General features: G+C 46.7%; 54 protein-coding genes (1 of these 54 only partly in view). 27 read left to right on the top strand and 27 right to left on the bottom strand.

The annotated features are described in order from the left end of the window. The 4 genes from gcvPB to P6574_RS14975 all read left to right on the top strand — a co-directional run. On the top strand, positions 1-1,003 hold the 3' portion of the coding sequence (gene gcvPB / locus P6574_RS14990) for an aminomethyl-transferring glycine dehydrogenase subunit GcvPB (RefSeq protein ID WP_310621074.1). Its footprint begins 590 nt before the window's first position; the window shows 1,003 of its 1,593 coding nt (coding positions 591-1,593); its start codon lies beyond the left edge, outside the window; its stop codon occupies positions 1,001-1,003. A 115-nt stretch (positions 1,004-1,118) separates the two neighbouring features. Continuing rightward, positions 1,119-2,321, top strand: a complete 1,203-nt coding sequence (locus tag P6574_RS14985) for a glycosyltransferase family 61 protein (protein WP_310621073.1) — start codon at positions 1,119-1,121, stop codon at positions 2,319-2,321. A gap of 147 nt (positions 2,322-2,468) precedes the next feature. Next, a complete protein-coding gene (locus P6574_RS14980) occupies positions 2,469-3,704 on the top strand; it encodes a glycosyltransferase family 61 protein (protein WP_310621072.1) in 1,236 nt (411 codons plus the stop codon). Between the two features lie 36 nt (positions 3,705-3,740). Further along, positions 3,741-4,403, top strand: coding sequence for an HAD family hydrolase (locus tag P6574_RS14975; protein ID WP_310621071.1), 663 nt, complete (start codon positions 3,741-3,743; stop codon positions 4,401-4,403). On the opposite strand, the gene P6574_RS14970 is transcribed toward P6574_RS14975, so the two are convergent. After that, on the bottom strand, positions 4,378-5,001 hold the full coding sequence (locus P6574_RS14970) for an alpha-1,2-fucosyltransferase (RefSeq protein ID WP_310621070.1): 624 nt from the start codon (positions 4,999-5,001) through the stop codon (positions 4,378-4,380). The genes P6574_RS14975 and P6574_RS14970 overlap by 26 nt on opposite strands. A gap of 1,131 nt (positions 5,002-6,132) precedes the next feature. On the opposite strand from P6574_RS14970, the gene P6574_RS14965 reads away from it, so the two are divergent. Further along, the gene (locus P6574_RS14965; protein ID WP_310621069.1) at positions 6,133-6,501 is read left to right on the top strand and encodes a S4 domain-containing protein; all 369 of its coding nucleotides are present in this window, start codon (positions 6,133-6,135) and stop codon (positions 6,499-6,501) included. A 97-nt stretch (positions 6,502-6,598) separates the two neighbouring features. Here P6574_RS14965 and P6574_RS14960 read toward each other — a convergent pair whose 3' ends face one another. After that, entirely contained in the window at positions 6,599-7,726 is a 1,128-nt protein-coding gene (locus P6574_RS14960) for a site-specific DNA-methyltransferase (RefSeq protein WP_310621068.1), read from the bottom strand. Positions 7,727-8,294: 568 nt separating this feature from the next. On the opposite strand from P6574_RS14960, the gene P6574_RS14955 reads away from it, so the two are divergent. After that, on the top strand, positions 8,295-8,699 hold the full coding sequence (locus P6574_RS14955) for a hypothetical protein (RefSeq protein ID WP_310621067.1): 405 nt from the start codon (positions 8,295-8,297) through the stop codon (positions 8,697-8,699). A 188-nt stretch (positions 8,700-8,887) separates the two neighbouring features. Beyond that, a complete protein-coding gene (locus P6574_RS14950) occupies positions 8,888-10,387 on the top strand; it encodes an AMP nucleosidase (RefSeq protein ID WP_310622169.1) in 1,500 nt (499 codons plus the stop codon). 59 nt (positions 10,388-10,446) lie between these two features. Here the strand turns inward: P6574_RS14950 and mutY are convergent, their stop codons facing one another. Beyond that, the gene (gene mutY, locus P6574_RS14945; RefSeq protein WP_310621066.1) at positions 10,447-11,520 is read right to left on the bottom strand and encodes an A/G-specific adenine glycosylase; all 1,074 of its coding nucleotides are present in this window, start codon (positions 11,518-11,520) and stop codon (positions 10,447-10,449) included. A gap of 138 nt (positions 11,521-11,658) precedes the next feature. Between mutY and P6574_RS14940 the strand changes: the two genes are divergently transcribed. After that, positions 11,659-12,186: a DUF721 domain-containing protein gene (locus P6574_RS14940; protein ID WP_310621065.1), complete on the top strand. Its 528-nt coding sequence runs from the start codon at positions 11,659-11,661 to the stop codon at positions 12,184-12,186. Between the two features lie 3 nt (positions 12,187-12,189). Here the strand turns inward: P6574_RS14940 and P6574_RS14935 are convergent, their stop codons facing one another. Continuing rightward, positions 12,190-12,675 carry a hypothetical protein gene (locus P6574_RS14935; RefSeq protein ID WP_310621064.1) on the bottom strand — a complete coding sequence of 162 codons (486 nt, stop codon included), beginning with the start codon at positions 12,673-12,675 and terminating at the stop codon, positions 12,190-12,192. A 461-nt stretch (positions 12,676-13,136) separates the two neighbouring features. On the opposite strand from P6574_RS14935, the gene P6574_RS14930 reads away from it, so the two are divergent. The 7 genes from P6574_RS14930 to P6574_RS14900 all read left to right on the top strand — a co-directional run bounded on the left by P6574_RS14930 (position 13,137) and on the right by P6574_RS14900 (position 20,170). Then, complete coding sequence (locus P6574_RS14930) at positions 13,137-13,781, top strand: DsbA family protein (protein WP_310621063.1); 645 nt, start codon at positions 13,137-13,139, stop codon at positions 13,779-13,781. Between the two features lie 72 nt (positions 13,782-13,853). Beyond that, entirely contained in the window at positions 13,854-17,312 is a 3,459-nt protein-coding gene (gene smc, locus P6574_RS14925) for a chromosome segregation protein SMC (protein WP_310621062.1), read from the top strand. Positions 17,313-17,507: 195 nt separating this feature from the next. Further along, a complete protein-coding gene (locus P6574_RS14920) occupies positions 17,508-17,879 on the top strand; it encodes an AtpZ/AtpI family protein (RefSeq protein WP_310621061.1) in 372 nt (123 codons plus the stop codon). Between the two features lie 54 nt (positions 17,880-17,933). Beyond that, complete coding sequence (locus tag P6574_RS14915) at positions 17,934-18,701, top strand: F0F1 ATP synthase subunit A (RefSeq protein ID WP_310621060.1); 768 nt, start codon at positions 17,934-17,936, stop codon at positions 18,699-18,701. A gap of 73 nt (positions 18,702-18,774) precedes the next feature. After that, on the top strand, positions 18,775-19,002 hold the full coding sequence (locus P6574_RS14910; RefSeq protein ID WP_054663458.1) for a F0F1 ATP synthase subunit C: 228 nt from the start codon (positions 18,775-18,777) through the stop codon (positions 19,000-19,002). A gap of 107 nt (positions 19,003-19,109) precedes the next feature. Next, the gene (locus P6574_RS14905; RefSeq protein ID WP_310621059.1) at positions 19,110-19,670 is read left to right on the top strand and encodes a F0F1 ATP synthase subunit B; all 561 of its coding nucleotides are present in this window, start codon (positions 19,110-19,112) and stop codon (positions 19,668-19,670) included. Between the two features lie 17 nt (positions 19,671-19,687). Next, on the top strand, positions 19,688-20,170 hold the full coding sequence (locus P6574_RS14900; RefSeq protein WP_405048151.1) for a F0F1 ATP synthase subunit B family protein: 483 nt from the start codon (positions 19,688-19,690) through the stop codon (positions 20,168-20,170). Between the two features lie 54 nt (positions 20,171-20,224). Here the strand turns inward: P6574_RS14900 and P6574_RS14895 are convergent, their stop codons facing one another. Both P6574_RS14895 and P6574_RS14890 read right to left on the bottom strand, forming a co-directional pair. Then, on the bottom strand, positions 20,225-20,884 hold the full coding sequence (locus tag P6574_RS14895) for a ribonuclease HII (RefSeq protein WP_310621057.1): 660 nt from the start codon (positions 20,882-20,884) through the stop codon (positions 20,225-20,227). Positions 20,885-20,920: 36 nt separating this feature from the next. Further along, complete coding sequence (locus P6574_RS14890; RefSeq protein ID WP_310621056.1) at positions 20,921-22,030, bottom strand: PA0069 family radical SAM protein; 1,110 nt, start codon at positions 22,028-22,030, stop codon at positions 20,921-20,923. Between the two features lie 415 nt (positions 22,031-22,445). On the opposite strand from P6574_RS14890, the gene P6574_RS14885 reads away from it, so the two are divergent. Continuing rightward, a complete protein-coding gene (locus P6574_RS14885) occupies positions 22,446-24,734 on the top strand; it encodes an NADP-dependent malic enzyme (RefSeq protein WP_310621055.1) in 2,289 nt (762 codons plus the stop codon). A gap of 142 nt (positions 24,735-24,876) precedes the next feature. Next, positions 24,877-25,359 (top strand): Mpo1 family 2-hydroxy fatty acid dioxygenase, encoded by a 483-nt coding sequence (locus P6574_RS14880; protein WP_310621054.1) that lies wholly within the window; start codon positions 24,877-24,879, stop codon positions 25,357-25,359. Positions 25,360-25,377: 18 nt separating this feature from the next. On the opposite strand, the gene P6574_RS14875 is transcribed toward P6574_RS14880, so the two are convergent. After that, on the bottom strand, positions 25,378-25,563 hold the full coding sequence (locus tag P6574_RS14875) for a hypothetical protein (RefSeq protein ID WP_310621053.1): 186 nt from the start codon (positions 25,561-25,563) through the stop codon (positions 25,378-25,380). A gap of 91 nt (positions 25,564-25,654) precedes the next feature. Between P6574_RS14875 and P6574_RS14870 the strand changes: the two genes are divergently transcribed. Then, positions 25,655-26,551 (top strand): LysR substrate-binding domain-containing protein, encoded by an 897-nt coding sequence (locus P6574_RS14870; RefSeq protein ID WP_310621052.1) that lies wholly within the window; start codon positions 25,655-25,657, stop codon positions 26,549-26,551. Positions 26,552-26,557: 6 nt separating this feature from the next. Here P6574_RS14870 and P6574_RS14865 read toward each other — a convergent pair whose 3' ends face one another. From P6574_RS14865 to P6574_RS14835, 7 genes are all read right to left on the bottom strand, one after another. After that, entirely contained in the window at positions 26,558-27,013 is a 456-nt protein-coding gene (locus P6574_RS14865; RefSeq protein WP_310621051.1) for a GNAT family N-acetyltransferase, read from the bottom strand. 122 nt (positions 27,014-27,135) lie between these two features. After that, entirely contained in the window at positions 27,136-29,373 is a 2,238-nt protein-coding gene (glyS, locus tag P6574_RS14860) for a glycine--tRNA ligase subunit beta (protein WP_310621050.1), read from the bottom strand. A gap of 152 nt (positions 29,374-29,525) precedes the next feature. Beyond that, positions 29,526-31,763, bottom strand: a complete 2,238-nt coding sequence (locus P6574_RS14855) for a beta-glucosidase (RefSeq protein WP_310621049.1) — start codon at positions 31,761-31,763, stop codon at positions 29,526-29,528. A gap of 147 nt (positions 31,764-31,910) precedes the next feature. Further along, complete coding sequence (locus tag P6574_RS14850) at positions 31,911-32,840, bottom strand: glycine--tRNA ligase subunit alpha (protein ID WP_405048150.1); 930 nt, start codon at positions 32,838-32,840, stop codon at positions 31,911-31,913. 232 nt (positions 32,841-33,072) lie between these two features. Further along, entirely contained in the window at positions 33,073-33,267 is a 195-nt protein-coding gene (locus P6574_RS14845; RefSeq protein WP_310621047.1) for a hypothetical protein, read from the bottom strand. Between the two features lie 35 nt (positions 33,268-33,302). Next, a complete protein-coding gene (locus P6574_RS14840) occupies positions 33,303-34,166 on the bottom strand; it encodes a S49 family peptidase (protein WP_310621046.1) in 864 nt (287 codons plus the stop codon). Between the two features lie 164 nt (positions 34,167-34,330). Next, positions 34,331-35,260, bottom strand: coding sequence for a uracil-DNA glycosylase (locus P6574_RS14835; protein WP_310621045.1), 930 nt, complete (start codon positions 35,258-35,260; stop codon positions 34,331-34,333). A gap of 356 nt (positions 35,261-35,616) precedes the next feature. Here P6574_RS14835 and P6574_RS14830 point away from each other — a divergent pair, with 356 nt between their 5' ends. Together P6574_RS14830 and P6574_RS14825 are read left to right on the top strand one after the other, a co-directional pair. Beyond that, on the top strand, positions 35,617-37,296 hold the full coding sequence (locus tag P6574_RS14830; RefSeq protein WP_310621044.1) for an electron transfer flavoprotein-ubiquinone oxidoreductase: 1,680 nt from the start codon (positions 35,617-35,619) through the stop codon (positions 37,294-37,296). 779 nt (positions 37,297-38,075) lie between these two features. Further along, positions 38,076-39,034 (top strand): IS630 family transposase gene (locus tag P6574_RS14825; protein WP_310619020.1). Its coding sequence is split into 2 segments (ribosomal slippage): positions 38,076-38,417 and positions 38,420-39,034, totalling 957 coding nucleotides; the frame shifts between segments, so codons are not numbered across the junction. Positions 39,035-39,203: 169 nt separating this feature from the next. Here P6574_RS14825 and nadC read toward each other — a convergent pair. From nadC to nadA, 3 genes are all read right to left on the bottom strand, one after another. Continuing rightward, positions 39,204-40,064, bottom strand: coding sequence for a carboxylating nicotinate-nucleotide diphosphorylase (gene nadC, locus P6574_RS14820; RefSeq protein WP_310621043.1), 861 nt, complete (start codon positions 40,062-40,064; stop codon positions 39,204-39,206). After that, complete coding sequence (locus tag P6574_RS14815) at positions 40,061-41,698, bottom strand: L-aspartate oxidase (RefSeq protein ID WP_310621042.1); 1,638 nt, start codon at positions 41,696-41,698, stop codon at positions 40,061-40,063. The genes nadC and P6574_RS14815 overlap by 4 nt, the downstream gene beginning before the upstream one ends. Positions 41,699-41,816: 118 nt before the next feature. Beyond that, positions 41,817-42,908, bottom strand: a complete 1,092-nt coding sequence (gene nadA, locus P6574_RS14810; RefSeq protein WP_310621041.1) for a quinolinate synthase NadA — start codon at positions 42,906-42,908, stop codon at positions 41,817-41,819. Positions 42,909-43,280: 372 nt separating this feature from the next. Here nadA and P6574_RS14805 point away from each other — a divergent pair, with 372 nt between their 5' ends. Then, positions 43,281-44,276 carry an MDR family oxidoreductase gene (locus P6574_RS14805; protein ID WP_310621040.1) on the top strand — a complete coding sequence of 332 codons (996 nt, stop codon included), beginning with the start codon at positions 43,281-43,283 and terminating at the stop codon, positions 44,274-44,276. A 123-nt stretch (positions 44,277-44,399) separates the two neighbouring features. On the opposite strand, the gene P6574_RS14800 is transcribed toward P6574_RS14805, so the two are convergent. The 8 genes from P6574_RS14800 to P6574_RS14765 form a co-directional block, all read right to left on the bottom strand. Then, complete coding sequence (locus P6574_RS14800) at positions 44,400-45,497, bottom strand: cell wall hydrolase (protein ID WP_310621039.1); 1,098 nt, start codon at positions 45,495-45,497, stop codon at positions 44,400-44,402. Between the two features lie 153 nt (positions 45,498-45,650). Then, positions 45,651-46,640: an NUDIX hydrolase gene (locus P6574_RS14795; RefSeq protein ID WP_310621038.1), complete on the bottom strand. Its 990-nt coding sequence runs from the start codon at positions 46,638-46,640 to the stop codon at positions 45,651-45,653. A gap of 57 nt (positions 46,641-46,697) precedes the next feature. Then, positions 46,698-47,210: a tyrosine phosphatase family protein gene (locus P6574_RS14790; RefSeq protein ID WP_310621037.1), complete on the bottom strand. Its 513-nt coding sequence runs from the start codon at positions 47,208-47,210 to the stop codon at positions 46,698-46,700. Further along, complete coding sequence (locus P6574_RS14785; RefSeq protein ID WP_310621036.1) at positions 47,211-47,840, bottom strand: HD family hydrolase; 630 nt, start codon at positions 47,838-47,840, stop codon at positions 47,211-47,213. A 40-nt stretch (positions 47,841-47,880) separates the two neighbouring features. Next, positions 47,881-48,732 carry a CAF17-like 4Fe-4S cluster assembly/insertion protein YgfZ gene (gene ygfZ, locus P6574_RS14780; RefSeq protein WP_310621035.1) on the bottom strand — a complete coding sequence of 284 codons (852 nt, stop codon included), beginning with the start codon at positions 48,730-48,732 and terminating at the stop codon, positions 47,881-47,883. A 144-nt stretch (positions 48,733-48,876) separates the two neighbouring features. Further along, positions 48,877-49,530, bottom strand: a complete 654-nt coding sequence (locus P6574_RS14775) for a hypothetical protein (protein WP_310621034.1) — start codon at positions 49,528-49,530, stop codon at positions 48,877-48,879. 167 nt (positions 49,531-49,697) lie between these two features. Beyond that, the gene (locus P6574_RS14770) at positions 49,698-49,982 is read right to left on the bottom strand and encodes a hypothetical protein (RefSeq protein ID WP_310621033.1); all 285 of its coding nucleotides are present in this window, start codon (positions 49,980-49,982) and stop codon (positions 49,698-49,700) included. A gap of 242 nt (positions 49,983-50,224) precedes the next feature. After that, complete coding sequence (locus P6574_RS14765; RefSeq protein WP_310621032.1) at positions 50,225-50,686, bottom strand: TIGR02301 family protein; 462 nt, start codon at positions 50,684-50,686, stop codon at positions 50,225-50,227. Positions 50,687-50,836: 150 nt separating this feature from the next. Here P6574_RS14765 and P6574_RS14760 point away from each other — a divergent pair, with 150 nt between their 5' ends. Beyond that, the gene (locus P6574_RS14760; RefSeq protein WP_310621031.1) at positions 50,837-51,388 is read left to right on the top strand and encodes a GrpB family protein; all 552 of its coding nucleotides are present in this window, start codon (positions 50,837-50,839) and stop codon (positions 51,386-51,388) included. A 36-nt stretch (positions 51,389-51,424) separates the two neighbouring features. Here the strand turns inward: P6574_RS14760 and P6574_RS14755 are convergent, their stop codons facing one another. Then, positions 51,425-51,940 (bottom strand): hypothetical protein, encoded by a 516-nt coding sequence (locus P6574_RS14755; protein ID WP_310621030.1) that lies wholly within the window; start codon positions 51,938-51,940, stop codon positions 51,425-51,427. An 85-nt stretch (positions 51,941-52,025) separates the two neighbouring features. Between P6574_RS14755 and P6574_RS14750 the strand changes: the two genes are divergently transcribed. Continuing rightward, entirely contained in the window at positions 52,026-52,796 is a 771-nt protein-coding gene (locus P6574_RS14750; RefSeq protein WP_310621029.1) for an SOS response-associated peptidase, read from the top strand. 1 nt (position 52,797) lies between these two features. On the opposite strand, the gene P6574_RS14745 is transcribed toward P6574_RS14750, so the two are convergent. Next, on the bottom strand, positions 52,798-54,225 hold the full coding sequence (locus P6574_RS14745; RefSeq protein ID WP_310621028.1) for an FAD-binding oxidoreductase: 1,428 nt from the start codon (positions 54,223-54,225) through the stop codon (positions 52,798-52,800). Positions 54,226-54,400: 175 nt separating this feature from the next. Between P6574_RS14745 and fabI the strand changes: the two genes are divergently transcribed. The 4 genes from fabI (at position 54,401) to P6574_RS14725 (ending at position 57,666) form a co-directional block, all read left to right on the top strand. After that, positions 54,401-55,219 (top strand): enoyl-ACP reductase FabI, encoded by an 819-nt coding sequence (gene fabI, locus P6574_RS14740; protein ID WP_310621027.1) that lies wholly within the window; start codon positions 54,401-54,403, stop codon positions 55,217-55,219. Between the two features lie 146 nt (positions 55,220-55,365). Beyond that, on the top strand, positions 55,366-56,016 hold the full coding sequence (locus P6574_RS14735) for a histidine phosphatase family protein (RefSeq protein WP_310621026.1): 651 nt from the start codon (positions 55,366-55,368) through the stop codon (positions 56,014-56,016). Between the two features lie 130 nt (positions 56,017-56,146). After that, positions 56,147-57,235 carry a chorismate synthase gene (gene aroC / locus P6574_RS14730; protein WP_310621025.1) on the top strand — a complete coding sequence of 363 codons (1,089 nt, stop codon included), beginning with the start codon at positions 56,147-56,149 and terminating at the stop codon, positions 57,233-57,235. Next, entirely contained in the window at positions 57,232-57,666 is a 435-nt protein-coding gene (locus P6574_RS14725; protein ID WP_310621024.1) for a VOC family protein, read from the top strand. The genes aroC and P6574_RS14725 overlap by 4 nt, the downstream gene beginning before the upstream one ends. Positions 57,667-57,671 lie beyond the last annotated feature (5 nt).

The raw sequence follows: 57,671 nt of genomic DNA, 5'->3' as shown, positions 1-57,671 counted from the left end.
CCCTGCAACAGCTGCTGTACTTGGGTTTAAGGTTGTTTCTATTCCCGCTAGAGACGACGGAACGGTAGATATTTCTGCTGTGACTGAGAAACTGGAGGAGCATAAGGATGATATTGCTGCCTTAATGCTCACAAATCCAAATACCTGCGGGTTGTTTGAACCACAAGTGATTGAGATTGCAAAAGCAATCCATGATGCTGGTGCTTACTTTTACTGTGATGGTGCTAATTTCAACGCTATTGTTGGAAAAGTAAGGCTTGGGGATTTGGGCATTGATGCCATGCACATCAATCTCCACAAAACCTTTTCAACTCCGCATGGAGGCGGGGGACCCGGTTCCGGACCTGTGGTTTTGTCGGAAAGGCTTGCTCCTTTCGCTCCGTTACCTTTCCTTCGAAAAGGTAAAGAGGGAAACGAAGTCGTAGAGACAAGCAGCCAGTTAACAGGGGAGGAGAATCCTTTCGGCCGCATGACAGCTTTCCATGGTCAAATGGGAATGTTTGTCCGCGCACTAAGCTATATGCTATCTCATGGCGCGGAAGGACTAAAACAAGCTTCAGAAGATGCCGTTCTTAACGCCAACTATGTTCGTGTTGGTCTGCAAGATGTAATGAGCCTACCCTATGGTGAAAAGCCATGCATGCATGAGGTTTTGTTTGATGATACCTTCCTCAAAGGGACAGGTGTGACAACACTGGACTTCGCTAAGGCAATGATAGACGAAGGCTATCATCCTATGACCATGTACTTCCCTCTTGTGGTGCATGGGGCCATGCTGATTGAACCTACCGAGTCTGAGAGCAGAGCTTCACTAGATCTGTTTGTTGCTACCCTTCGAGACCTTGTCTTGTCAGCTCAAAATGGCGAAATGGATCGCTTTGAAGGTGCTCCTTTCCACGCCCCACGTCGCCGACTGGATGAGACAACAGCTGCGAGAAAGCCAGTACTAAAATGGCAGGCCCCCGCTCAAACTGAAGTTGAGCCAAAAATTGCTGCTGAATAACGCCCAAGTACCCCTTCGGAAGAAATCTGAGGGGGTAGTTGTGCAAAAATTAAAAATAGTTAATGTAGGTTTAACGAACGCGTTTTATTTTCCCCTTAATTGAAGAGGGTATGAAATGCGTCAAGCTCCAAAGTGGAGAAGCTGGTTTCCAACCGGAAGAGAAATCAGGTTTTTTATTCAATCTACCATTGCGAAGTTATTTCCCACACTGGCATTACGCTACAATTTTGTATTGAAGCAAATGGATTGGGATCAAGTCGATCAAACCGAGGCCTTGAGCTGGGCAGACTATAGTGAAGTTTCTTTATCCGAAGAATTGCATGATTTTCTGCAGGACTTTGGAGACAATGAGAAGCAGAGAACCGGCGGAAAAACTCCTAAAAGTGCCCATTTGTTTGCCCGTGTTTATGAATTCAAAAACGTCTATGTGCTGGGGCATACCGGCTCAAATCTTCTAAAAGATGAGCGGTGTCAGGTTGAGGCATTATCAAAAAATACGATGCGCTTTCAAACTATGAAGGATCGGCATATCAAGGGGTATTGCTTAAACTTATTGGGCGTCCCAAAAGGTCATAGGCACTATTACTTCTTTCACTGCCTCTTCATGCCGTCATTCCTCCAGTTTCTTGATGGCTTCAGCTCCCGCTATGAGAAGCTGACAATTCTGGTGCGAGAAGATTTATCCGGTTTCCAAAAAACTTTTTATAAACAAATTGAAAGTTGGAAGCCGAACGTTCGTTTCGAGATAATCAATACAACTGAACGTGTCCTGTGCGACGAGCTTGTATATTTGCGTGGACGTGGCTCAAGTAAGTTCAGGAGTCCATACTCCCAAAATGCTATGGAGTTGGTTGCTGGCGTTTACCGAGCAGCCTATGAGCTCAGTGCCTTACAGAAGCCATTTAGGAAGATATACGTGTGCCGGCAGGATGCGAAAATCAGGCAGGTTCTGAATGAGCAAAAACTGATCGATCTACTCGGTTCTTATGGATTTGAGGTTGTTACACCAGGGAACCTCAGCCATAAAGAGCAAGTAAAGGTCTTCTCGGAAGCCAAGATTGTTGTAGGTGTTCACGGCGCAGGTCTTACAAATTTGATGTTTACGCAGCCTGAGGGACATGTCATAGAAATCTTCCCGGCTGATTATATTCAGGGAGCCTATACTTGGATGTCAACATTGAAGGAACATCAGTATACTCCGATTGTGGGAAGTAAAAGCTTGGGTCATCAGAATTTTTCATTAACTGAGGAAAATTTGAGTGAGCTTGAAAGCATTTTGTCAGGGCATACTGAAGGTGAAGCTGCACAAGTTGCCTAACTGAACTAACTGGTAAATTTTCAAAGCGAGAAGAGTGGTTTTCTCGCTTATCTTTGTCGGTTTCCTTCGTTTATTGCCCCTTAAAATATGGAGCTGAACCTATTGGTTTGACCCATCTATGCTGGGCTAGGATAGATGGGGGGAAATATGAGGCAGGCACCGGTTTGGCGGCGCTGGATACCAACCGCACGGCAGATACGCTTTTTTGTTCAGCTGAGAATTGCGAGATTATTTCCTGAATACGCTCGAAAGTACAATTTTTACTCCAAACAATCTGATCTCAGTGAATTCTCTCAGAAAATTGTTGCACAATGGAAAGATGAGAGTGAGTGCGCTTTAAATGAGGCACAAATGGTGTTTCTACAACAGTTCGCTGACTTGGAAAAACTCAAATCAAAAACTGGATTGCGAATTGATGGAGTAGTGGAAGGAACGCTTTACAAACTGTCGAAGTGTTATGTCCTTGGGCATTCCGGTTCTTCAATTATACGCGGTGATAAATCACAGGTTGAGGACCTGCAACACAATACTGCTCGCTTTAGAAAGTTAGAGACTGTTCATCTGAATGGAACAGTCTCTAACTTTCTTGGTCTTCCTAAAGGGCATAAACACTACTATATGTTCATTAGCCATATCTTGCCTCAGTTCATTCGCCTCTGTGAGGAAGTATCTGGAAATTATGATAAAATTACAGTTTTAGTTCGCTCTGACTTAAGTAGTTTTCAAAGAAATATATTTTCATATCTGCAGAAGTTATATCCATTTTTGGAGTTTGCTATTACATCTGAAACCGAGCGTTACGCGTGCGAAAATCTCATTTTCTTATCTGAGCAAAGAGCGAACAATTTCAGAAGTCCGCCCTCAAGGATCTCTGCAAACAAGGTTTCAGCCTATTTCAAAAGATCCTACGGTATTTTGGAAGGTGTACGGCCATATCGAAAAATCTACGTGTCCCGTAGGGATGCTAGAATTCGAAGAATTCTCAATGAGGAGCAACTGGAAAAATTCTTGTTGAGAAAAGGGTTTGATATAATTTGCCCCGGTGAACTGAGCCACCCTGAACAAGTAAAGATATTTAATGAAGCGAAGGTGATTATAGGGGCTCACGGAGCTGGATTAACCAACATTTTATTCTCCCAATCTGGAGGTGTCGTATTAGAGCTTCTTCCTCGTAACTATGTCCAAAGTGCGTATATGTGGATCTCGGTTTTGAAAAATCAAAGTTACACACCGATTCTGTGCGAATTGGGCGGGGCACACCAGCATTTTTCAGTTTCTGCAAAGGCATTTATGGAGTTGGAACGCACACTAGATGGCATACAATGTCACCCTATCTCTTTGAAAAGAAATAGCACAAAGAGTGATTTGCTACCCTTCTCATAGCTTCCATATAAGGAGTTGGAAAGATGGGAAGCTATTATGAACTATGATTTGCTTATATGGGACTGTGACGGTTGTTTGATTGATAGTGAGTATCTTGCTTGTGCTCTGGAGGCGGAGCTTTTAACAAAAGCAGGATATTTCATATCTACGAATACCTATATTGAGCGGTTCATGGGCGTTCGCGAAGCGGATGTTTTTGCTCAGATCGAAAAAGAAACCGGACGAGATTTTCGTTATCATGGTGTCTTTAGTAACCTTACTGAACAACTTGAGGCTCTTTTCAAAAACAAGTTAGAATCCGTTTCAGGTGTCTATGAGCTTTTTGAAATATATCGAGGCGAGATGTGTGTGGCTTCCGGTAGTTCGCTAAGGCGGTTGGAATATACATTGAAGCTAACCGGATTATACCCTCGCTTACATGGGCACATTTTTTCGGCGGATCAAGTGGAACTGGGCAAACCTGCTCCAGATATTTTCTTGTATGCCGCGGACAAAATGGGAGTTAGTCCTGAGCGGTGTCTTGTTATTGAGGATAGTTGTCACGGAGTTGAGGGGGCTTTGAAAGCCGGTATGACAGTTCTGGGCTTTACAGGTGCTTCTCACTACACTGAGGGGTTAAGAAGACAACTGGAGCGATCCTCTCCTCATCGTATTTTCTCAAATATGCGAGAGCTTACCAGATATCTGATGTCTGAGTAACTTTCTGGGTGAAGGTTTCCAACCTAGTCCAATTGGGTGGAAGTAGATTGTTCTCATCTACTGAGCGATTTTTAAACCAGCGCTTTGGGGCTATTACCTGCTGGTTCTTTTGTGTGTTCATAAAGGCCGCCCACCAACTGAAGCTGCTATTGGCCATGATGGTGTGGTTGCATTGCTGCATCAGGTAGAGATCCTGTTCATCATTTTGGTCGTTAAAATTGGGAATGATATAAATATTGGGAAAGTGACCGTAAGTGTCCTTAGCATATTGTGGGTCATCTGAAAAAACAAGGAGAGGAGAGCTCCCAACCTGATCTCTCAATTTAGAAATCGCATTGTAGTAGTATGTGTTTGAGCATTGGCCAAAATTTTGAAGAAATTGCGCATTCAGGTAATCACCGCGCCTTATATGCATGGCAATTGAATTGTCGCGCTTTGCCAGTTCTAGAAAGTTGAGCCGTGATTCAGATAGGCCTACTTTGAGTGTGAGATCGGTTAGCAATTCTTGTTTGATAGCACGTGCGTGCGTGAAGCACTGGAAGAAACCGTCCACATAAAGAGGAGGGGAGTTGAGGGGGAGCTGATGGGGCTCCTTCATCTTCTTTTCTACCACAAAGTGCCTTTGGTAACTTGGAAAAATTTTCTTCAAGGATTGTGAGAATTGTCCTCTTCCTTCTGCAGGCCAGAAAACATGCTTCATGTCTGCCAATGTTGCTTGTTCGCCAAAAATATTAAAGGAAAATATAAGAGGGGACCGGTCTTTGTATTCAGCGTAATGACTGCAATCGAACTTAAGGGGGCAGCGGTGAACGATGGAGAGATGCCTGCCGATTGCATATTGAAAGAGCTGATTCCCTAATCCACCACGAAGCCTTAGGATAATCACGATAGCGTCCTTTTAACAAAAAAATCCTTCACAATTTCCTGACAATGAACTGTGATGCTCCTGAAACCACTTGACAACTCTTGAAAGACTGGGGCAATAAAAAGGTATGAGCAGGAAACAGAGCACATTTTCTTATGTATATTTTACCGTGGCGCACATACGAGCGGCACGTGTTTCCTATTGCTTCTGACAAGAGTTTAAGAAAACAAACAGCCGCCGCTTAGGGCGGCTTTTGTTTTTTTGGGTCCCTGATGCGGCAACAGGGGATCCAAATGGCAAAATCGTATCAAAATAATCCAATAGGGCGTCAGCTTTTTTATAAGACGCCTCAGCTAGTTTGCTTATGTGAGTTGCCGTTCGGCAGGACTTGGCGATGCAGCCTAAAGTCAGAATGCATAGGTGAAGTATGATTTGCTCCGCCGATAGTCTAGCTAATAATCATGGACTTGTCCGGGAACTTTTTCGGTTCAAATTCTCAATAGGTATTCGAGAAACTCCGGAACACCATCAATTCCGGAAATACACAAACACTGGTCCGTCCTGTAGCTTCACTCCTCAAGCATTGAAACTACTCCAGTGTTTCTCGCCACTTGGTGACGTTGATCAACAAAGGGATGTTTTGTTTGGACCAATGTGCTCTTTGATTAGGAGTTTGAATGGAAAGAAATTGCGGGGAGGTCGCCAACGTAATGTTTGGTTAAACTATCACCTCCTGACCGATCATGATTTTGGACAAATAAGGCGGGCCAACGATAACAGAGAGCTGAACCGATTAGTGAAACAAATCTTCTCAGTATTGTTAGATACAGTTCATTGCTTAGCAAATTTGAAAGGTGCAAAAAAATGACCGAAGCTAAAAAGGCTCTTGCAACAAAGATAACAGGGGCAATGCGTTACCTTGACGTTACTGATATGACTTCGGACTCGGGGCAGACTTTTCTTCAAAATCATGAAGATGACAAAAGACCGACCCATTTGTTACCCCTTTCCTTACTTGCAAAGCCTGTGAGGCTTCTAGAGTTGATGATTGAAACAGGCTTTGCTGGTTCCAGCAGTGAAGCTCGTGGCTTAGTGCGATCGGGAGCTGTCCGAATCAATAATGTTTTGGTTGTGAACGAATCCCGTATTATTTCTGAAGGTGATATTGGCGTGGGCGAGCGGCTTGATATGGCCATCGGGAAAGATGGCCGAGCCTTGGTGCAATTTACCTAAGAAGTGATATCGAAATTGTGTTCCCACCTTCTCTAAATGAGAAGGTGGGTTTAAACTTTTAGATGTGGAACTGTGCCCTTTAGCTATGCTGCCTCTGTTAAGAGGGCATTTGTGAGCGAATAATAGATCTAAGCTTATCAACCGGCTCGAGTGTTTTTCCGCGCTTAATATGCCAGTAAGTCCAGCCATTACACGCCTGCTGGCCTTGCAGGAGAGCGCCCACCTTGTGAATGGATCCTGAGTGTTTTCCGCAGATGAGGGACCCATCAGCTCGAACCGTTGCTATGTACTTTCCTCTGGCGTCCTGCAGCTTGGCTCCTGGTTTTAAAAGGCCAGCTTCTAGTAGATTTCCAAAGGGAACCCTGGGAAGAGCGCGCTTTCCTTTTGTCAATTGCAAAAGGTCATCATTTGCTGGAGTGACCTTGTCTATGCGTTTTGTCGCAGCACTGATGTATGCGTCTTCTCTTTCAATTCCGACGAAATGACGACCGAGTTTCTTTGCGACTGCACCGGTAGTTCCCGTTCCAAAAAAAGGATCAAGAATGACATCGCCCTTGTTAGAGGTCGAAAGTAGAATGCGATAAAGAAGGCTTTCCGGCTTTTGGGTGGGGTGCACCTTCTCGCCTTGTTCGTCTTTTAACCGTTCATGTCCCGTACACAGGGGCAGAACCCAGTCAGAGCGCATCTGAAGATCATCATTGAAAGTCTTCATTGCGTCATAGTTGAATGTGGGTTTTGATTCTTGAGAGGGAGTTGCCCATATCAATGTTTCATGTGCGTTTGTAAATCGCTTCCCACGAAAGTTGGGCATCGGGTTGGTTTTCAGCCAGACAACATCATTATTGATCCAGAAACCTAAATCTTGCATGATAGCGCCCACCCGAAAAATATTATGGTAAGAGCCGATAACCCAAAGAGAGCCGTCCGGTTTCAGGACACGTCTAATGGCGCGTAGCCAAGCGCGTGTAAAGGCATCGTAGACTTCAAAACTTGAGAACTGATCCCAGTGATCATCACAGGCATCAACTTTTGAACTATCCGGCCTATGAAGATCTCCTCCCAGCTGTAAGTTGTAAGGGGGATCTGCAAATACCATGTCTATCGAGTTGTCGGGTAGCTTTTCCAGCTCTGCTATGCAGTCACCCTTGATAATAGTGTCAAGCCAACTTGGCTTTATGGAAGATTGGGGTGTCAATGACGACACCCCTGTACGCTGTACTCTCATTGCGACGCATTACCTCACGCAAATGTCGAGGCTTATGGTTACCGGATATGGTAAATTGATTGTTAAAGAGATAGATTATTTATATATTTGGAATCAACAGTTTATTTATAAATCCATAAAAATTCATCTCGGTTAACTTTATTAGTATTAAGCCTAGGAAAACCTTGGGGAACTGATTGATGGTTGGTTAAGAGCCCGCCACTGCAGTAACTTTTGCAGCAGTTAAATTTTCACTTCCCCATTGCTTGTTCCATATCTTCTAAAAGATTTAACAGAATGATTAAGTATGGAGCCCTATAGCACAAAACTGTTATGGGGTTTGAATGTTCTGGTATATAGGCGAGGTAGGAACTACTTGATTACCGTTTCCAAATAGCTTGTCCAAGACAGTTTCAGGCTGAGAAATGGTTGTTTTTGTGCAGGGCTATGGGACAAAATTTTTGCATCACGAGGCCGTACAATGCTTCCCGCTAGATTAAAAGATGACTGCCTAAACTGTGTGTCATTGTGTTGTGTTTCGTTGGCTTTTGATAAATCTGACTTCTTCCCATTTGATAAACCAGCAGGCATGAAGTGCTCTAACTTGGACTGCAAGGGTCTTTGTAAAATCCACTCAAAGCTTGAAGAAAATGGTTTTAAAGGCTGCATACGCTTTAGTTGTTTTGGAGCGGGGCAGCGGGTTTCGAATGAGATTTTTGGCGGGCTATCTTGGCAGAGTGATCCGGCGCTTCTTGAAGGGATGACTGTTGCATTCTGGTCTCTTCGCCAAATACACGAACTACAGGCAATGTTGTTCGAAGCGAAAAAGCTCCCCCTGCCTGAAGACGTAATGCGCGGTCTGGAGAGTTTGCTTGGGCAGCTTGAGCCAGATGACGGGTGGACCCAAGAAAAACTGTTGGGCTATCCTTTGGTGAGAATGAAAGGGAAGACACTCGAATTCCTCGGCTCTCTCCGGAGAATTCTTGAGATCTAATTAACTGAGTTTTATAGGAACTCAACTCGGCCCAGTTTTCCAGCCTGAAATTCATTTTACCGTAGGTCATGAAAAAAATCTCGACTTGAGATTATATTTTCATGTTTGCAGTGCATTCAGCTTGACGCCGGTTCAAAGCTTTGCAACAGATACTGCGATACAAAATAAGGAGAAAATGAGTGTCGACTATATCCGGTAGCGACGGTAACGGTAAAACCGAATTGTTTTTAAGTCCCCAAGCCCCAAAAACGCAGATGTTCGAGAATGCTGAAAAAGCAGTTGCACATTTGATTGAACTATTTGAAACGAATACTGCTTTTTTACGAAATGCATTTAAAGAGGCAAGTGCGGGCCGTCTTCCAGATAAGCCTGTACGGGCTTTTTACCCGGAACTTAGAGTAGAAGTTTCCAGCCACTCCAGAGCTGATAGCCGTCTTTCCTATGGTTTTGTAGCGGGCCCGGGCAAATATGCCACGACCATTACGCGTCCGGATTTATTTAAGGAATACCTGACACACCAAATAGAGCAGTTGCTGCGGAATTATGAAGGAGTGGTAGAAGTTGCTCAAAGCAATATTCCTATTCCTTTGCATTTTGCCTTCTATAATGGTGCCCATGTTGAAGGGTCATTTGAAGCTTCTTCTACGCGTCCCTTGCGGGATATCTTTGATGTGCCAGATCTTGCTGTAATGGACGATTCCATCGCAAACGGGACCTTTGAAGCTGGGGATGGCCCAGAAGCTCTCGCCCCATTTACAGCCCCTCGGGTGGACTATTCACTCCATCGCTTACAGCATTACACAGCAACAGCACCCAAGCATTTCCAGAACTATGTTTTGTTCACAAACTATCAGTTCTATATTGACGGCTTCGCGCAGATGGCACGGGATCTTCTTGCCGATCCCAATAGTGGATACACAAGTTTTGTAGAGCCGGGCAATGTGATAACACGTGCGGGAGATACGGCTCCTTCAGAAGGGGAAGCGCCTCCTCGCTTGCCTCAAATGCCAGCTTATCATCTCACGATGCCGGACAATCGTGGTATTACAATGGTGAATATTGGGGTAGGTCCCTCGAACGCCAAAACGATTACGGATCATGTTGCTGTACTACGTCCTCATGCATGGCTCATGTTAGGGCATTGTGCAGGGCTGCGTAATAGCCAGCAATTGGGAGATTATGTTCTTGCACATGGCTATGTACGCGAGGATAAGGTTCTCGACGCAGACCTACCGTCATGGGTGCCTATCCCGCCGCTTGCAGAAGTGCAGGTCGCATTGGAAAAAGCGGTCGAAGAAGTTACAGGTCTGGAAGGATTTGAACTGAAGCGGATCATGAGAACAGGAACGGTTGCCTCCATTGACAACCGAAACTGGGAGTTACGAGACCACCGTGAGCCAGTTCAGCGTTTTTCTCAATCCAGAGCTATCGCACTGGATATGGAGTCTGCCACAATTGCCGCAAATGGTTTCAGGTTCCGTGTACCATATGGAACACTTCTATGTGTCTCGGATAAACCCTTGCATGGGGAACTAAAATTGCCCGGCATGGCGACAGATTTTTACAAAAGACAGGTCGCGCAACATCTTGAAATTGGTTTTAAAACTATGGAGGAGCTACGGAAAATGCCTCCAGAGCGCCTGCATTCGCGTAAATTACGCAGCTTTGCCGAAACCGCGTTTCAGTAGTTTTTTAAAAATGCTATTGCCCCCTCATACACATATGAGGTGAGGGGGCTCTTTCTTATCTATTCGTTGAGTGACGCTTTAAGAGCTTTCTTCATAACTGTTGGCAGAGCCTCATCCTGCTGCATCTTTATTGAAGACCACCAATACCCATCGGGTAAAATGGGTTCTTCGTTCAAAAAGGTAATCCATACACTCATCTTGAGATGAAAATGGGTAAAGGTATGCTTGACATCATGCTTTGCTCGCTGCCATTTGAGATTAGTACTTCTCAGCTTGAACGGTACAAGTGAAAGGTCGTCCATTGCCGCAGTTTCCGCCCAAGTTGTTGACGGCGGCTCACTCATCCCAGCTAGAAGTCCCTTATCGGCTCGCTTGCGAAGTAGGACAGATCCATCATCTCGCCGAACAACAAATGCCATACCGTGCCTTGTTGGCTTTATGGGTTTTGGCGTTTTGCGAGGAAGGGATTCAGCAATTCCCGACTTATAGCCATCGCATTTTGTTCTCCAGGGGCAGAGGAGGCAGTTTGGTGCACGCGGTTTACAAATCGTTGCTCCCAGATCCATCATCGCCTGAGCAAAGTCACCTGGTCTTTCATGGGGCGTAAGTTCATGCATATACTTTTTGATCTGATGTCTGCTCTTTGGCAATTCTGCTGTTAATGCAAAAATGCGCGTTATCACCCGCTCAACATTCCCATCCACAACGGCTGCATGCCGGTTGAAAGCAATAGTGGATATGGCAGCTGCGGTATAAGGGCCAATACCTGGTAGCTTTAATAGGCGCTTTTCTTCCTCCGGGAAGCGGCCATTATGAAAACGGATCAGCTCTCTTGCACATTTGTGCAGGTTTCTAGCTCGGGAATAGTACCCCAAACCGGCCCATGCCTTAAGAAGATCTTCTTCTTCTGCCTCTGCGAGATTTTCTAATTTTGGCCAAAGAGTTATAAACTTCTCAAAGTAACCCCTTACCGCTGCCACAGTTGTTTGTTGAAGCATGATTTCTGAGAGCCAAACATGGTAAGGGTTCGGATTTATGCCACAACCTCTCTCTTGTGGGGAGGTGCGCCATGGTAAAGAACGCGAATTTTTGTCGTACCATTTAAGTAAAGTTGTGCTGTCAGGGGCAGTCATTTGGTCTTTCTGTAAATTTTAAGTGTGAAAATAGTATCTAACCCTTGGTATTTAAAGGTATCGTTTGAGAAGTTACTAGTTTAAATCTGTTGGTAGGTAAGGTCATTTAAACGTCCGAGCTCTGTAAACCGATTGAGTATGATGGTCAAAGCTGCGCCGAAGAAAAATAGAGGTCCGACACGCCGGCAGTTGAGTGAGCTGGTAGGTTCTACAATGCATCCGCTGGCTCGTAAACGAGGTTTTGCAACGGCTGACTTGCTGGGTGCATGGCCGGAATTGATTGGGGAACGGTATGCTGGGCGCGTTCAACCCGGGCAGTTGATTTGGCCGCGCAGACGAGAAGCTGATGGAGAAGTGATCCCGGCTCCCGCTACCCTTGTTGTCCATTCTGATTCCGCTTCAGCCCTTATGCTTTCTCATGAAGTGAATGCTATTCGTGAGCGGCTAAATGCGTTTCTGGGCTGGTATGCAATCTCGCGTATCAAGATTGTACAACGGGCGCTGCCAAAAAAAACATTCAAACCCGTAAGGCGGCAGCGGCTTCTTTCAAAAAGCGAAGAGCTGGAAATCAAGTCAAAAGTCAGTAGAGTTTCCGATGAGAAGCTGCAAAAAGCCCTTGAAAAGCTAGGTAGGGAGATCGTGTCTCGATCTCCTCATTCCACCTGAAATTTATAGTTGGCTCACAACTAAGTCATGTCCACTGGCTGTGTACCCTAGTAACAAGTCAGGTCGTTCCATCAAAAGGAAGGCAATCTTGGTGTTCTCTGAGCCAAGTAATTCGATAGTGTTTCCTGCGATGCTCCAGCTTTTAATTTTTGCTAATTCTGCATTTTTGCAACCAGTGATTTGGGTACTACCGCTTGGGGTTGATCGAGAAGGGGAAGCCGGTTCGTCCTCGTTCTGGGTACCTAATGAAAACTTAAGCGTGCATTGGCGCGCAGCAGTTCCAGTTTCATCTACAGACCAGTTATGTGAAGTCAGCTCCTTTAAGTCCGTTGTACCGGAGTAAGAAATCGGAGAGGCCTGTTTTTCAACTTGGGAAGTGGATGGGGGAGAAGCTTGTGTGCGTAATTGGTTATGAGGCTTGGCAGTATTTGCCGATTGGCAGCCGGCTAAAGCAAGTGTTGTGATGATTACAAGTGATCGAACTGACATTGAACGCTTTGATTTAAGGAGTTTTTATTTAATCGATGAGAATATTTCATCTCATATGCACTCGTAAAATCAAAGTTGATTTCCATTCTTATCCCACCATTCAACAGGGTACTACGAAAGGGGGTACTTTAGAGTATGGCTTGGCCCTGTTATTAATGTATGGTTTAAAGCACATCGCATTCACGCTGTGCACTCTAACTTATTTATTTTGAGCGAATTCTTGTCGTTTGATTGAACCCAATCAAACGGAACGCGCTCTAGATAAGCTCTGGAAAGAGGCTGGTTGGAGGCGACAGGTCTACGCCAGAAGACCCACCAGCCAACAAATTTCGATTAATAACAAAAACAAGTATGGGTTTAAGTGCGGCAAAGTGTGAACACAATTTACTGATTGTGTTGACCTGATACTATATCTAATGCCATTGATAACTTAAGGCTTATCCAAGTTAAGGACAACAAGAGTGACTATTACCCGCAGATCATTAATCAAGCGCACCAGTGCACTGGCCGTTACAGCATTTGCATTGACCTCAATCACTCCACCTTTAGCAAACGCTCAAGGAGTTGACGAAACACTCTTGCTCCAAGCAGGCCCTCTAGGGGATGTATCTCTTGGAAGTGAGGATGCTCCAGTGACAGTCGTGGAGTATGCCTCTATGACCTGCAGTCATTGTGCGAGCTTCCACAATAACACGTTTAAGGCTTTTAAAGAAAAGTATATTGATACAGGGAAAGTACGTTTTATTTTCCGTGAGTTCCCTCTTGATAATACAGCTGCCGCCGCGTCTATGCTTGCTCGCTGCGCTCCCAAGGATAAGTACTTCGATGTAACCGGTCTCATGTTCGAAGAGCAGAAGAAATGGGCTTTTACGAGTGATCCATACGGCGCCCTAATCAATTTGGGCAAGCAGATTGGTTTTACTGAAAAACAAGTGAAAGACTGTTTGTCAGACCAGACAATCCTCAATGGTATCGTGTCTGTACGTGATGTTGCTGCAAACAAACTGGGCGTACAATCCACTCCAACATTCTTTATTAACGGTGAGCGTGTTCCAGGAGCTCTTTCTTTGGAAGAGCTGAGCGAGCACGTTGATAAAGACCTATAGGCAATGAAATCACTCTAGGTATGATATCTGGAGGTTGAAAAGAAAGGCCTGTTGTCATGGAGGACGCGTTCAGTGAAATTTGATCGCTTGCGCGTCCTTGGTTTCAAGTCTTTTGTCGAGCCAATGGAGTTTATCCTTGGAGATGGACTGACAGGTGTTGTCGGCCCAAACGGTTGCGGCAAATCAAATCTGGTAGAAGCTCTGCGATGGGTTATGGGAGAAAACTCTTATAAAAACATGCGGGCCTCTGGTATGGACGATGTGATTTTCTCCGGTAGTGCAAACAGGCCTCCGAGAAATGCAGCGGAAGTGACGTTATTTCTTGATAATCGTGACCGCTCCGCACCTCCAGCATACAATAACTTTGATAGTATTGAAGTTAGTCGTCACATAGAACGTGAGGCGGGCTCTACCTATAGAATAAACGGGCAGGATGTTAGAGCTCGTGATGTGCAGCTATTATTTGCCGATGCATCGACAGGTGCGCGATCCCCAGCAATGGTTCGGCAAGGGCAAATTGGTGAGTTGATTTCACAAAAGCCCACAGCTCGCCGAAAAGTTCTCGAAGAAGCCTCGGGAATTTCAGGACTACATTCAAGACGCAATGAATCTGAAATGCGCTTGCGAGCGGCAGAAAGTAATCTGGTTCGACTTGAAGATATGATCGGGCAAGTAGACACCCAGGTCATATCTTTAGGTAAGCAGGCGCGGCAGGCAAGGCGATATAAAAACCTCTCCTCAGATATTCGGAAAGCGGAAGCGACCATCCTTTATATGCGATGGAGTGAAGCCTGTGAGAGCTTGGAAAATGGCAGGCGGGAATTTGCTGAGGTTGAAGTAGCTTTACGTCAGGCCACTGCCAAACAGGCTTCTGCAGCACGTGAGCAAGCCCTTGTTGCTCATCGCGTACCTCAGTTTAGAGGTGAAGTCGCGAAAGCTGAGGCATTTTATCAGGAGTTAACTGTAGCAAACGGGCAGTTAGACGCTGTTGAGAAGCAAAATAAAGAACGGACCAATGAACTTTCTCAACGCCAAAAGCAGTTAGAAACGGACATTAGAAGAGAAAGAAAAATTTATCTCGAAAACTCTGATGTTCTCGAAAATTTGGCAGAGGAGCTTGAGGTTCTTACTTGTGAAGAGGAGGGGAGTGAGGAGCTTTGGGAGAATGCTCATGAAACTGCAGAAAATTATGAAGTGATATTGCGAGAAAAAGAAGTCGAACTCTCTGAGCAGTTGCGTAAACATGCTGGTTTTGAAGTAGAGTGCCGACAGCTAGAAGTCTTAGTAGAAAAGCTCACTCTAAAAGAAACAGACCTGAATGGTAAATTGAGTGCTTTGTTGACTGAAAGGTACTTTGTGAATGAACAGCTTACCAAAGCTGTGGAGCTTAATCAGGCGAAATCTGGTTTCTCATTGCTTGAAGAGAAATTAAGTGAAGCAGAGAAAGCTCTTGATATTGCGAATGTCGAGAATGAAAAAGCAAGGGTAAGGGTCGAGGCTGCCTTAGTCCCTCTTGCGAAACAGCGTAGCTACCATCTAGCTCTAAAAACAGAGGCGAAAACCTTGGAAGAGGTACTGTCTTCTTCAATCGATGGGCGGTGGCAGCCTTTAGCGGATCAGTTGAATGTGTTCGATGGATATGAGGTGGCTTTGGCTGCAGCCCTTAGCGATGCGATCGAGTATCCATTAAATGAAGAGGCCCCAGCTTTCTGGGCAGGTGCTCAGATAATGGAGAATGACCCCCCGCTACCAAATGGCTGCCAGCCACTTTCTGATTTTGTTGATGCCCCGGCTCAGTTGTCACGCGCACTTGCTCAAATCGGCTTCGTGGAAAACGATGACGCGCTTTGCACGATTAAGAAATTACAGGTTGGGCAGCTCGTGGTGAGCCGGTCCGGCGCAGTTAGAAGGTGGGACGGGGTTCAAGTATCCGCAGAGGTTCTCACTCCCGCCGCGCAACGAATGGCTCAACGCAACCGTCTAGCTGCATTGAATATCGAAGTTGAAGATGGTTCCAATGTTATATCTAAGCTGAATGATACTCTGGAAAAAGCTCGTCACACTCAGGAGCAAGCAGAAAATGAACTGTTAAGTGAGCAACAACAGTTTAAACAGTTGCGGCATCAAATGGATGAGCAAAGGGAACAAGTACGGCTTGCGGAGGAGCGAAACACTCAATTTTTGAATCAGCAACAAATCCTAGATGCTCGGATTACAAGGGATGAAGAAGACCTTAAAGCTACGCTGGAAGAAAAACAAAACACTCAGATTGTTCTAGAAAATATTGTCGGCGCACAGGCCATGGAGAACTCTCTTGATACTCTACGGGCGGAAGTTGAAGATTTGCGTGATCGTTTAACTGAGGTTCGGGCCAAGGGCCAAGCTCTTGTCAGAGAAAGAGATGTAAGAAACAGCCGCAGAGATAAGGTCAAACGCGATCAATCTGATTGGAAAAGGCGACAAGAAAATGCCAGAGAGCAGGTAAGTGAGCTGGAAAAGCGTCTGGATGAAACTTGTAACAGCCTGCGAAGGTACCTTGAAGAGCCTGAGCACATCGCTGAGAAACGGCTAGGTTTGGCCACTGACATTTCAAAAGCTGACAGTCTACGAAAGCAAACAGCCGACAATCTACTTCTACTAGAGAAAGAGCTTAGAGAAAAGGACCAGACCGCGAAGGAGGTTCTTGAGCTATATACGCGATTGAGAGAAGAGCATGTGCGGGCAGAAGAACGTTTGGCTTCCGCTCGACTACATAAAGGAGAGGTTGAAGGGCGCATCTACGAAACGTTGGACCTGTCAATCACTGAGCTGGCAGAACAAGTAAGAGTGAGCGATGAAGCTGCTATTCCGGAGCCTGATACTATTGAGCGACGCTTGGTGCTTTTGAAAGCTGAAAGAGAGCGCTTAGGTGGTGTCAACTTGCAGGCGGAAGAGGAGCTAACGAGTCTTGAGGAGCAGCTGGGAACTCTTGTTAGTGAACGAGAGGACCTTATTGAGGCGATAAAAAGACTAAGGGGCAGTATTTCCACTTTGAATCGTGAAGCCAGAAAGCGATTGCTCACAGCTTTCGATGTGGTTGATGGTCACTTTCAGCGATTGTTCCAACATTTGTTTGGTGGTGGGGAAGCGCAACTAAAGCTGATTGATTCTGAGGATCCCTTAGAAGCAGGCTTGGAAATTTTTGCCCGCCCACCGGGTAAGAAACCGCAAACAATGACCCTTTTGTCAGGTGGAGAGCAAGCGCTTACAGCTCTGGCGCTTATATTTGCAGTCTTTTTAACGAACCCTACCCCGATCTGTGTTCTAGATGAGGTAGACGCTCCGCTAGATGATGCAAACGTGGAGAGATATTGTGCCCTATTGGAAGATGTTAGCGACAGTACGCAAACACGGTTTGCTGTGATTACGCACAATCCAATTACTATGTCCCGGATGGATTGTCTGTTTGGGGTCACTATGTCTGAAAGGGGAGTCTCGCAGCTGGTTTCGGTCAATTTGCAAACCGCAGAAAGTTATCAAAAGGCATCCTGAATCTCTCACAAAATGGTAAAACCTTAATGTTTGCTTCCATTTGTTTGTTAATAATATAGAATATGTTATATTTTACAGATACTTATAAGTGGGTGGCTGGATCTTGACAGGGACAGGGCTGCCTACTATTGTGCCCCCGTCTTTCAGGGGCCGTTTGGTCTGGTTAAAACACTTGCTACTTGAAGGTAAAAATCAATGCCCGACGATAAAAAGCAAGTGACTAATCGGGAGGTTTCCTCTGATCGGCACCTGTCTGAGCGATTGGAAAAGTTAAGTCAGACCTTAGACGAACTTGACGCCCCTCCCACTTCTGGGAAAAAGGGAGTAAGTACGGGTACGGTAACTGGCCTATCTCAGGCTTGGAAGATGTCTTCCGAGTTTGTTGCTGGCGTCCTTGTGGGTGCGGCTATGGGATGGATGTTTGACAGTTGGCTCGGAACCAAGCCGTGGGGGTTAATAATCTTCCTTTTGCTTGGCTTTGCTGCGGGCGTTGTAAATCTGTTGCGCTCTGCTGGTCGAATGGCTGAGCCTGAGCGGCGTTTGAACACTCGCACAAAGCGAGATTGACGAAATTAATCGCGCTTTTGCGCAGGTGTATGGGCACTTTAGGGGATATAACCGGTGGCTGGAAATTCAAGCAACGCGATCGATCCGATCCACCAGTTTCAGATCAATAAAATTTTTGATTTGAACATTGCTGGTGTGGACTTCTCCTTTACAAACGCCTCTCTCTTTATGGTTGTGACAGTCGCTGTGGCGACAGTTTTCCTGATCATGTCTACAAATAGACGCGGTCTGGTTCCCAACCGTATGCAGCTGATGGCGGAAATGTCCTACGAATTTGTTGCAGCAACACTGCGCGGTTCGGCGGGCAACGACGGAATGCGCTTTTTTCCGTTGGTTTTCTCTCTCTTCATGTTCGTTTTTGTAGCGAACCTGTTGGGAATGTTCCCTTATTTCTTTACAATCACCAGTCAGATCATCGTAACATTTGCTTTGTCCATGCTGGTAATTCTGACAGTGACCATCTACGGGTTCTTGAAGCATGGTGCAGGCTTTCTCAAGCTCTTTGTGCCAAGCGGCGTTCCTGCCATGGTCATTCCGTTGGTTTCTGTAATTGAAGTAATTTCATTCCTGTCTCGCCCTGTTAGCTTGTCCGTTCGTTTGTTTGCGAACATGCTTGCAGGTCACATTACGCTGAAAGTGTTTGCAGGCTTTGTCGTCATGCTAACAGGTCTCGGCGCCGTAGGAATTGGGGCTGCTATATTACCGTTAATTCTAACAGTTGCAATTACTGTTCTGGAGTTTTTGGTGGCATTCCTGCAGGCCTACGTCTTTACAGTTCTCACTTGTATGTACCTGGCAGATGCGCTCCATCCGAGCCATTAATTAGGACTACAGATATCCGGGTTTTAAACCCACTAAAATAAAACGCGAAATTTGCTAATTAGGAGCACATGAAATGGACGCAGAAGCAGCAAAATACATTGGTGCTGGTATCGCATGTCTTGGTATGGGCGGTGCAGCTCTTGGTCTGGGTAACATCTTCGGCAACTTCCTTGCCGGCGCACTTCGTAACCCTTCCGCAGCTGACGGTCAGTTCGGTCGCCTTATTCTTGGCTTTGCTGTGACTGAAGCTCTTGGCATCTTCTCCCTTCTGGTCGCTCTTCTTCTTCTGTTCGCCGTATAAGCGATAGATCAAGTAATAGACGTTATCTGATTTCGACGGTATGCCAAACAAATGATTGGGTGCCGTCGTTTTGAGATTAACGTTTTTGAGCGTTCACGGAGATGACCATGTCGAATAACCAGAGCGGACAGCAAACAACTGGAAGTCAGGTTGGTATTGTCGACCATCCGGCGGGAGGTTCATTCCCTCCGTTTGATTCTACAAGCTATCCTTCGCAGCTGTTGTGGCTGGCAATTACTTTTGGCGTCTTCTATCTTCTGATGGCAAAAGTGGTTCTACCACGGATCGGCGGAATTCTGGAAGATCGTCGCGATCGCATTGCTGGTGACATGGCTGAAGCTTCTCGTTTGAAAAAAGAAACAGACGAAGCAATTGCCAGTTACGAGCAGGCTCTTGCTGATGCACGCAAGAAGGCCAACACATTGGCACAGGAAGCGCATTCTACGGTAAAAGCGCAGACTGAGGCTATTCGTGTCGAGGCTGAAGAAAAACTTGCTGCAAAGCTGAGTGAAGCTGAGCGTAATATTGCAGAGATTAAGACCAAGAGCCTTTCTCAAGTTGGTGAAATTGCCAATGAGACGACAGGTGAATTGGTTAAAGCACTCATCGGCGGAAATGCTCCAGCTAATGCTGAAGTATCATCGGCAGTTTCTAGTGTGATGAAGTAAGAGGGCTTGATATTATGATGGATGCATCCTTTTGGGCCCTCGTAAGCCTCCTACTATTTTTTGCGATGCTGTTCTACTTGAAGGTACCTACCAAGGTTGGTGGTGCCCTCGATAAGCAGGCAGATAACATCAAGCAGGAACTGGAAGGTGCGCGTCAGTTACGTGAAGAAGCTCAATCTCTTCTAGCCGACTACCAACGCAAACGTAAAGTTGCTGAGGGTGAGGCCGAGCAGATTGTTGAGCATGCAAAAGCTGAGGCTGTACGCATTGGCGAGCAAGCTAATGCAGCCGTTCAAGATATGATTGAACGTCGGACAAAAGCAGCAGAAGTAAAAATTGCGCAAGCAGAAGCAAATGCAATCGCTGAAGTTCGTGCCAAAGCAGCGGATGTTGCAGCTGCTGCGGCGGAAAAGCTTGTTTCCGCTAGTTTGACGGATCAGGCGAAGCAAGACGAAGTTTTAAAGACAAGTATTTCGCAAATTACTGGTCACCTGAACTAATCGTTTTGTAGCTGCTGGAAATTTAAAAACCCTGCTTTTAAAGCAGGGTTTTTTTTATGCTTCTTTTTGCAAGCGTTCGCGAATAGGCCGAAAGGAGCGGCGATGAAAAGGGCTTGCACCAAGCCTTTCCAAGGCTTCCTGATGCTCCTTTGTTCCATATCCCTTATGTTTGGCAAAGCCATAACCAGGAGCTTCGTCTTCTAGCTGTACCATTAGCCTGTCTCTGACAACTTTTGCAATAATGGACGCCGCAGATATTGCTAAGCAGCGACCGTCGCCCTTGACCAAGGCTTGAGCGTTTTCATTGAAGGTTGGTGGAATATCGCGACCATCGAAGAAAGTTATTTTCGCTTTTTGGGGGAGAGATGTTGCAACCTGTGCCATGCCGTCAAGGGTGGCCGCACGGATATTCATTTTGTCTATGGTCTGGGCACTTTGAATGCAAACACTGACAACTGCGTTCTCCAATATTTGTTGATACAAACCCTCTCGCTTCGCTTGCGAGAGCTTTTTGGAATCGTTGAGCCCATCGGGTAATCTATCGTAATTAAGTGATGCAGCGGCCACAACTACAGGACCTGCCCATGGGCCTCTTCCTGCTTCATCAACACCAATTATGGGGCCGTTGAGCTTTTGGACTAAGTCACGTTCAAAATTTACATCAGGAGTATCGGGAAAGGGAATGTCAAATAAGGATGGTATTTTGTAGGTCATACTCCCCACTTAGATGCTGGGCGAGGGGAAGGCAAGTTAAAGCAAGCTAAGTTGCACTCCTCCTTTTTGTGGGCTGATAAAGTGATTTGAGGTTAGGTTTTGGGAGCGGCTACCGATTTTCAGACGCTTACATGCTAGGGAAAAACGTTTCTCCAATTGCTGTGCGTACGGCCCTTCTCCGAGAAACCTCTTGTTCCATTGAAAGTCATAGTCCTTACCATTTCGCATGGATCGAATGAGACTTAAGACATGTCTGTATTTTCCTGGGTGATCCCTTAGAAGCCATTCTTTAAACAAGGGGGCAACTTCTTTGGGAAGCCTGAGGAGGATATAACTTGCTTCGCTGGCTCCTGCTAATTTTGCTTCCTCTAAAATGCGCTCGATTTCATGGTCGGTAAGTCCTGGGATCACGGGAGCCACCATAACTGCTGTTTGCACTCCTGCAGTAGTTAAACTTCTTATGGCTTCAAGGCGACGTTTGGGGCTGGATGCTCTTGGTTCCATGGACCGTGAAACGCGATGATCTAAAGTTGTAACTGAGAGTGCCACCTTTACCAGATTATTTTCAGCCAGCTTTTCTAGTATATCCAAGTCACGGAGAATAAGAGAAGACTTGGTTACGATTGTAACTGGGTGTTGATAACGCTCAAGTACCCTGAGCACATTTCGCATAACTTCTCGTTCGCGTTCAATGGGTTGGTATGGATCCGTGTTGGTGCCAATTGCGATGGTCCGTGGTTTATAGGAGGGAGACGAGAGCTCTCTTTCCAAAACGTCTGCGCAGTTATCTTTAGAATAAAGCCGAGTTTCGAAATCTAGGCCTGCTGAAAGTCCGATATAAGCATGACTGGGGCGTGCGAAACAGTAAGTACAGCCATGCTCACACCCTCTATAGGGGTTTATGGATCTGTCAAAAGGAATATCTGGCGAATCATTTCTGATTATAACGGATCGCGCCTTTTCGGAGGTAACTGAAGTATTTAGGGGAGCTAAGGTATTTAGAGAATCCCAGTTGTCATCAAAACAGATATTTTGAGTTTTTTCATAGCGTCCCGCAGGGTTTACTGCGGAACCGCGCCCCCTGTGCAGTGTCTTGGGTAATCTCAGTTCATCTGATACTGGAGAAGGGGTGCCTGTGCTGGCCATTATATGTCTCGCTTTTAAATTTGCTGCACTAATAGGAACATATAGTGAACATCTTGAAGTTATCTTCAAAAATCAAGTTATTTTTTGAGCGAAATAAAGTTGATGGAGTGCTTACTTCGAGTGTTTTGATTGGATCTGCCAATGACAGAGCTTTAGAGGAAAAGAAAACGACTTAAGACTTATAGTGTTAGAAAAGCAGCTCTTTCTTTAGAAAGTAAACATTTTTCTGTGGCCTATTATAAGAAGTGCTCATTTATGTATTTTCAAGCGAACGAACCTAGTTTTTAACCGTAAGGAAATGTCACAATAGGTCATTGGTCGCAATTTCCAATTGTGAGGAGAAAACCAAATAGAGACCGGCAGAACTTTACAAAATGAACCGCTCTCCTTTGTGAAAACAGGCAAGAAAAAATAAATGACCGATAAGAAGCGCGCCCCATCCGGGGATCTGGACCAAAACGCCCTTTTCTACCATGAGTATCCAAGACCAGGTAAATTGGAAATTCAGGCGACAACCCCTTTGGGAAACCAGCGAGATCTCGCGCTAGCTTACTCCCCCGGCGTAGCCTCTCCATGTCTGGAAATTGCTAAGAATCCCGAAAAGGCTGCATTATATACAGCCCGTTCCAACCTTGTTGCAGTCATTTCAAACGGAACAGCGGTTTTGGGGTTGGGAGCTATCGGTCCACTTGCATCAAAGCCTGTAATGGAAGGGAAGGCGGTTCTATTTAAAAAGTTCGCGGGCGTTGATGTTTTCGATATCGAAGTAGATGAGCTGGATGTCGATAGGTTTGTTGATGCAGTTTCTGTGCTGGAACCAACTTTTGGTGGCATCAACCTTGAGGACATCAAAGCTCCTGAGTGTTTCCAAATTGAACAGCGTTTGCGGGAGAAAATGAATATTCCCGTCTTCCATGACGACCAGCACGGTACAGCTATCATTGTAGCTGCTGCAGTTCGCAACGCTCTGGAGCTTGCTGAAAAGTCCATTGAAGACGTGAAAATTGTTGCCTCCGGTGCCGGAGCAGCTGCATTGGCTTGCTTGAATCTTTTGGTTTCTTTGGGCGCAAAGCGTGAGAATATCTGGGTGACAGATCTGGAAGGCGTTGTCTACCAGGGGCGTGAAATTCATATGGATGAATGGAAAGCCAAGTTTGCACAGCCTACGGACAAACGTAGTCTTGGGGATGTGATTGACGGAGCCGACGTTTTCCTCGGCCTGTCCGCTTCTGGAGTTCTTAAGCCAGAAATGGTTTCAAGAATGGCCGAAAAGCCACTGGTTATGGCTCTGGCAAATCCAAACCCAGAGATTATGCCAGAAGCTGCACTTGCTGTTCGCTCCGATGTGATGATGTGTACGGGACGTTCGGACTATCCCAATCAGGTCAATAATGTTCTTTGCTTCCCCTATATTTTCAGAGGTGCGCTCGATTGTGGTGCAACAACAATTAATGAGGAAATGAAGCTGGCCGCTGTGGAAGCAATTGCCGCGCTTGCTCGAGAGGAGCCAAGTGATGCTGTTGCAAAGGCCTATGGCGGAGCTCTGGAAACTTTCGGATCGAATTATCTCATTCCTCTACCTTTTGATAATCGATTGATCCTGCGTATTGCTCCAGCAGTGGCGAAAGCTGCGATGAGCACTGGCGTTGCCACGCGTCCCATTGAGGACTTTGAAGCTTACATGGACCGGCTCAATCGGTTCGTGTTCAGGTCTGGCCTTGTTATGAAGCCTATAATTCAACAGGCTAAAGCAGATTTAAAGCGGGTAATCTATGCTGATGGGGAAGATGAGCGTGTGTTACGTGCCGCTCAGGTTGCCATCGAGGATGGTTTAGCACGTCCCATTTTGATTGGTCGTCCTAGTGTTCTGGAAGCTCGTTGCAAGCGATATGGCTTGAAAATCCTCCCTGATCGGGATTTCGAAGTTATTGACCCTCAAGATGACCCTCGTTATCGCGAGTATGTAGACAATTTCTTCGAGCTGGTCGGGCGAAATGGTGTCACGCCAGAAGCAGCACGAACCATGGTTCGTACCAATACAACAGTAATTGGAGCGCTTGCGGTTCATCGCGGTGAAGCAGATGCTCTCTTGACCGGACTGGAAGGGCGTTTCGATAAACATCTGCGAGACATTCACGGGATTATTGGACAGTCACCAGATGTGACGGACTATTCAACGCTCTCACTATTGATTAATAGTAAGGGAGCTTTCTTCCTCGCAGACACTTATGTAACCGAAAACCCGTGTTCGGATGAAATTGTCGAGATAACGCAGGCTGCTGCAACCCAGATACGCCGTTTTGGCATCACCCCTCGTGCAGCTCTTCTTTCTCATTCAAACTTTGGTTCCAGAAGTACTGACTCATCACTGAAGATGCGACGGGCACTTGAGAAAATATGGCAAGTCTGTCCCGACTTGGAAGTGGATGGAGAAATGCATGGGGATGCAGCATTGAGAAGTGACGTGCTCAAACGGTATATGCCCCATTCACGCCTGCAAGGCCCAGCCAACCTTCTAGTGTTTCCAACGCTAGATGCCTCGAATATCGCCCTGAACCTCATTAAGGCAATGACAAACGCCCTACATGTGGGACCAATATTGCTCGGAGCCGCTAAGCCAGCTCATATTCTAACGCCTTCAGTTACTTCGCGGGGGATCGTGAATATGACAGCATTTGCAGCCGTCGATGCGCAGTCCAGATAAGCCTAGTTTGTCATAATATACAGATGTGATGTAAGGCAGCCCATTGTTGGCTGCCTTTTCTTTCCAAGGCCTTATGAAGGGACATTGATTTACGGTAAACACTGAGGCACTCTCGGGCTCTCTGTAGATTGGGGAGGATATTATGGAGAGAAAAATCGCCGGAAACCGTCGGGTTGATCGCCTATTAGATGAATATGGGGAAAGCCATCAGGATCACAAAAACAAGTTCATTCATTGGATTTGTGTTCCAGTTATAGTGTGGACAGTAAGTGCTTTCTTGTGGAGCATACCAACACCCACAGTTTTCAAAAGTATACCCTATCTGAATTGGTATACCATTACTATGGTGCTGGCCATCGCCTACTATATCACACTTTCATTGACCCTTGCTGTGGGAATGAGTGTGATTACAGCGGCATGTGCATATATCAATGCAGTGTATTCCGCAGGCCTTCCGTTGTGGCAGGCGGCTCTAATTGTATTTGTAGTTGCTTGGATTTTCCAGTTTGTAGGGCATAAAATTGAAGGGAAAAAACCGTCCTTCTTCAAGGATATACAGTTCCTTCTGATTGGTCCTGCTTGGCTGCTTTCATTTATTTATAAACGGGTTGGTATTCCCTATTAATAGAAAAAGAAAGAGCGGTTATTCGGGAATAACCGCTCTTGGATCGATAGGAAGATCTGCCTGTTCACGCCTGTTCATACGCTGTATATCTGGGTGAGAGAGGGGATCTCGAGCAATATCCGTTGCCTGTGTACTCGTACACGGTGTATGTCGGCGTCTGATCAGCCCAATGGAGTTTGCAAATTTTCTGATTGTCGTTGTCATTCTTAATGTCCTTTTCTGTCTGTCGATACTATCTTGCAGTTTAGCGATTTTCGCTATCCAGAATTTCTAAACACCCATATAGAAGCGCTTAATGAAGAACTTAAATCAGGTCAGCCTAGTGGGCCTTAGAGCTATAGAGGCCGTCGGACGGCTGGGAACCCTAAAAGCTGCGGCTGGGGAACTTGGCATTACGGTTGGCGCGGTTAGTCAGCAGGTCCAAAAAACAGAAGGCCAGTTGGGAAGGTCCTTATTTGAACGCCAAAGCAGTGGGTTAAAGCTGACAGAACACGGAAAGAAAGTCTGCGCAGAATTGACAAAGGGAATGCGGAGCCTTTCTGAAGCGATCGCCCTGTCTGATAGGGACCGGAAGGAGACATTGTTTATTTCTGCTCCACCCGTACTTGCTGAAAAATGGCTCGTCTGGCGTCTAAAAGGGTTCTTGGACAAATATCCGGAGATTAACGTCCGCTTGGAGGCTGCTCGTGATCTGGTTGATGTGAGTAATGTTGATATCGATGCCTGTATCCGGATAGCTGCACAGATTGATGAAAATCTACACCGTGAAAAACTTCGGGCTAATTATATATTCCCAGTTTGTAGCCCAATGGTAGCCAGACAATTGCAGTCACTGGAGGACTTACGAAAGGTCCCAATTATATATGATACTAACCGGATGTTTGACTGGAACCTATGGCTAGAGCCGTTTCAGCTGGATCAAAAAGACCTTGCAAGAGGCTTGGAGCTTTCTAATGCGTCCTTATGCCTTGATGCCGCTATTGCAGGACAGGGAGTGTTTTTGGGTTGGGAAACACTTGCATTTGATGCCATTGAACGGGGAGCCGTTGTTGTACCTTTTGAACATAGGGCTGATTCTGGACTTTCGTATTGGTTCCTCACTCGGGATGAGACGCGAAAAACTACAAGCGTTCGCCGGTTCAAAGAGTGGTTATTTGAACAGTTTCAAAGAGATTTTGGGGATGTAACCTAGGGTAACTCAATCTGGTTTACTGGTGGTTTTATTAAAGTAGATGTGCTTATAACCCCCAGCCTCAACCCGATCAGTTTCTCGGTAGCCCAGTTTTACAAATATCTTCAGATTTTCGCGCATATGTTCATTTGTGTACAGTTCGATAGAATCAAAACCTGTTCGCTTCGCCATTGCCTCTGCATATTTGAAGAGTTCTTTTCCATACCCAGCACCTTGATGCATGGGATGGACCGCTACACTTTCAATAAACAGCCGTTTTTGGTGGGGGTAAAGAACAATGAAGCCACGCGGAATAAGATTATCTTCAATGATATGTAGAATACCCGCCAAAACCTGAGCATTGTAGTCGGTGAACTTTGGAGCGGGAGGAAGTCCCAAGCGCTCCTCGTATACGCGGTAAGCCATTTCTGCACACTCTGTTACCCATGGGAGGTCTGCGGCATCAGCTTGGCGAATTTTCATAGGTCCCTCGGCTATCAAGCTAGGTGAATGATAGCTCCAGAGTATTCGTTGAAAGTGTTCTGTAAAACAAAAAAAGGCCCATATAATTTATATGAGCCTTTTAGGATTAATCAGGATCAGTGCTACCCAGAAATTTTGGAGAAGTCAGCCACTTCATGTACTGCTGCACGAATTTGAGCGAGAATTTTCAAACGGTTCTCCCTTACATCCATATTCTCGGCATTTACATGAATTTCTTCAAAGAAAGCGTCAACGGGGCCTCGTAGTAGAGCTAACTCGCTCATTGCACCGGAGTAGTCCGTGTTCAAGATGAGCGCTGTAAGTTTTTTCTGTGTATCAGAGATAGCGTTTGTTAGCTTTATTTCTGCAGGCTCTTCAAGAAGTTCCTCAGATGGCGACCCGCCATAACTTTTTTGGTCTTTCTTTTCTTCTGCCCGCAAAATATTTGCAGCACGCTTGTAGCCCGCAAGCAGGTTTTTACCGTCTTCGGTCGCAAGCAGAGTTCCCAAAGCTTCAGCGCGCTTAACCATTAGGGCAATGTCATCCTGCCCACCCAAGGCGAAGACTGCATCCGCGAGATCGTGGCGTACGCCTTTATCTTTCAAAACCACTTTCAGCCGATCAACAAAGAAGGCCATCAGATCGTCAATTAGACCGCTTTCCAAGGCCGTTTCAGGAACTTTGTTGGAAAGGTTATCAAGGATAATACCAGTGGCTTTAGATACCAGTGAGAACATATCCTTGATCAAACTGCCAGCAGCTTCCGATTCTTTTACGAACGGGAGGGAAACCACTGTATCCTCGCCTTTATGGGAGGCGATGTCGGCAATATTGCGCCGCAAGCTTTGAACAAGCACATCTCGCATAGGAATGCGCAGATCATTTTCCAAAATCAGACGGATCACACCAAGTGCAGCACGGCGTAATGCAAATGGGTCTTTTGAACCGGTTGGTTTTTCATTTATCGCCCAAAATCCGGTGAGAATGTCTATCTTATCAGCTAAGGCAACCGCAATGGAAACGGGACCTGACGGGACACTATCTGAAGCACCAGCGGGTTTGTAGTGATCTTCAATAGCATGAGCGATAGCTTCATTTTCGCCCTGAGCTGCGGCGTAGTAACGGCCCATCAAGCCTTGAAGCTCTGGGAACTCGTAGACCATGGATGAGACAAGATCAGCTTTTGAAAGCTTTGCTGCACGCCGTGTCAGCTCTACATCAGCGCCAATCAGCGGGGCAATTTCGGCTGCAAGCTTTTCCAGTCGCTCTATGCGATTGGCTACGCTCCCGAGCTTTTCATGAAAGACAATATCTTTAAGTTTCGAGTTATTCTTTTCCAGATTGTTTTTGAGGTCGGTATCCCAGAAGAACTTGGCATCAGCCAGACGGGCTCGAACAACTTTTTCGTTGCCTGCAATGATTTTCAAGCCACCATCTTTGGCTTCAATATTGGTTGTCAGGGCAAACTTGTTGGAAAGGCGTCCAGTTTTAGGGTCCTTGAGAACAAAGTTCTTTTGGTTGACTTTAATGGTGAGCTGAACTGCTTCGTCAGGTATTTCAAGGAACTCTTCCTCAAAGGAACCAATGAGAACAGTTGGCCATTCATTTAGGCCTGCAACTTCCTCCAGAAGGCCTTGATCTTCCACAAGGTCCAAGCCCAATGCCAGTGCTGCATTTTTTGCATCATGCAAAATAATGTCCTTACGACGGTCGGCATCCAGAACTACTTTTGCAGCTTCCAGCTTGCTTTGGTAATCCTCAAAGCGGCGAACTGTAAAAGCTTCGGGAGACATAAAGCGATGACCGCGTGTGGTATTTCCAGCTTTAATTCCGTCGACTTCAAACTCGACTATCTCAGGTTCTTCTGTTTCTGGACCGAATGTGCAGAGAATGGAGTGGAGGGGGCGTACCCACTTTAACTTGCCTGTTCCCCAGCGTTGGGACTTTGGCCAAGGGAAGTTACGAATAATTCCCGGCATAACTTCGGCAATAATATCAGTCGCCTCACGCCCCGGTTTTTCTATGACAGCCACATAGAACTCACCTTTTTTGGGGTCAGTGTGAATTTGTGCGTCTTCTAAGGATTTAAGGCCTGCCCCCCTTAGGAAGCCGGCAACAGCCTTTTCTGGCGCGCCAACACGAGGACCTTTGCGTTCTTCGCGTGTCGCAGCTGAAGATTTTGTTAATCCAGCAACTGTAAGGGTAAGGCGACGAGGGGTCGCAAATGCTTTTGCCCCTTCGTAGGTCAGACCTGCTTCAACAAGAGCATTGGTCAGGAGGGATTTAAGATCCTCAGCGGCACGTCGTTGCATGCGTGCTGGAATTTCCTCACTAAAAATCTCTAGGAGTAGATCGGGCATCGGAGAGTTACGCCTTGTGTGGTCATTTAATAGCAAAAAGTTTGGCGTAGTGCGTAACAACCTTATGCAAAAAAGTCACCCCCATTTGGAAAAGGACAGGGACTTTTTGCTGCTAAATTATAAAGTTTTTAAGAAGGTAAAGCGAGTGAAGTTTACTCATCTGCAATTTTGTCAAGATTAATTTGACTGTGCTCCATATTCAATGCAAAGCGGGTGACTAGGGCATTCGCATCGTGTGCATGATGACCAACATAAATATCGTAGGTGGTGGGTTCCAAGGTAAAGTTATCGGCATCTTCGCAGAAATAGGCGAGCGAGTTAATCGGTACAGGAATATCAATATAGCGAAACTCTCCTGACTTTAGATGGATTCGTTCAAATCCTTTTAGCTCAACTGGCGGGCGGGAGACTTTGGAACGTGGAACCGAGACGTATAGCTGAGCTACGACATCACTGTCATAAGAGCCGGTGTTGGTAATTAAGAAGTGTGCTATAACTGTTTCACTTCCACCTTGTCCTTCATGACGTATCTCCAGCTCGGAAAACTGGAAGGAGGAATAGGATAGGCCAAAGCCAAACGGATAAGCCGGTGTAGTTTTATCGTGGTCAAGTTTCCTATAACCATGCCAAAGGTCATAGAAATCCTTGGAACTTGAGCCGTGAAAATCTTGTAGGTCCGAAGATTTATGGGGTAGAGCAAAAGGAAGCTTTCCTGCTGGGGAAACTTCTCCTTTCAATATTCGGGCCAGTGCCAACCCTCCTTCCATACCCGCGTACCAATGAAGCAATATGGCTTGAGCCTTATGTCTCCATTCGCTGATAAGGACTGGGCTACCTGCAACAATGACTACAATCACGCGCTGACTGACTGCACAAACAGTCTCAATCAATTTAATATCTGCATCGCGGAGCTGAAGAGATTTACGGTCTCCTGCGGGCTTTTGATACTTTCCTTTGCTGTCTCCACCGTAACTACGCATAAAGATATTATGAGTTTCGTTGTCTTCTCGAGTTCTTGGATAAGGGAGCAACGGTTTCACTTTTCCCGCAAGGTCAAGGGGGATGTGTTCTCCTTCGTCATTCGCATTATATCCCACTATAACGATTGTTGCGTCACTCTTGGCAGCAATCTCTGAGGACTTCTCCAAGTGGTGTCCTTGGCTCTGGCGAATGGTGACAGAAGAAGGTAGTATACGTTTAAGGCCACTAATTGGGTTGGTGACACTTGTTGGGCTGGTAGCGCTTGACCTTGTATCACCTAGATTATCGCTTCTCACTAGTGGCCCTACAACTGCAAGTGAGCGAATGGAGAGAAGGGGGAGGGCGCTCTCTTCGTTTTGAAGCAGAACCATGGATTTCTCTGCGGCCTCAAGGGCTAGGAGACGGGCCTTCGCTCCACCTACGTATTTGCGTTCATAATTCCCTTGCTTCAAGAAGGTGAACTGTTGTTGTAAGATCCTTTTACAGCTCTGAAGATGGTTGTCCCGATATAATTTCTTTCCTTTCGTCTGCCGCTGAAGTTCTGAGCGCAAGTGCATTTGGAAAGGCATTTCAATATCAATGCCAGCTTCCAGTGCAGCAGAAGGATCATTAATTGCAAACATAAAGTCACTTAGGATAATACCGCTGAAGTGCCACCTTTTACGGAGGATTCCTGTCAGTAACTCATAGTTTTGTGAGGTGGGAATTCCGTTTACGGCGTTGTAGCCGGTCATAACGGCTGCGGCCCCAGCGCCTATGGCTTTTCGAAACTGAGGGAGAAAAAGTTCGTGAAGAGCTCGCTTGGATATGATGATATCACTCTCAAATCGGGTATTTTCTTTAGATGAAAGACAGAAGTGTTTTAGGCATGCCATGGCATGCCTTTGTACTCCCTGAACAAGCGCAGTTCCCATAGTGCCGGCGAGAACCGGGTCCTCTCCATAGCTTTCCTGTGCTTTGCCCCATGAGGGGTGGCGCATCAGATTCAAGCACACACCGCCAAAGACTGTGCCTCCGAGTGCTCTTAATTCATACCCTATAACGTCCCCAATGCGCTCCTCAAGGTTCCTGTCAAAGGTTGCAGCCCTTGCAATAGGAACAGGAAATGTTGTGGCGCCGCGTAATACAATGCCCTTTGCTCCCTCTAGCCATTTTATTCCAGGAATTCCGTGTTCGGGTAGGCTACCTGCCGACCAAGGGCCTGCCCCATTTCCCAATTTTAGCATTCTGGATAGACCCTTCCAGAACGGAAGATCCCCATCGCGTAGAGAGATTTTATCTTGTGAGTCTAGTGCTTTAAGTAGCTCGTCTACAGTTTGATGACGAGCCTTTAGGAGGGGAATTGGATCAAGTTGATTGTGAAGGGTTGTTTTTTTTTGCTTATTCTTACGAACCAGTTCCTCGTTCATTTTTCGGCGTCCCCAATTGCCTGCTCTGCGCAGTTTAGGGGGAGGGAGGAAAACGTGAAATCCTCTGTTTTATAAGCCGTTATTTTTGAGGGGAGTAAATGAGCGCCGAAAGTCGGCGCCCGATATGTTTAAGACTGGTTTAGTTAATCAGCCTTCAAAGCCAACGCCGCCGGCTTTTGTCTGCAAGAATGCAGCGCCGCATGCTCGAGAAAGTTCACGCACGCGCAGAATATAACTTTGCCGTTCGGTAACTGAAATAACACCACGCGCGTCAAGCAAATTGAAAACATGTGAACATTTCAAAGCCTGATCATAGGCTGGAAATACCATCTTATAGATGCCGTCGCCCGCTTCTTGCATTGCTTTTTCGCCAAGCTCCAACAAGCGCTTACATTCTTGTTCATGCTCTTTGAAGTGTCGGAACAACATGTCTGTATCTGAGTGCTCGAAGTTGTGACGAGAGTACTCTTCTTCTGCTTGAAGGAAGACATCACCATAAGTAACTTTGTCGTCGCCATCGCGGCCATTAAAGTTCAAGTCATAGACGTTGTCTACGCCCTGAACATACATAGCAATGCGCTCCAGACCGTATGTCAGTTCACCAGAAACAGGGTTGCACTCAAAGCCCGCAACCTGCTGAAAGTATGTGAACTGGGAAACTTCCATGCCATCGCACCAGCACTCCCAACCAAGGCCCCAGGCGCCAAGTGTTGGGTTTTCCCAATCATCTTCTACAAAGCGTACATCATGCAGGTCTGTATCGATTCCAATTGCCTGCAAGCTCTCAATGTAAAGCTCCTGAAGGTTTTCTGGAGAAGGTTTAAGGATTACTTGAAACTGGTAGTAGTGTTGCAAGCGCATAGGGTTTTCGCCATATCGACCATCCGTTGGACGTCTGGAAGGCTGAACGTACGCAGCTTTCCACGGGCGTGGCCCTAGAGAACGCAGGGTTGTGGCAGGGTGGGATGTACCAGCGCCGACTTCCATATCATAGGGCTGTAAAATAGCGCAGCCCTTATCTGCCCAGAACTGCTGAAGCGTCAGGAGCAGGCCCTGAAAGGATTTTGTTGGTTGCATGTGAGCTGGAACAGCTTCGCTAGACATGGATTGAATACCCTGAAATCAATGGAAATATAACGCAAGGTGCGCACTGTTGTCAGGACAGGTGCCACGACACAACTGATTGGTCAAGCGTTGGAGAGCAAGGCAAGCGCAAATTCAAGGAAAAATGCACTTACCGCAAGCATCCGTGTTGTGATAACACAGCGATAAAGAAGCGTAGGGATAAACTCCGCGAATACCTTGGTATTTACCGCTCAATAGGATGATATTTGCCAGTTACAGGATCTTGAACCAGTGTTTGAATTGGGCGGTTTTGAGAGGCAGCCCTTGCGTAAGCAGGTTTTGCTACTGTTTGCTGAAACCGGTTCAGTTCTTTTTTAGCAAGCTTGTAAAGTGCATATCCCCCAGCAACCATTGCAATGGTCCCCAAAACTTCTGTCATCTTATTTATCCCTTCGCGTTGTCTGCCTGCTATGCCTAGAGACCGAATCTAGCCCACAAACTACGCTCTTCAAGGGTAGAAAGTGTGGCTGCCGGCAGTTTTTCGGTAACGGATCCTATGTGGTGAGGAAAATATGACTTTGTCATGACTCGAGACAAAATTCCGCGTTTTTCACCCATAATTTCTGTTTTTGTATCTTTTCCATACCTCTTTTTTAGAACACCGCGAATATCTCCAATATCATCAACCAGACCAAGGTCTTTGGCCTTCTGGCCTGCCCAGAATAAGCCGGAGAAAAGGTCAGGGTCGTCACTCAAAACGGAACCGCGGCGGCTCTTGACCAAGTCGATAAAAGTCTCGTGTACTTCTTTTTGCAAACCTTTAAGATGGTCGATGTCACTACTGTTTTCTGGAGAAAATGGATCCAAAGTGACTTTTTTGTCACCAGCAGTATAGACTCTGCGTTGGATGCCAACCTTATTGATGAGCTCGGTAAAACCAAAGCCTGCGGACACAACTCCAATGGAGCCAATTATAGAGGATGAATCTACATAGATATCATCTCCTGCAAGTGCGATCATATAGCCGCCAGAAGCTGCCAAGTCTTCGACAAAAACAAGGACATCTTTATCGTGCTCTTCTGCCAGTGAGCGAATTCTTTTATAAATGAGATTGGACTGGACTGGAGAGCCTCCAGGAGAGTTCACGATCAGCGCAACAGCGGGTGCATCCTTCATTTTGAATGCACTGTCGAGTGCGTCCTCAACCGAAGACAGGTTCAGATCTTTTCGCATGATAGTTGAAGACGTCCCGATGGCACCTTGCAGGCGGACGACTGGAACCGTTGGCTTCACTTGTCCCAATTTACCTGGAAGGTGTTTTCGAAGCTTTCTAAGCATGGAATGTCTTCTCCTGAAAATAATTCAATCTGGTGTTGAAAAGAAATATAGGGGATGTCCCGAAAATTATAAGAGGTGCACCTAAACTACATCTGAATATCACGTAATATAGATCTTAATATCATATGGAACCTAATGCAATTTAGAGTAGGGCAGGCTCGCTGTTATGACTCCAGTCTTGCGCGAATAGACAGAAAGTCCCGCCATGCTAACCGTTTTTCCACTGGAGTTCTCAAGAGGTAAGCAGGGTGATATGTGGCCGTTGCCTGCCGCTCTCTTCCGTCTCGAGAGTAAGTAAACCAGCGGCCACGCAGCTTTCGAATTCCCTCTTTCGTCCCACTTAGAGTTTGTGCTGAGGCAGCTCCCAAATATACGAGGATATCAGGATCCACAAGCTCAATTTGCCTTTCAATAAATGGGCGGCAGATTTCTGTTTCTTGCGGTGTTGGAGTGCGATTTCCCGGAGGGCGCCATGGTACAATATTTGAAAGATATATGGCGTGAGTATTGAGTTTGGCTGCGTGGATTATACGATCCAAAAGCGCTCCTGAACGCCCTACAAATGGTTGACCTTGAATATCCTCATCGCGGCCCGGTGCTTCACCTATAAACATGAGTTTGGCATTCTTCGATCCTTTGCCAAACACAAGATTCTTTGCGGTTAGCTTCAAATTACATCCGCTGAAATCACCGAGAATTCTTTGCAGCTCTTCGAGTGACTGCGCTTGTGATGCCCTTTGCCGCGCATCTTCAATGGCGGCTGAATCTGGAATAACTGATTTGGATTGCTCAGGTCCGTTGGTACTTGCACTTTTCTTTGCCTGCGCTTTTTGTCTTTGAAGAATGGACTGTGCGGCCGAACGGGCATCAAAGTCATCTGGGGGACTATGAGGGATTGAATAAGTACGCTTTGGAGCCGCAGTATCTCTCGGCGCACTTGAGATACTAGTTGTCTCTACCGGAAGATATTGCTTGGGCTGTTCCATGAAACGGTCTACTGGCGCCTCATTGAGACAACAGTCCACACCTGCGCTGGCCAAAAACTCCAGATAGCTTTCCAAACTCGCCAAATCTATGGTGTTGTGTTGTGTCATGGACTGTGTATTGACCCCTATAGTCCTTTGAATTCACTGTGATGCAAAATCACTGTCTGTGTTTCACTTAATTCTGTGAGGAATGAAAGCCCCAATGAATTTGTTTGGGTATTTTATTCTTTTATCTCAAGCCTTGGCAATTGGAGTGTGGAGAACTTACGGCCGAGTTATCCAATACTCCCTTTAAAATCGGGTATATCCGGCAAAAAGTGCGTCCAAAATCGCATTGCACAAAACTTCAGGGTCAATTACACATGGCAGATTATGGCTTGAAGTATTGCATCAAGCAATCATTACACGCTGGAGAAGTTTCAGGGCCGGACGCGAAGGAGCCTTGGAGGCGAAGGGAGATATAAATGGTCGAGGCGCAAGCGCTACCAGAACGCGAGTCCATGGAGTTTGATGTTGTTATTGTTGGCGCGGGACCAGCAGGTCTTTCCGCAGCCATTCGCATCAAACAGCTGGCAGCCGAAAAAGGTGAGGATGTCAGCGTTGTTGTTCTGGAAAAAGGATCAGAAGTTGGTGCTCATATTTTATCGGGCGCCGTAGTTGATCCGATCGGCTTGGATAAACTTTTCCCAGATTGGCGGGAAGACGATAGCGCGCCCCTCAAAACAGAAGTGACTGACGACAAGTTTCTTGTTTTGGGGCCTGCAGGGTCTATGCGCCTGCCAAACTTCATGTTCCCGAAGTTAATGAATAACCATGGAAACTACATTGTTTCCTTGGGCAACGTTTGCCGTTGGATGGCTGAAAAGGCTGAAGCCTTGGGTGTTGAGATTTACCCAGGATTTGCAGCGGCCGAAGTCCTCTATGACGATAACGATAACGTTATTGGTGTTGCGACAGGTGATATGGGTGTTGCTCGCGATGGTAACCAAAAAGATGGTTACATGCGCGGAATGGCTTTGCTTGGTAAGTACACTTTAATTGCGGAGGGTGTTCGTGGCTCTCTTGCTAAAACACTGATTAGTAAATTTGACCTAGACCGTGACAGTGACCACCCGAAGTTCGGTATTGGTATTAAGGAACTTTGGGAAGTTGATCCGGAAAAGCATAAGCTAGGTCTTGTGCAGCACACAATGGGCTGGCCGCTGGACAATAAGACACAAGGCGGTTCATTCCTATATCACTTGGAAAACAATCAGGTTTCTGTTGGGTTTGTTGTAAACCTCAACTATCAAAACCCACATCTGTCACCATTTGATGAGTTCCAGCGTTTTAAAACGCACCTTGCTATCCGCGATGTGTTTGAAGGTGGTAAGCGTATTTCTTATGGTGCTAGAGCTATTACTGAGGGTGGTTACCAATCTGTTCCTAAACTTTCCTTCCCTGGCGGTCTGATGATCGGTTGTTCTGCTGGGTTTGTTAACGTTCCGCGGATTAAAGGCTCTCACAATGCGATGCTTTCTGGCATCCTGGCCGCCGAAACTGTGTTTGATTCCCTTGGAAAAGGCGAAAGTCATGCGGAGTTGACAAGCTTTGACCGTTCTTGGCGTGAGAGTGAAATTGGAAAGGATCTGAAGAAGGTTCGTAACTCCAAACCTCTGCTGACGCGCTTTGGAACGGCAGTCGGTACAGCTTTGTCTGGGCTTGATATGTGGACGAACGAATTGTTTGGCTTCTCGTTTTTTGGTACTCTGAAGCACGGCAAAACAGATGCTGCTAGTCTCAAGCCAGCAAAAGACTGTAAGAAGATTGAGTATCCCAAGCCGGATGGGAAAATCTCTTTCGATAAGTTGTCCTCCGTGTTCTTGTCGAATACAAACCATGAGGAAGATCAGCCAATTCATCTAAAATTGGCGGATGAAACTCTACAGAAACTGTCAGAGCACGATGTGTTCGCTGGACCATCCAATCGCTATTGCCCTGCTGGGGTTTATGAGTGGGTGGAAGAAGGGGATGAAGCTCCTCGCTTCCAGATCAATGCGCAGAACTGTGTTCACTGTAAAACCTGCGATATCAAAGATCCGAACGGAAATATTACTTGGACAGTGCCGGAAGGTACTGGCGGGCCGAACTACCCGAATATGTAAGTGCGACAAGTTGTCGCGGAGGTAGCTAGCCTTTTCGAGACTAAGCCTTTGAAAAACAAAGGTAACATCGAAAAGAAATAGCATTTAATTTAGCCGGATTTCCGGGTTCGAAACCCGGTTTTCCGGTCCTTATTTAAGGGCTTGAAACGGGTTTTGATTCGGGAGAATCACCCTTCTCAAGTCGTCAAAAACTGTGCTTTGCACAGCATAAGCGAGCAACGGTCTGAAGCCTGCTTCAGGTGTTGTTTGGGTGAGATGTTGCGCTCTGTTTCGGACGTGCATTTCGGTTAAATTGCCCACCAGTCTCCGTGGAGAAGCTGGTGGTGTCATTGTCTGGGTTGCCCGTGTCTATCTCAGGACAGATGCAGGTGATAGTCAGACCCCCTGTTCGACCAAGGGTAGCCTAGGGAGCGTGCATGGTTGGCAACGATCATGTGCAGAGCATCCTAACAATGTAACCCCTCCTAGGAGGTGTTGTTCACTGCAAGGTGCACAGCAGATTCTGCCAGCTACAAAGGCGGATGAGGTGCTAGGCTGAATGGTATGGTTAACTCAAGTGAACTGCTGATAAACGCCGTTATCGGGATAAAGCCAAAGTAGCTGACAGGCTTTAGCTAAAAAGCGTGTGGTTGGGTGCTCCCGCTTTACATTCGGGACACGTCGACAAAATAACCACCGGCGGACAGGCAGAACCTAAAGCAATGAGGCGCAACGCTGAATCGATTGGGGATTCCCAATCAGGTTGATTTGTGATTCACTCCTTTTAGGGAGGAGATCACATGGGCCGGCCACTTTCACTTGATTTACGCCTTCGCTTTAAAAGGCTCATTTTATCCGGGATGAGCGGGCGTGAAGCAGCACGCCGCCTGCTGATCTCTCCAGCATCAGGATCTCGCTTGGCCCGTAAAGTTCGGGAGGGGCAGAGTTTAATCCCGGTCAGGACAGGGCGCCCAAAGGGAGGCGGAAAATTGGAGCCCTACCTCTCCTTCTTGCGCGAGCTGGTCAATCAAGACGGAGATATCACGTTGATGGAGTTATGTGATGCACTTTTCATGGCTGAGGGAGTGAGGGTTCACCATACTTCCGTCTCCAAGGCTTTGCGCCGTCTTGGCTACACCTATAAAAAAAATCGTTGGTGGCAACCGAGCGTGGCAAACTCCATGTACAAAATGCCAGAGATGAATGGCGCCACACCCGTCAGCCTATAATGCGTGATCTGCCTGAGAGACTGGTGTTTCTCGATGAAACCAGTGTTAAAACGAATTTAACCCGGCTGCGAGGCCGAGCCTTTAAAGGGGAACGAGCCCTTGACACAGCGCCGTTTGGACGCTGGCAGAACCAGACCTTTATCGCCGGTTTGACCCACGAGGGACTCATTGCGCCCTGGGTTCTGGACGGGGCCATGAATGGCAAGGCATTCACCACTTATATCACGACACAACTGGCTCCATGCTTGCACCCTAAAACGGTGGTCATTCTGGATAACCTGTCCACACACAAAGTTCCAGAAGCCGCAAGGGCCCTCAGACAAAGCGGGTGTTGGTTCCTTTTTCTGCCGCCCTATTCTCCTGATCTCAATCCTATCGAAATGGCGTTTTCCAAGCTCAAAGCACACCTACGCAGAATGAAAGCCAGAACCTTTGAGACCTTGATAAAGGCTCTGGGTGACATATGCGATCTGTTCACACCCCAAGAGTGTTGGAATTACTTCAAGGCAGCTGGATATGTTTCAGTATAAAGGCTCAAGACTATAGATTGCATTAAAAAAGGCGCCTGCTATAGGCGCCTTTTTTGTAGGATTTATTTGCATTGGATTTTGAGCAGTTGAAGCAGACATTGTCTACGGGACTTCATTGCTTTAATCGCCCATTTCGCCGAAGAACGGAAATCACCTTTCGGCGAAGTCCCTAGTCAATTGAGATATCCAGACCAAGGTCAAGTACCGGTGCAGAGTGAGTAATCCAGCCAGTGGAAACCAGATCAACGCCGCTTTCTGCAATAGCCTTGACAGTGGAGAGGTTAACCCCGCCTGATGCTTCTAGGATTGCTCGGCCTTTGTTGAGCTCTACTGCTTGAGCCAGCATTTCAGGCCCGATATTATCAAGCATGATGACGTCTGGAGATACTTCCAGCGCATCTTTCATCTGGTCTAGAGTGTCTACTTCCACTTCAACGCGTACCAAGTGACCTGCGAAGGACCTTGCCCGTTCAATAGCAAGCTTAATGCCACCTGCGACTGCTATATGATTGTCTTTAATCAAAATAGCATCATCCAGACCAAAGCGGTGATTTGCCCCATTGCCGCAACGAACGGCGTATTTTTCAAAGGCGCGCAAACCGGGTGTGGTTTTCCGAGTGCACACTACTTTGCAATTGGTGTGAGCTATTTCATCTGCGAATTTTTTTGTAGCGCTTGCGATGCCGGACAGGTGCCCTAGATAGTTCAATGCAACGCGCTCAGCAGAAAGAAGAGCTTGAGCTGGCCCTTTAATTTGCATGACGATGCTGCCGGGCACCAAAGTACTCCCGTCTTCCTCTAGTATTTCCAATTCGAAATCAGTGCTGCATTGGGCAAATGCGCTAATAGCTAGATCTAAACCGGATAGTACGCCGTTTTGTCGGGAAACAATGACTGCATTGGCTTGTGCATCAGCGGGAATTGTTGCCTGTGAGGTGATGTCACCGGCTCGGCCCAAGTCTTCCAATAGGGCGGCTTTAACCGCCTCGTCAACCATCAAGGGGGATAGTGTCGGCAGTGGGGAAGTCATAGGATTTTCTCGCCTTTGATTGCATTTTGACCAACAGGGGTTTCCATGGCTATTTCAACCAATTCGGCCACTGTTTTATAAGTAATGTTGGAACGACGGGCGAGTGCCTCTTTCTTTTCTGGGAAATCTGAGCGAAAATGGCCGCCACGACTTTCTTCCCGAAGTAGGGCGGAAGCTGTAATTATTTTTGCGGCTTCTACCATATTTCGGATGGATTCTCGATGGCATAGGGCACTTGCTTTACCCAGTAACGCTAAGGTTACCTGCAAGCCTTCTGCGTTTCGCTCCACACCAACATGTTTACTCATATTTGAGCGGATCAAGTCAACAACTGAGCGCTCTACCGGATTTCTTTCCGAAGCTTGGTCCTGATGGTCATCTATTTCAGCCCAATGATGAACTTTGGGATGAGGCATCAGACCTTGAATATCCTCGGCAATTCTTGTGGCAAAAACTACAGCTTCTAGAAGTGAATTCGATGCAAGCCTATTGGCCCCATGCGCACCGGTAGAGGCGACTTCACCTGCGGCCCATAAACCGTCCAAAGATGTTCTGCCGCTGGCATCAGTTAAGACGCCGCCCATGTGATAGTGAGCCGCGGGACAAACCGGAATTGGAGTTGTCATTGGGTCAATGTCGGCGGCTTTGCAGGCTGCATAGACAGTTGGGAAGGCTGTTTTGAAGTCAGCCCCAATTGCCTGTCGGCAATCCATAAAGGCCTTGCCACCTTTAGCTATTTGACGATGTATGGCACGTGCCACAACATCACGTGGTGCCAATTCTAGGTCGGGGTGGACCCCTTCCATTATACGGTGTCCGCTGCCATCAATAAGCGTTGCACCTTCTCCGCGCAAGGCTTCACTGGCCAAGGGGGCCGGGTCCGTGTTTACATCCAAAGCGGTCGGGTGAAACTGAACAAACTCCGCGTCCGCGATAATTGCTCCGGCTTGTGCGGCCATTGCCATGCCATGGCCATTGGCTTCAATTGGGTTGGTGGTCGTACGGTAAAGGTGCCCAACACCGCCGGACGCCAAAACAACGGCTTTAGCCGGAATGTTTATGCGCTGTGTGCCACCTCGGCGGCGCGCGGTAATACCGGTCACATAGCGTCCATGTGTGAGCAGCTTACAGCCGATATAACCTTCTATGATCCGAATGGACGGTGTGTTGCGAGTGGCTTCCACCAAAGCGTCCATAATCGCTTTGCCCGCCATATCACCGCGAACGCGCACAATACGACTTGCCGAATGAGCGGCCTCTCGTGAGAGCTCCAGTTTGCCTGCCAGATCTTTATCAAAGGGAACGCCATAGGACAGAAGGTCATGAATGCGTTCAGACGCTTCCTTGGTCATGCCCTCCACGATATTGGGAAGACAAATGCCGTCTCCGGCTTCCATTGTGTCTCTTGCGTGTTTTACGTAGGAGTCTCCTTCTGCAACAGCAGCGGCGATGCCGCCCTGAGCCCAAGAAGAAGAGGTTCCGCCGCCAACGGGGGCATTCGTGACGATTGTAACAGGTCTGGGTGCGAGTTTTAACGCACAGAAGAGGCCTGCAAGACCACCTCCCAGAATTACTACATCATCAACTCCGTGCAGAGCCACAGCAGGGGCGAGTGAAGAGGAAGATTTGATCATGGAATGGTCAGTTCAATAATTGGTGAATAAACTATGCGACATGTAGAGTGCATCGAACCAGATGGCGATGGCAGACTGACTATACTGAACTAATCAGTCTGCGTAACCTGAAAATATATTAGTTTGTTTTGAGGTTGATCATGCGCTCAACAGATGCGCGCGCACGCTCGGCAATGCTTTCATCAACAATAACCTCACCGGACATATCTAATAGGCTGTCGAGAATCTTGTTCAATGTAATCCTCTTCATATGCGGACATAGGTTGCAAGGTTTAATGAAATTGACGTCCGGCGTTTCCGAGGCAACGTTGTCCGCCATGGAGCACTCGGTAATCATCATGACTTTCTTAGGGCGCTTTTCCTTAACCCAGTTGATCATATGGGCTGTTGAACCTGCAAAATCAGCCTCGTCAACTACCTCCGGGGGGCATTCTGGGTGAGCTATGATTTTTACATCAGGATCAACTTTCCGGTAATCGCGCAGCTCTTCTGCGGTGAAGCGCTCGTGGACTTCACAGGAACCGGCGTAGGTAAGAACCTCCACGTCGGTTTGGCGCCCAACATTTGCAGCAAGGTACTGGTCAGGGACAAGGAAAACTCTATCTGTCCCCATAGCTTCAACTACTTGAACGGCGTTGGAAGAGGTGCAGCAGATATCACACTCGGCTTTTACATCCGCTGACGTGTTGACATAGGTGATGATTGGAATGCCCGGGTTTTCTTCCCGTAGCTTTCGTACATCTGCTCCTGTAATGGATTCTGCAAGAGAACACCCTGCATCCATGTCGGGTATGAGTACAGTTTTTTCTGGACTGAGAATTTTAGAAGTCTCTGCCATAAAATGAACGCCGCATTGCACGATCACTTCTGCATCAGTTTTTTGTGCTTCCTTAGCCAGCTGTAAGCTGTCACCAACAATATCTGCAACCCCATGGAAAATATCAGGAGTCATATAGTTATGAGCGAGAATAACAGCGTTACGCTGCTTCTTTAGTTTGTTGATTGCATACATGTAAGGAGCTAACGCAGGCCACTCAATTGCGGGAATAAAATCCTTTAGCTTCTCATAGATAGGTGCTGTTTCTCGAGCCACTTCTTCAGTGTACGAAAGATCAGGGCGTGGCAGAACACCAAACCGCTCTTTTGCAGTAAGCGGCGGCGTTGGCACACCATTCTGCAATGTCGTGGCCTTTTCAAGTGTGGCAGTCATGCGTCGCTCCTTTGGCAACCTGTAGTTCTGTCTTCCTTATGCTCAAAATGAGTATAAGGAGACTAATAAAAATTGCGGCCTTTGCCGCCTTATGCTCAACTAGTGCATATATAAGGTCTAGAAGTGGAAATCAAAAGAAATCTTGTGCCAATAATTCTAAGAAACTCAAGCATACCAACTTGAAAAGTAAATTCTTCAAAATAGACAATGGCTTGCTGAGACACCGGTAGTTGGGGGCTAATCCCATTTATACTGCTTGTTCTTAATGGACGATTATTTTTACCTTTGTATGTAAGTGAGATGAAGTCAGTAATATGTGTTGAATGACTTGGAAATAGTCTTTTTGTAAGTGCCCGCGTAAGGAAGTAAGTTGTGGAACAGTTTAAAGCTCTTTGGATTACAAAGGATGAAAGCAGTGGTAAAATTATGCCTGCTACTTGGAAAAGCACTCGTGTTGATGACCTTTCCGCGGGTGATGTACTTGTCAAAGTCACCCATACTACAGTGAACTATAAAGATGGTATGGCATTATCTAATAACCCCGCGATTATTCGCAGGTTTCCGATGATCCCTGGAATAGATGTCATTGGTGAGGTTGCTCAAAGTTCATCCCCAAAGTTCTCTGAGGGCGATCCTGTGATTTTGAATGGCTATGGCCTGAGTGAGGTACACACAGGAGGGTATGCGTCTTATGCAAGGGTCAATAGTAATTGGTTGGTTCGCCGTCCTGCAGAAATTTCGGCAAGGCGTGCTGCAGCAATTGGGACTGCTGGTTATACTGCAATGCTGTGTGTACTCGCACTCGAACAGTATGGAATCAGTCCTGACAAAGGTCCAGTTGCGGTTTCCGGAGCTTCCGGCGGTGTGGGTACTGTGGCTTTGAGCATCCTTTCAAAGTTGGGTTACCATACGATTGCTTTTACAGGTCGGGAAAATGAAACAGAATTTTTGAAAGGTCTTGGAGCCAACGAGGTTCGAAATCGCTCGGAGATAGGGCTTGCTGGAGAGCCGTTCCAGAAAGAAAGTTGGGCTGGTGCTGTTGATGTTGCGGGCAGCCATACTCTAGCAAACTTGATTTCCCGCGCCAACTACGGTGGAGCTGTAGCTGCCTGTGGCATTGCGCAAGGATATGGCTTGGAGGCGTCAATGCTGCCGTTCATTCTTCGCTCTGTAGCTCTTTTGGGCGTTGACAGTGTTCATGCGCCAATGCACTTGCGCGAGCAAGCTTATGAGAGGCTTGTTTGTGATCTGGATTTACATAAGCTCGATAGTTTGTCTGAAAGCTGTCAGCTGGATGAGGTTCCAGAAAAAGCAGCAGCAATTTTGCAAGGGAAAATCCGCGGCAGGTTAGTTGTCGAGGTTGATTAGGCCTCCATGTGCTGACCATATTTGCGAGTTCACCCACTCACTTTAACTTCCAAGCGAGAGGGTGATCGTTTGATGGTGCAGATGAAGTCTTGAATTACAAATTACTACTGTTGAGAGAGAGGGTTAGCTCCAACCTCCACCGTAGGTCTTATAAAAAATATGCTGGCCGACGCGGTAAAGGCGTTGCATTGAACCAGCCCAATTGGGACGCACATATGTTGCATGGTAATGTGTTGAGGCACCGATGACATCCATACCCAAGTTTTGCTCTGCTGCCTTCCAAGCGATATCCTTGGCCCGGTTCCACGCTCTTCCCTTTATAACCGTCTCTGCCTTGCCATCGCAGGCAAAGGAGAACTGGCAGGCATTTCGCTTGTGCTGGTTTTGATAGACGACATCACAAACCGTATTGGGATACGTTGGGTTTTTAACTCTGTTTAGGACGACTTGGGCAACAGCGACTTGGCCGCGATAGGGCTCTCCTTGAGCTTCAAAGTAAATTGCCTCGGCCAAACATTGCTGCTGTTTCTTCTTGTGGACGCTTTGGGGAAGCTTGCTGTGGTACCACCAGTGAGGGTTACTTTTAGAAAGCTTGACCATATTGGCTTTGGGTGTGGGAATCTCGTTCAGAGCACCGAGTGCACTACTATTTAACAGAGCATTGAATGGAGCGTCATTCAAGTTCTTTGGGCTAGGGGCATAAGCACTAATTAAATCGGTCGTTGTGGTAGTCGGTTGGTTTGAAGCCCTTAGTTTCGCTTTCGGAATTACAGTAGAGTTTGTCCTGTTAGCAGACGCGTCATCAGTGCTGGTAGGTGCCACCCTCAGAGCTGGGCGGATAAGGCTAGTTGTTTTGACAGCAGAGGTTAATTCCATGTTATTTTGACTGATACGTGCAGTGGAGAAGCTGCCGCTTTTATCTTCAAAACTTTGAGCTTGCTTTTTAGGTGGAGCACCCGGCTTGGATTGAGGAGTTAGCTCTGTCAAATCGTAGGAAAGTCCCCCCAGAGGGGCTTCTATTATTTGCATCCACCGCGGTTTGGAATAATCGTATTCATCAGATATTGCTGGAATATCTTGCAGGGAAACTGGTAGGGCGCTGACGAATATGCCAATTCCAGCCAGACACACTGAAAAGAGACTGTGTTCCAGAAAAAGCTGAATACGAAAACTTGGCATAATATCGACAACCAGCAGGCGCAACCTTTGTCCAATAGCCATGCTGTTACATATCCCTATTAACCATACTAAACACTTTTCCAAATACGTAAGGAACCTGTCAAAGTTGATCTATTAACCTTGACAGAGTGTTAAACTCAACATGGATATGATTAAAAGAGTGCTTTTTAAACTATAGAAAGGGGTGAATAAAGACTAAGAGCGCCCAACTCGCAGTCCCAATGAAGGCCTTTCTTTCAATATTTCCCGTCGAAAGCGGTACATAGCCGCCGGCCTTCCACCCGTTGTTGTAGATGTTTTTCCTATGGGCTCCACAATTTGTGCAGATTCAACAAGGCGCCTGAAGTTCTGCTTGTGAAGATGATGGCCTGAAATTGCCTCAACTGTACGCTGTAGGTCCGTTAAGGTAAACTCCGAGGGCATGAGTTCGAAGACGACTGGCCTGTACTTAAGTTTTGCGCGCAACCGTGAAACTGCGGTTGCCAGCATGCGGCGATGGTCAATGATGAGGTCCTCTCCAAATACGAGAGGAGCACTGCTATCATTTTCCGGTAAACGGCCGTCCCGCTTTGACTCGGTAACAAGGCCTGCTCCGTACATTAATTCATAGCGATCCAGAACCCTTTCTTCATCCCAGTTTTCTGGAGCTGATCCAAAGGCGAGGGAAAACTGCTCATTGGCCCCAAGTTTAGGTATACGGCTTCTAGAGGAAACTTGAGACTTTCGTTCGTAGAACGTTTTTACCTGCGGAACCAAATTGTTTTCAACCTGAGATGGGGCTCCATTGCGCCAATCCTCCCATGGAAAGAAATCATACCATGACCGCCAGCGCGCGCCTTGAGCAAAAAGAATCCTGTCTGATTCTGGGGTTTGTCGCGTCAGGGCCAGGTAGCCAACAGATACCATATGAGGTTTATTTGGAGAGTAAGTCATGTGTCTGCCTCGATCCCCGAAGGTGTATAATTGCTCTACATGACCAAGGCGCAAAGCTGTCTGCTCTTCAACAAACTCTCTCAGGCCAATTTCGAATGTTCTATGTTGAAGTGGATTAAAGGGGCCAGAGGGTAGGCCTTTAACATTCTGAGTACTTTCCTTAGGAACTGTCAGAACATATGGCGTTGCATTTACCACGGAGACGATGACGGCATTCAGACCAATCTCGATCATGGCGTCTTGATGCGTCATTGAGTAAACTTCCCTCTCTTTTTCTATGTGTTTATAAATGAGTATTAGTGTTCTAAGTCAATACACTGGATATATGAAGGAGGTTCCACAGGAAGCTTCGGCACCTCTTCCTATTCCTGCAATTGCCTTTGACATACGCCCGTCTCTTTGAAGCAGCTTGTCCGCGTGAGAAACCATGAGAGCATTGGGAGTAGCGGTGGGTGCACATGAGCGCAGCTGCTTGGCATGATGTTCTTCAGATTTGGCAGGATTTAAAGCACAAGCGAGAATAAATGCAGCGGCAGGGGAGCGACTAATTCCAAACCAGCAGTGCAGTAGAATTGACTCAGTCTCACTATTGTTTTCCATAAAGCTCAGCAATTCAGCAATATGTGATGAATTGGGGCTGACATAGCCCTCCCGTTCCTCTGTAATGTCATTGAAGTGGAGGGGCAGGTGATCTTTACTGGCGATGCCCGAAGGGCGCACCACTTTTTGGATTGGCGAGATCAAAGACACAACTCGCTTGATATTGTGGGACTGAATAGTTGTTTCAAGGCTGGAAAGTGGGCAAACGACGAGTGTGGGCATTTAGCGATATTTCCGGAGTATTGTTTGTTCGAAAACCTGTGAGACGTGTTTTAGAAAAAGCGCTTGTGCATCCATTGTTGACAGCGGAACAATACCGTCTCGTATAAACTGAACTTGCTGACTCGTCAGGTCTTTTGGGGTGCCGAAGTACGTGTCTGCTTCGGCTTTGGAAAACCCGGCAAGGTAGAGTGCTTCAAAGTAGGCACTGATTATATCAGCTCTTTTTATAAGTTTACTTATCTTCATTGGTAGAGGGTGGGGTAAGCTAAACCTTTGGTGGACCGCTGAGTGTATGCGCTCCTCCACGCCTTTATAGCTTTCTCCCAAAACAGTTTTAAAGGGAGAAATCATGTCACCGATAACATACTCAGGCGCATCATGTAGGAGTGCGGCTAGTCTCCAGTTATTTTCAATGTCTGGCTTGAGAAAACACAGAATTTGCTCCACGATAATACTGTGCTGAGCAACAGAGAAGGCATGCGCGCCTACTGTTTGTCCATTCCAACGGGCAACACGGGCCAAGCCATGGGCGATGTCTTCGATTTCAATATCAAGAGCAGATGGCTCCAGAAGGTCCAGTCTTCGGCCCGATAACATTCGCTGCCATGCTCGTTTTTGACCGGAACTCATTTTATCTTCCACCGCTGTTTTGTGCTCTTGTCGTTTGCGATTAAGGCCAGTCGAAATTTGCCCATTGTGGAATTTGGGGCTCCAAGGTTATGCCGGCCGCAGTTAGAGTATGGCCTGCATCAATGCCGGTTTTGACTCGATCCAGACGCAGCATTGCGAGGCCGGTTTTGCCAAAGGAGGAAGACAGGGTTCCCGCTGGCTTTCCATCAATTTCGATTGGGGTGTCAGTTTCGGGTAATGTATCTGGCGCCTTTACTTGAATGATGCGCTTTCTGGCTGTGCCTCTGTGTTTCATTCGCGAAACCACTTCCTGACCTATGAAGCACCCCTTCTGGAAGGATATGCCGTTAAGGCAGTCCATATCCACATCGTGTGGGAAAACGTCTCCAAGAGAAAAGTCCAAGCCGCTTTCAGGAACGCCCAATGCAATGCGGTGCTCATTCCATTGTTCTTGTGACTTCGGTAGAGTTTTGGAGAAAATTTCCTCCGGTTTCTGGGAGGAGGCGAGAAACCTTATTCCAAGGGCGGGGAGCCGTGGATCCAATTGATATCCATCTGGTAGGCTCTCTCCCCAGCCAACTATCACTGTCTTCTCGTTCGAGATGTCAAGAATTTCAACTTTTGCTCGTAGCCGATAAAATACCAGACGCTTCTGGAACTCAGGAAGTTCGCCAATAGGCAGTTCCAGTAGAAAGCTATCCTCTTCCTCTGCATAAATGAAAAAATCCCAGAGAACCTTGCCTTGAGGTGTCAGAAGTGCCGAATACGCGGACTTTCCTACTTCTAATGTATCTAGGTCGGATGTTATGATATTTTGCAGAAAAACCCGAGCATCTGGCCCTTCAACTTTGAGTACACCTCGCTCACTTAATTGGGCGAATTTGAAAGACATATTCAATCTCCTGAGCGTTGAGTGGAAGAGGGCATCATACAGGTGACTTTGGCTGATACTCTAAGCTGCAATCAACGCCAATACATAACCTTGAGGCTCAATATTGTTTTGAACAGACATTTATTTCAAGAGGGGCGTCAAGAGTTAGTCTCCGGCGACAAAATAGAGCAGTGTCCCATCCGGAGCGATTCCCAAGCGGAAAAATGTCCATGCGCCATAATCCAGCATCTCATAGTACTCAGAGGAGGTTATAACACGCAAAAGAGACACCATCTCTTTCGCCGATAGCTCATTGAGTGAAACCTGCGAGAAATAGGGCCAGACATAAGCTTCATTCTCTTGCCCTGCATGAAGCAGCGTTCCTTCCGCTTCTAATATGTCTTGCAGGATTGCAAGAGTTTCGAAGCCTTGTCCATCTCCAGAGTTTTCGCGTAGGTAGGCGATTGGGTCGCTGATTTCTTCGTAATTGAGAAGTGTACTATGCTCCGTTAAAAGGGGGCGCAAATTTTCAATTTTACCACTACGGGCAATGTCCAGAAGACGATTTCGTGTCTCCTGTACGGCTCTTGGTATTTCTTCGAGTGCAGAAATGGGTGTTAGGTTAACTCCTGCATCTTCGGCTGCAGGGCGTTTTGTTTGTTCACCAGAAGTGTCAACAGGAAAGGCCCCTTCAATTTGCGGAATACCATCGGGCTGAGGCTTGGTAATGCGAATTGTTTCAGTCCCAACCACTTTGGTACTTGCTTGGACTGGAGCAGTAATGACCAAAAGTCCCATAGCTAGCAGACGGAAATACATGAAGGGCTCCAAAATAATTTAGTAAATGCAGAAGAGCACTCTAGTCGTATCTATGATTAATCTCCAGAAACGAAAGGCTTTCTGCACACATCAAATTGACATGAGGAGTTTAGTGTAGGCCATAAACACTGATCTGAAATTTCAGAGCCTAAGGGACAGCTAGTGCACTAATGGAGATTGCGTTCGATTGAATAATCTCCTCGTTCCACTCTCATAGGGATTTCTTCCGCAAATTGTGAAACAGCACTTTCTCCAAAATGGGAAACTAGATCCATCATCGCATTAAAAAGTGCAGCATGCGCCATCGCCGTGGAGTCAATACCATGAGATGTTCCCTCTTCCCATGCCTCTTGAATGAAGCTGAGTGCTAGCCTTCTAATTTCGGCATCACTTACCTCTACTTCATTTCCATTGGCATCAACCATTACGCAAGTGCTCTGTTCTTTAATCATAGGCTCAACATGTTCCCAAGTTACTGTCCTGTTGGCGAGTGAATTACACCTATGACCAATTCCGTCGGGGCGACTCACTGACTTAAATCTGACGGTAGCAAGGCTCTGAGCAGGGGAAAAGTGGAGAAAATGGAAGAGAAAAAGTCGTCCAGAGTTTCTGTAAACTATGGTTAACAGCTCTCGTTCTTAGGTCTTATTAAAACGTTATTCACGGATAATCTGTGGAAACTACTTATAAAGCACTAATCTCGGCTATATTTCACAATCACATCTTGCGTGATTCTCACGCCTTCTGAGGCATAGCGTCTGGAGGATTCCTGTGCGGAAGCTGTACACCTTCTGTAGACAGATGAAAAGCCGCGGTAGCCTTGGTTAAAACGTTCTACAAAGCGGCGACGGCGGAGCTCATTATTGACTTCAGAATCAAGGAACGCTTGCATCCGCCCACTCCATTCGTACTTCTCGTCGTGGCCACATAGAGGCCGTAAGTAGTGCAGGCCGCCCATAATTTCTGCCAGTCGCATCACTTGTTTTTCATAGGGAGGAGACTGAAGACGCAGTTCTTCTGCTTCTTGTTGACTACGGTCCTTCTGTTGCTCTTGTTGCGCAGGTTCGGGTGTTTGCCCAAAGCTTAAATTTTGGCTGTTTGCGACAAAAAGAAAAGTACAACCTATGAGAACAGATATTAGCCGTTTTTGTCCCATTTTTTGGGTAACCTCAGGTTAGTTTTCTATTCACTGCGAAATATAACTTATCGGCTCTACTGATAGTTGAGAAACATTTATTTTCCTCAAAATATGCCAGAGGTATTAATTAGAGTGGGTTCTAGCTGCATTAAATATGAAAATTGGACGATGAAACAGCCATTAGATAAAAGGACCGGACTGATTGGCGCTAAGGAAAAGCGGCCAGTTATTCTTGTTCCCTACAACCCATTGTGGGTGAATACCTTCCAGTATCACGCTGCCGTTATAATGCGGGCTCTTGGTACTAAGGTTATCCAAATTGAGCATATTGGCTCCACCGCAGTGCCAAAGTTAATGGCAAAGCCTATAGTCGATATTCTTGTAGTTCTGGAAAATACCGCCGAGGAAAACGAGTATCTCCAAATTATGCTGGAGTGCGGCTATAGTTTGCGGGTACGGGAGCCAGACCACGATGAACACCGTATGTTTCGTTCGCAGATGAGGGATGTCCACATCCATTTTTTCTCCCAGCGATCAATTGAAATTGATCGTTATCTAATCTTTCGCAGTGCTTTACGTGAGAGCGAGGAGATTCGGAACAATTACCAGCGGCTTAAGCAGCAGCTTGCCTGTCAGGAGTGGGAGGATATGAATGAGTATGCGCAGGCCAAGTCGGTTTTCATAGAAAACACTATCAAGGAAAACTCAAAGCCTAAGTAAGAACTTATTTTTTGACACTGGGAGTAGTCGTTGCGCTTACACAAACAAAGCGTCGACAGCTTCCTGAGTAGCTTTGGTATTATCTTGTTCACCTAACCCAAGAATGTGACCATGGATGATTGAGCCTACTTTGTTAATAAGTGGGCGCACAGTCCCGACGGTTTCGTGCGCAACGCGCCTCAGACGCTCTTCAAGAGGCATGTTTTCTTTGGTGAGTAGCCCCTGTAAATCGGCGACTTTCCTGTCTACCTTTGTGACAGCTGTTTGCAATGCCTCGCGCAACTCGGCGGGGGATGCATGGTACGCATTAATTGCTAGTGATTTTTCTGAAAAGGATGAGTTTTCAAAATGCTCTACATAGTTCCTAGGCTGCCATTCCAGAACGTCTTCCACACAATCAGGTAAATCTGGCAGCATTTCCAGAAGCATCACAACCTCATTAAAGTGATTGAGGTAATCTGTGGCAAGACCTGTTTGAGGATGAATATTGGCTCTCTCAAGTCTCTCGGCATTTAAAGTGCCAAGGCCAAGCTGTGAGAGCATGCTGTTCATTCATTCCTCCAATACTATTATGATTATTTATGCTTAACCTACTGGTGAGACATTGCCAAACGATGAAGTTAAAAAGGGTCGTTGTATGTGTGGAAGATACACTTTGACTGCATCCCCAGAGGATGTTCGTAGGCTTTTTGAGTATATCGAGCAGCCAAATTTTCCCCCGCGCTACAACATCTGCCCAACACAGCCCATTGGTCTCGTGAAAAATGAGCATGGGGGTAGGCATTTCGCGCTGGCTCGGTGGGGACTGGTGCCGTCTTGGGTGAAGGACCCTGCAAGTTTTACATTGCTTATAAATGCCCGTGCCGAGACGGTATTGGAAAAGCCTAGCTTTAAAAACGCTATGAAGCATCGCCGCTGTCTTATTCCTCTGACAGGTTTCTACGAGTGGAAGTCTGAGGGTTCAAAAAAACAACCATATTATATTAGCAGTCAGTCGGGTGAGTCTTTGGCTGTAGCCGGTCTTTGGGAAACTTGGAGCCATCCTGACGGGGGAGATATTGACACAGCAGCGCTTTTAACTGTTCAGTCCAACGATGATCTCAAGTCAATTCACCATAGAATGCCTGCTCTTATTGAAAGGAGAGATTTCGAGGCATGGCTGAATACCGATGACGTACTGTCCCGCCATGCCGTTCACTATTTGAAACCCGCAGATGCCAGCACCTTGCAAGCTGTTCCTGTATCACAGCAAGTGAATAACCGTGCCCTTGACCTGCCTGAATTAATAGAGCCCGTAAAGCTTCAAAAAGCAGAAGGGCAAACAGTCTTGAATTCCACGAGCAAACAAACAGGAAAAACAAAAAAGCAAGAGAGATCAGAAAATCCGCAGCAACTCGATCTTTTTTAAATCATAGTCGATCAGCGGACAGGACCCTATCTGGGTTAAGCGTATTCTTAGGATCCAAGGCAGATTTTATTGTATGCATCAGGTTCATTTCAACGGTACTTTTTACTTTTGGTAGAAGGTCGCGTTTCAGACGTCCAATGCCATGTTCTGCTGAGATGGAGCCGTTGTACTTGATTACTATGCCATGAACAATTTCATTCACTTTATCCCATTGGGAGAGAAACTCCGCTTTGTCAGCCCCTGCTGGTTGGGAAATGTTGAAGTGAATGTTGCCATCTCCCATGTGGCCGAAGGGAACCGGGCGAGCATCGGGAATATAAGATTTAACTGCTGCAATCGCTTCTTCAAGGAACTCTGGAATTTTTGCTACAGGTACGGAGACATCATGTTTGATTGATCCGCCTTCATGTTTTTGTACCTCTGACATGCCATGACGTAATCTCCAAAAACTCTGGGCTTGAGTGCTATTTTGGGCAAGTACGGCGTCAGATAAAATATTCAGGTCGAAAGCTTGGGAGAACAAGTTTTCTGTAGCGCTTGAAAGATCAATTGTCTTGGAGCCTGCGGAAAGCTCCAGCAGGACGTACCAGTTATGCTCTTGCGTAAATGGTGAGCGAGCGCCTTCCAAGTGCTTTATCGCAAATTGAAGGCCTGTTTGGGGCATAATTTCAAACCCAGTCAGCATGGAACCGGCTTGGGAACGGGCAAGCGTAAATAATTGGAGCGCAGCGGCGGGCGAATCCATTGCGCAAAGAGCGACCTCGGTCGATATGGGCCTAGGGAATAATTTCAATGTGGCAGCAGTGATGACCCCGAGAGTACCTTCTGATCCAATGAATAATTGTTTCAAATCGTAACCAGTATTGTCCTTTCGTAAGGTACGCAGCCCCTCCCAGATTTCCCCGTTTGCAAGAACGACTTCTAACCCCAAAACAAGGTCCCGGGTATTGCCGTATGAAAGAACCGCGGTCCCTCCAGCATTCGTAGAAATGTTCCCTCCAATTTGGCAGGACCCCTGTGAGCCAAGGGTTAGTGGAAACAGTCTGTCGTGCTGTTCAACAGCATCGTGAAGAGCCTGCAGAGTTACTCCGGCATCCACAGTAACTGTATATCCATCTGGATCTATAGAACGGATTTTATTGAGTCGGGATAGGGAAAGAACCAGCTCTGATCCGCAGAATTTTGGGGTTTGTCCGCCAACAAGGCCTGTGTTGCCTCCTTGTGGTACAATTTTTAGACCCTCCTTATTTGCCAGTTTCAAAGCCTCACTGACTTCATGAGTACTTCCTGGCCGGAGGACCATTGGTGTGCTGCCTTTGAATTTATCCCGCCACTCCACAAGGTAGGGTGCTTTGTCTGCTTCATTCAGCAGAACATTCTTTTCTCCAAGTAGTTTCTGGAAGGTTTCCAGAGGGAGTTTAGAGGTCATTTGGCTGTCTTCTTTCTTACATTGTCTGCCCTGTATGCTCACGCTTGAGGCTGCCAAGCAACGGAGCTCTGTGTTCATTTGCGGACTCCTATACCTTGATGAACCGTGAACAGTATGCAATAGGATTTTTCAAAACTGCACTGCTGATCAAGCAGGACTTATTCAGGAGAAAAATATGGCAGAAGCGAAAGGGTTAATGGAGGGTAAGCGCGGTCTTATTATGGGGCTTGCCAATAACCGTTCTATCGCTTGGGGTATCGCCAAGGCTCTGCACAATGCTGGAGCCGAAATTGCACTCACTTATCAAGGCGAAGCGTTGAAGAAACGCGTGGAGCCATTGGCTGACCAGCTGGATGGTTTTGTAGCCGGCCACTGCGATGTGACAGATGGGGAATCCATCGACGCTGTTTTTAAGGCAGTTGAAGAAAAGTGGGGCAAGATTGACTTCTTGGTTCATGCAATTGCTTTTGCTGATAAAGACGAACTGGTCGGGCGCTATGTAGATACGAGCGAAGAGAACTTTAATAAGTCTTTGAATATCTCTTGCTATTCTCTGGCAGCGGTTGCCCGGCGGGCTGAGAAACTGATGACCGATGGTGGGTCGATGGTTACTCTGTCCTATTATGGGGCAGAAAAGGTAATGCCAAATTATAATGTTATGGGTGTTGCCAAAGCTGCTTTAGAAGCTTCTGTGAAGTACCTTGCTGTGGATCTTGGGCCAAAGAAAATCCGTGTGAACTCTATCTCCGCGGGCCCAATTAAAACACTGGCAGCTTCTGGAATTGGTGACTTCCGCTATATTTTGAAGTGGAACGAGTACAACGCACCTCTTCGCGAGACAGTAAGCATTGATGATGTCGGAAACTCCGCTCTTTATCTTCTTTCAGACCTTAGTCGTTCAGTGACTGGAGAAAACCACCACGTTGATAGCGGGTATCATGTTGTTGGTATGAAGGCGGTAGATGCTCCAGATATTTCAGTCGTTAAAGACTAAAATATCTATCAAATCTATAATTGCTGGGGCGCCCCTTTTAGGGGCGTCTTTTTTGTGTCGCATTTTTGTCCCGGGGAATGTAGATTATTAAAAATATGGCGGTAGGGAGGCATCTATTGCCTCTTTAGGGAAATTAAGCGAGAGCAATGGCAGTTAAAGACCAGACCATCACGAATGAGAGCATCACTCCCGCAGCAAAAATGGCGCCGACGCCAATATTTTTTATTCGTCATGGCGAAACAGACTGGAACGCTGAAGGACGACTGCAAGGCCAACAGGATATTCCGCTAAATAATCGGGGGCGCGAGCAGGCAAGGCGTAACGGTCGTGTCTTGAGGGCTTATCTCAAAAATGTAGGTATCAGCACTGAAAGCCTGAATTTCGTTAGCTCTCCAATGGCACGTACTCGTGAGAGTATGGAGCTTTTACGTGAAGAACTTGGTTTAGCACGTGAGGACTATGTACAAGACGAGAGATTGAAAGAGATCACCTTTGGGGTAATGGAAGGTAAAACTTTGCCCGAGGTGGATGAGCTTATGCCTCAGTATGGAGCTGCCCGCAGAGAAGACAAGTGGGGATTTGTTCATCCTGAAGGGGAGAGCTATGAATTGCTTTCACTAAGAATACAAAGTTGGCTTGTTACACAATCCAGACCGTTGGTTGTTGTCTCCCATGGAGGTGTCCTACGTGTTCTAAGGGGACTGCTGGAAGGGCATAAGACTCATGTTATCCCTAAACTGCCAGTTCCACAGGATGAGGTCTTTCTTTGGAGGGACCAAAAGGGATGTTGGTTATAATTCGCCTGCTAAATGGCATTGAAACACTCACTTGAGAATTAATAAAGGGCGATAGGAGGGGGCGGTGATTGACCCGAGGAACTATCAGTCCTACAACCTGCGTGAGTTTGATAGGATCGAGATAATTTAGATGTCCCATAACAGCTTTGGTCACATGTTTCGCGTAACAACCTGGGGGGAAAGCCACGGCCCAGCCCTCGGTTGTGTGGTTGACGGATGCCTTCCGCTTATTCCAATTACAGCGGAAGAGATTCAGGTTTATTTGGATCAGAGAAAACCGGGACAGTCCAAGTTTACGACACAGCGGCGTGAACCTGATCAAGTTCGGATATTGTCCGGAGTTATGGTCGATGAAGACGGTGTTCAAAAAACCACAGGAACGCCAATTTCCTTGATGATCGAGAATACCGATCAACGGTCCAAGGATTATTCGGAGATTAAAGAACGGTATCGCCCTGGGCATGCTGATTATACCTATGACGCGAAATACGGTATTCGTGATTATCGCGGGGGCGGGCGCTCTTCTGCAAGAGAGACTGCAGCGCGCGTGGCTGCTGGGGCAATTGCCCGTAAGGTAGTGGCCTCAATGAATATTCGCGGTGCATTAGTACAAATGGGGCCACATAAAATTAATCGTGACAATTGGGAGTGGGCGGAAGTTTACAACAACCCGTTTTTTTGTCCAGATAAAGAAGCTGCTGCATTCTTCGAGGGGTATTTGGATAGCATCCGCAAGGATGGATCCTCAATCGGGGCAGTCATTGAAGTTGTCGCCGAAAATGTTCCCGTAGGTTTGGGAGCCCCAATCTACGGGAAATTAGATCAGGATATTGCCTCTGCTTTCATGTCCATTAATGCTGTTAAAGGCGTGGAAATCGGGAACGGTTTTGAGGCTGCCAGCTTAACGGGTGAAGCAAATGCAGACCAGATGCGCATGGGCGCAGACGGGAAACCTGTATTCCTTTCCAATCAGGCGGGGGGAGTTCTAGGTGGCATATCCAGTGGTGCACCCGTTGTGGCCCGCTTTGCGGTCAAGCCTACGTCTTCCATTTTGACACCGCGCCAATCGGTCACCCGTAGTGGTCAGGAAGTTGATGTGATGACCAAAGGGCGCCATGATCCATGTGTTGGAATTAGAGCCGTTCCTGTTGGTGAGGCGATGATGGCGTGTGTGCTGGCGGATCACCTAATTCGCCACAGAGGCCAAGTCGGCGGATGATTCCTCAACGCCTTTCGCTGGTCACATTGGGCGTATCTGATCTTGCTAAGTCTCGTCAGTTTTACGAGGCGTGGGGCTGGAAGGTGCATGCTCGCTCAGGGGAAGATATTATCTTCTACCAATTAAATGGAATGGTGCTTGGCCTCTATCCATTGGGTGAGCTTGCAAAAGATATGACAGTTTCCAAAGATAGCTTAGGGACGGGTATGGTTACACTTGCCCTTAACTTTGGAAGTGAGGCAGAAGTAGGCGCAGCATATGGTACTGCACTTCTGGCCGGTGCGAGCGCTTTGAAACCTCCTCAAAAAGTATTTTGGGGAGGTTATTCAGGTTATGTGAGAGACTTGGATGGGCATCCATGGGAACTGGCCTATAACCCTTTTTGGAAGTTAGAAGATGATGGAAATCTAACTTTACCTCCCCGTTGTTGATAGGG

Source organism: Pseudovibrio sp. M1P-2-3, assembly GCF_031501865.1.
GTDB classification, from domain to species: Bacteria; Pseudomonadota; Alphaproteobacteria; order Rhizobiales; family Stappiaceae; genus Pseudovibrio; species Pseudovibrio corallicola.
Note: the sequence above shows the minus strand (reverse complement) of the source record. Positions and strands in the feature narration are given on the sequence as shown.

What these genes read in the sequence shown, in the direction of transcription:
- P6574_RS14895 (WP_310621057.1), bottom strand. Translation starts at nt 20,884, where the DNA reads ATGACCTACAAAATACCATCCTTATTTGACATTCCCTTTCCCGATACT.
- P6574_RS14850 (WP_405048150.1), bottom strand. Translation starts at nt 32,840, where the DNA reads ATGCAACCAACAAAATCCTTTCAGGGCCTGCTCCTGACGCTTCAGCAG.
- P6574_RS14955 (WP_310621067.1), top strand. Translation starts at nt 8,295, where the DNA reads ATGAAGTGCTCTAACTTGGACTGCAAGGGTCTTTGTAAAATCCACTCA.
- P6574_RS14900 (WP_405048151.1), top strand. Translation starts at nt 19,688, where the DNA reads ATGGATGCATCCTTTTGGGCCCTCGTAAGCCTCCTACTATTTTTTGCG.
- nadA (WP_310621041.1), bottom strand. Translation starts at nt 42,908, where the DNA reads ATGACTGCCACACTTGAAAAGGCCACGACATTGCAGAATGGTGTGCCA.
- P6574_RS14725 (WP_310621024.1), top strand. Translation starts at nt 57,232, where the DNA reads ATGATTCCTCAACGCCTTTCGCTGGTCACATTGGGCGTATCTGATCTT.
- P6574_RS14750 (WP_310621029.1), top strand. Translation starts at nt 52,026, where the DNA reads ATGTGTGGAAGATACACTTTGACTGCATCCCCAGAGGATGTTCGTAGG.
- nadC (WP_310621043.1), bottom strand. Translation starts at nt 40,064, where the DNA reads ATGACTTCCCCACTGCCGACACTATCCCCCTTGATGGTTGACGAGGCG.
- P6574_RS14980 (WP_310621072.1), top strand. Translation starts at nt 2,469, where the DNA reads ATGAGGCAGGCACCGGTTTGGCGGCGCTGGATACCAACCGCACGGCAG.
- P6574_RS14795 (WP_310621038.1), bottom strand. Translation starts at nt 46,640, where the DNA reads ATGACGCATCAAGACGCCATGATCGAGATTGGTCTGAATGCCGTCATC.
- P6574_RS14975 (WP_310621071.1), top strand. Translation starts at nt 3,741, where the DNA reads ATGAACTATGATTTGCTTATATGGGACTGTGACGGTTGTTTGATTGAT.
- P6574_RS14875 (WP_310621053.1), bottom strand. Translation starts at nt 25,563, where the DNA reads ATGACAACGACAATCAGAAAATTTGCAAACTCCATTGGGCTGATCAGA.
- P6574_RS14880 (WP_310621054.1), top strand. Translation starts at nt 24,877, where the DNA reads ATGGAGAGAAAAATCGCCGGAAACCGTCGGGTTGATCGCCTATTAGAT.
- glyS (WP_310621050.1), bottom strand. Translation starts at nt 29,373, where the DNA reads ATGCCCGATCTACTCCTAGAGATTTTTAGTGAGGAAATTCCAGCACGC.
- P6574_RS14815 (WP_310621042.1), bottom strand. Translation starts at nt 41,698, where the DNA reads ATGATCAAATCTTCCTCTTCACTCGCCCCTGCTGTGGCTCTGCACGGA.
- P6574_RS14840 (WP_310621046.1), bottom strand. Translation starts at nt 34,166, where the DNA reads ATGCTTAGAAAGCTTCGAAAACACCTTCCAGGTAAATTGGGACAAGTG.
- P6574_RS14985 (WP_310621073.1), top strand. Translation starts at nt 1,119, where the DNA reads ATGCGTCAAGCTCCAAAGTGGAGAAGCTGGTTTCCAACCGGAAGAGAA.
- fabI (WP_310621027.1), top strand. Translation starts at nt 54,401, where the DNA reads ATGGCAGAAGCGAAAGGGTTAATGGAGGGTAAGCGCGGTCTTATTATG.
- P6574_RS14770 (WP_310621033.1), bottom strand. Translation starts at nt 49,982, where the DNA reads ATGATTAAAGAACAGAGCACTTGCGTAATGGTTGATGCCAATGGAAAT.
- P6574_RS14885 (WP_310621055.1), top strand. Translation starts at nt 22,446, where the DNA reads ATGACCGATAAGAAGCGCGCCCCATCCGGGGATCTGGACCAAAACGCC.
- P6574_RS14905 (WP_310621059.1), top strand. Translation starts at nt 19,110, where the DNA reads ATGTCGAATAACCAGAGCGGACAGCAAACAACTGGAAGTCAGGTTGGT.
- P6574_RS14735 (WP_310621026.1), top strand. Translation starts at nt 55,366, where the DNA reads ATGGCAGTTAAAGACCAGACCATCACGAATGAGAGCATCACTCCCGCA.
- aroC (WP_310621025.1), top strand. Translation starts at nt 56,147, where the DNA reads ATGTCCCATAACAGCTTTGGTCACATGTTTCGCGTAACAACCTGGGGG.
- P6574_RS14960 (WP_310621068.1), bottom strand. Translation starts at nt 7,726, where the DNA reads ATGAGAGTACAGCGTACAGGGGTGTCGTCATTGACACCCCAATCTTCC.
- P6574_RS14745 (WP_310621028.1), bottom strand. Translation starts at nt 54,225, where the DNA reads ATGACCTCTAAACTCCCTCTGGAAACCTTCCAGAAACTACTTGGAGAA.
- P6574_RS14830 (WP_310621044.1), top strand. Translation starts at nt 35,617, where the DNA reads ATGGTCGAGGCGCAAGCGCTACCAGAACGCGAGTCCATGGAGTTTGAT.
- P6574_RS14940 (WP_310621065.1), top strand. Translation starts at nt 11,659, where the DNA reads ATGATGGTCAAAGCTGCGCCGAAGAAAAATAGAGGTCCGACACGCCGG.
- P6574_RS14890 (WP_310621056.1), bottom strand. Translation starts at nt 22,030, where the DNA reads ATGGCCAGCACAGGCACCCCTTCTCCAGTATCAGATGAACTGAGATTA.
- P6574_RS14765 (WP_310621032.1), bottom strand. Translation starts at nt 50,686, where the DNA reads ATGGGACAAAAACGGCTAATATCTGTTCTCATAGGTTGTACTTTTCTT.
- P6574_RS14920 (WP_310621061.1), top strand. Translation starts at nt 17,508, where the DNA reads ATGCCCGACGATAAAAAGCAAGTGACTAATCGGGAGGTTTCCTCTGAT.
- P6574_RS14855 (WP_310621049.1), bottom strand. Translation starts at nt 31,763, where the DNA reads ATGAACGAGGAACTGGTTCGTAAGAATAAGCAAAAAAAAACAACCCTT.
- P6574_RS14845 (WP_310621047.1), bottom strand. Translation starts at nt 33,267, where the DNA reads ATGACAGAAGTTTTGGGGACCATTGCAATGGTTGCTGGGGGATATGCA.
- P6574_RS14790 (WP_310621037.1), bottom strand. Translation starts at nt 47,210, where the DNA reads ATGCCCACACTCGTCGTTTGCCCACTTTCCAGCCTTGAAACAACTATT.
- P6574_RS14870 (WP_310621052.1), top strand. Translation starts at nt 25,655, where the DNA reads ATGAAGAACTTAAATCAGGTCAGCCTAGTGGGCCTTAGAGCTATAGAG.
- P6574_RS14755 (WP_310621030.1), bottom strand. Translation starts at nt 51,940, where the DNA reads ATGAACAGCATGCTCTCACAGCTTGGCCTTGGCACTTTAAATGCCGAG.
- P6574_RS14835 (WP_310621045.1), bottom strand. Translation starts at nt 35,260, where the DNA reads ATGACACAACACAACACCATAGATTTGGCGAGTTTGGAAAGCTATCTG.
- P6574_RS14785 (WP_310621036.1), bottom strand. Translation starts at nt 47,840, where the DNA reads ATGAGTTCCGGTCAAAAACGAGCATGGCAGCGAATGTTATCGGGCCGA.
- P6574_RS14935 (WP_310621064.1), bottom strand. Translation starts at nt 12,675, where the DNA reads ATGTCAGTTCGATCACTTGTAATCATCACAACACTTGCTTTAGCCGGC.
- P6574_RS14760 (WP_310621031.1), top strand. Translation starts at nt 50,837, where the DNA reads ATGAAACAGCCATTAGATAAAAGGACCGGACTGATTGGCGCTAAGGAA.
- ygfZ (WP_310621035.1), bottom strand. Translation starts at nt 48,732, where the DNA reads ATGTCTTTCAAATTCGCCCAATTAAGTGAGCGAGGTGTACTCAAAGTT.
- P6574_RS14965 (WP_310621069.1), top strand. Translation starts at nt 6,133, where the DNA reads ATGACCGAAGCTAAAAAGGCTCTTGCAACAAAGATAACAGGGGCAATG.
- mutY (WP_310621066.1), bottom strand. Translation starts at nt 11,520, where the DNA reads ATGACTGCCCCTGACAGCACAACTTTACTTAAATGGTACGACAAAAAT.
- P6574_RS14775 (WP_310621034.1), bottom strand. Translation starts at nt 49,530, where the DNA reads ATGTATTTCCGTCTGCTAGCTATGGGACTTTTGGTCATTACTGCTCCA.
- P6574_RS14800 (WP_310621039.1), bottom strand. Translation starts at nt 45,497, where the DNA reads ATGGCTATTGGACAAAGGTTGCGCCTGCTGGTTGTCGATATTATGCCA.
- P6574_RS14910 (WP_054663458.1), top strand. Translation starts at nt 18,775, where the DNA reads ATGGACGCAGAAGCAGCAAAATACATTGGTGCTGGTATCGCATGTCTT.
- P6574_RS14970 (WP_310621070.1), bottom strand. Translation starts at nt 5,001, where the DNA reads ATGAAGGAGCCCCATCAGCTCCCCCTCAACTCCCCTCCTCTTTATGTG.
- P6574_RS14865 (WP_310621051.1), bottom strand. Translation starts at nt 27,013, where the DNA reads ATGAAAATTCGCCAAGCTGATGCCGCAGACCTCCCATGGGTAACAGAG.